Here is a 53,629-nt window from a genome sequence, read left to right as displayed (position 1 = left end):
CGTCGAGGGGATCACCCAACTGGAGCAGATCCGATTCGGCGTTGAGCGTTGCCGTTCGCTGGGCACAGACTTTATGCCGAGCGTGGGTAGATTCATCAAGCTGTGTCAGCCGACTCCGGAAATGCTCGGCATCCCGCCTCACGACAAGGCATTTCGCGAGGCGCTGGAAAATTCACACCCAAGCAGGTTTGGCGATCGCACCTGGTCACATCCGGCCGTTCGCCACGCAGCGCTTCAATGCGAGATACACAACCTGGGCGATCTGATCCCGGAGAAGGCCAGCGAGGTATTCGACCGGGCCTACGAGATCACCATTCGCCGCCTGGTAGCGGGTCTGCCGCTCGAGGACATCGCCATTGGCATCGGCCACGACGGCCAAAAGACCGAGCTGGAACTGGCCGAGGAATTCGCCAATCAGCGCCAGGTTCGGCTGCTGGACGTTCAGGGCATTCCATCGTCGGGCGGCGCCGCGCGTGCGCAGCTGCTGGCAAGACTGAACATCAAGCGCGAGCCGCAGCTCGGCAAGGAGGCTTCCTGATGGTTGCTCAATCCAAAATCACCCTGGCCTGCACCGCGGCCGGTTTCTCCATCGGCGTGTTCTGCGTCCTGTTCACAATGGCGGTGACGTCATGACCGACAAGATCAGCGTCAACAGCCAGGCAAAGCTGTCCGAGGCCATCACCAGCCTGACCGCAATGTACCGCGACAAGAAGTTCGTCGTTGTGTCGCTGCGCCCGGGCAAGGATCGCACCCTGGATCAAAACGCCCTGTGGTTCTCGCTGTACCAGCGTATCACCGCGATGACGCAGATCGGCGACGTTGAGGATGCCCGCCGATACTGCAAGCTGCATTTCGGGGTCCAGATCCTGCTGAACGAGGAAGACGACTTCCGTGCGGCCTGGTACCAGACCATGCGTCACCTGAGCTACGCGCAAAAGCTCGAGATGATGGGAGGGTGCTCGCTGTTCGGCCCGGATGGATTCCCAGTAACCCGGTTGTTCAGTCGCGCCCAGGGCATCGCCTACACGGATCGCATCGTGGCGGACTTCACTGAGCGCGGCGTGGTGTTCACGGATTTGCTGGGCGAGGTGGCTGCATGAGTCTTTCAGCAAAACAGCCTCGACCGAAGAAGTGCAGCGTCACGTCGTGCAGGGCCTCATTCGTCCCCAAGGAAAGCTTTCAGAGTTGGTGCTCTCCGGACTGCGCGGTCGTGATCGCCCGACGTAGGCAGGAGAAGAAACGCAAAGAGCTCGCCGCGATCGGGCGCCGCGAAATCAAGGTTCGCAAGGAGAAGCTCAAAAGCCGGGCGGACCACCTCAAAGACACGCAGATTGCCTTTAACGCCTGGGTGCGCGCCCGTGATGCCGAGTTGCCGTGCATCAGCTGCGGCCGGCACCACCAGGGTAAGTACGACGCAGGCCACTACCGGACAGTCGGGAGCAACCCCGCGTTGCGTTTCGAACCACTCAACTGCCACCGACAGTGCTCGCCGTGCAATACCCGACTCTCCGGGAACATCGTCAATTACCGGATCGAGCTGGTGAAGCGGATCGGCGCCGAATCGATCGAGTGGCTGGAAGGCCCGCATGAGGCCAAGAAATACACCGTCGAAGAGCTGAAGGCGATGACTGCCGAATACCGGGCAAAGACCAGAGAGCTGAAAGGGAGAGCAGCATGAAGATCAATTCTGCACGCCAGGCATGGCATGACTGCACGTACAACCCGGCTCCGGGCCAGACCTCGGACGTCGCCGTTCTGGGCGTTGTGGTCCAAAGCACCGAGCGCGGGCCAACTGCGAATCACGCAGTGCACGGCGCATTGGCTGGCCAGATTCAATCGGCGATCGCGCGGCTTCACCGCCAGCTCCGCGCATTCGGCAATGCCATGTATGCGGCCGAGCCGACTGATGATGACCGGGAAGAGGCGGAAGAGGCGGTGTTCAATCTGGCGTGCGCCCGGGCACCGCGCATGACTGCCGACAAGAGGGAGCGAGCCGAGTACGTGGCCAAGGGGGTGTTCCGTCGGTATCGCTACATGCACCAAGGCGGCCAGTCGGCCAATGATGACCCGCTGATCAAGCCTGAGCTGTTCAGGACTTGGATGAATGGCGAGTACGGGGTCAAGCTTCCATCCGCTGCCTGGGGCCGAGACTGGGAGCCGTTTGTTCAGCTCTGCTTTGACGCCTGCTACGACATCGACGCAAAGGCGCTGAGCCCGATCGGTGGAGTGATTTACAAGATGCGAGAGGCCGCTTGACTTCCCGCACGGCTGAGGGCATTATTTCGCCACTGTTAGAGTTTTGCCTTCGGCAACTTACTCATTGAACAAAAAAACCCGGCCATCGCGCCGGGTTTTTTATTGCGTGTTATTTGCTGCATTCCACGATCTGAAACAGGTTGAACCATTTCAGATGAAGTGGACGCTCGGTAACTGCTTCAGGCGTGCCTTCTAACTCAGCGATGGGGTCTTCCTTCCCCTCAGGCCACGTTGAAAAATCGGCTACGACGATTGCCGATGTGAGTTGAATGTTTTCACTTCCCCCTTGTTTGAAGTAGTCCGGGAAGCCATTGCTCAGCGGGTCAATGCGAACATAAAATTTATTTCGCCAATACGCTTCGTGGCTTATGCACTCTTGAAGAATCAATGGGTCTTGAATTCTGGCTTTCGTGCTTTTGTATTCCTGTATGAGTCGTGCGGACGTGAGCCAGTTGATTCGGCTTTTTGGCGGGATGTTTAAGCTAGCATTGCCTCCATCAAGGGTGCTGTACGATCTCTCCAAAGTAGTTATCGCATGGGCGAGAAGGCGTTCATTTTTTCTCTCATTTTCCGCCGCTGCATTAGCTTTTGTATGATTGGAGTTGTTTTCCTTGATTGCTCTGAAAGCCGCATAGGCTGAGGCTGCGCCAGTGATGGCTGATAATGCCGCAGCTACAGCAGCTACCGTGGTCCAAATCAAATTCCATTCCATAAAATTCTCCAGTCTTGGCAAAGTCCGAGGCTCGTTTGCCAATCATTTTTAGTCAAGTAGATCGAACATCCTTTAAGCCCATTATCGGCTCGCCCGAATAGGGCCTCATTCAGGCCTCTGCTTCCGCAGGGGCTTTTTCGTATCTGGCACCCACGCCATCGTCCTTGCTCCGAGCGGATGAGAGAGGCGGGGAGTGCCGGACCTATTCTCGCTCCCCGCAAGGGAGGACGCTGGATGTCACATATGCCAGAGAAGAACCCAGAAACCTGGCTCATCGTCATGGCCTGGCTCAGCCAGAACTCACCAATGCTCTATGCCGCGGCGCTGTCGTGCTGGATCGCCTTCTTGCGCGTCATCTACGGCGGCGGTGGACGGCGACAGGCCGTGCTTGAGTCCTGCCTGTGTGGTGCGATCACAGCCGGGGCATTCCCGCTGCTCGAATACTTCAATCTCCCATCGAGCCTCGCAGCTGCCGTCGGCGCCTGCATCGGCACCCTCGGCGTGAAGAAGGTTGCCGCCCTGGCTGACCGCTTCACCGACTTCAAATTGCCCAAGCGGCAGGAGTGACCTATGCAACTCATCGACAACTGGAAACAAGCGCTGAGTATGTCCAGCGTTCAGGCCGGCGGTGCCATTGCTGCCCTGGGCATTGCCGAGCAGCTGATGCCACAACTTCAGGCAGTGCTGCCACCGGTGGCCTATGGCGTGTTGGGTCTGCTGGTGATGATCGCTCGCGTGGTCCTTCAGCCGAAGCTGAGCAAGTGAGAAAACTCGCTCGACTTCATCGCGCACCTTCGGAAATTAAGCCCCCTTGCTGTTTTACGGTGCAGTAGCAGGAGGGGTGGTAGCCCCAGAGAGTTTTAGCGGCCGACGAGCAATTTGGTTTCGCAGAAGCTGAAGTCGTACTCAAGCAGTGCGTCGCTCATGTTTCCCCAGTGAGCCTCCAGAAGACGAGCAGCCCGCTCCGAAACTAAGAACGGCACAGTTTTAAATCCCTCCGCGGCCAGTGCCAGCGTGCGGTGCCGGCCTGACATGATGTCAGGCTCAGTCGTGAAGATTAACGAGCAAATTTCAAATGCGGGGGATTCCGCTGAACGAATGAAGTCGATCGCATCCTGAAGTCGCCGGGCGTGATTAATTGCTGGAGCGCTCTTCAAGCCCTGTCGAGCGATGTTTACTGCCGACGCCGAATCAAGGATCACGATTGCTGGAATATCACCAGGGCGGTAGCCAGTTGAGAAAAAATCAGGAAGCGGGAGGTGAGGGCGGTCAGTGCAAGTCAGTTTCAGCATGTCGGTCTCATCATCAATATCGAAGCTTTGCGGTGTGCGTTTTCGATACATGCCCTGCTAATCGGATCACACTGCAGAAATCTTTACTCGAATCCGATTTTTTTTTTGCGCGCCTCAAATCGAGCAGTCGCTTGTGGGTCAACTTCGCGACACAAAACGATCATCGCGAAAACGTGTCGCGGAATAGGACCTAATCATGACCGAGTCAAAACCACGAATTCAGGTGCATTCGGGTGGGGTAGTCACGACTGACAGCCTCTCGAACCTGGTAGCCAATCTCGGGACCGGTCGAGACAAGCGCACGCACAACTCTTTCGGCTTCGAGTTCATCAATCAGTTCGAGCTGGAAGCTGCGTATCAGTCCAACTGGATCGCCCGCCGGATCGTGGACAAGCCGAACGAAGACGCGCTGCGTGAGTGGCGCAAGTTCAGTGGCAAGCAGTCCAAGCAGATCGAATCCGAAGAGCGCCGCCTCGGTGTGCAGCAAGCCTATCTGGATACCTGTTGCTGGGCTGACCTGTACGGTGGCGCAGCGCTGCTGATGGTGACCGGCCAGGACCTGAGCAAGCCGCTCGATCTGGACAAGGTCAAGAAGGGTGGCCTGAAAAATCTGGTCGTCCTCGATCGCTGGGACATTCAGCCGATCAAATTCAACTTGGAAGACCCGCTCAAACCGAACTGGATGCAGCCTGAAAGCTACATGATGGTCAACGGCACCCAGGATATTCACTACAGCCACATCGTCCGCCGCACTGGGGCTCGCCTGCCGCGCCGCATGCGCATGTTCGAACAGGGCTGGGGCGACAGTCGCCTACGCCGCTGTATGTCTGACCTGCGCGACGTGGTGGCCACCAAGGGCGGTATCGCCTCCCTGGTACTGGAAGCCAACGTCGACACTATCAGCGTGAAGGGCCTGCAATCGGCCCTGGCCAGCGCACAGAGCGAACAGATCACCAACCGCTACCGCATGTTCGGCATGCTCAAGTCGATCATTAACTTGGGTCTGCTCGATCAGGACAATGAAACGTACGACCGCAAGAGCATCGCCTTCTCCGGCCTCAGCCAGATCATGGAGCAGTTCATGGTGTGGACGGCAGGCGCCGCTGAAATGCCGGTGACCGAGTTGTGGGGCCAATCAGCAGCAGGCCTCAGCTCAACCGGTGAAGGCGATTTGAAGACGTACCACGGCACGATCAAGGGCAAACAGGACGGCCAGATGCGTCTGGACCTTGAGGCGCTCGACCAGGTGCTGATCCGCTCGGCGCTCGGCTCGTACCCGGAAGGCATCGAGTTCGAGTGGAATCCGCTGTCGCTGCCTTCGGGCAATGAGCAGGCTCAGGAAGACCTTGCCGACGCCCAAGCGGATGCGATGAACATCGAGAGCGGTGTGATTCGCCCAAGCCATGCCATGCGCCGCGCACAGTCGAAAGGCACCTACGCCATCACCGATGAGCAGATCAAGGCTCAAGAGCAGCTGGAGAAGGATCAGGACAATGGCCTTGGCGACGACGGCAAAGACCTCCCCGGTTTCTCCCTTGGCGAAACTGACGGCGACGAACCAGGCGCTGATGGAAAAACGCCGGAAAAAGCCGAAAGCGCCTAAACCGGTGATGCCCAGCAAGGAGGCTGAGCGCTACTACCTCGGCCAGCTGCGTGCATTGGTCAGGGCGATGGCTTCTGAGCTGATCGCCTCGCTTGAGCCGGCATTGAAGCGGCTGAAGCCTGCCTACATCGCAGACAGCCGCGTGACGCTCGATGGCAGCTGGACCGACGAGATCCTAAAGTCGATTCGCAGCGTGTCCCAGCGCTTCACCTCTCCACTGTTTGAGGCGCAGATCCAGCGGGTGGCGGCTACGACCATCAGTCGTGCTGAGGCCGACAACGCCGAAGACTTCCGCGTCTCGATCAACAAGGCCGTGGGCATCGACTTCCAGCTGATCACCAAGCCCAAGGGCATGACGGATTATCTGGAAGCCTCCACTGCCGAGAACGTCAACCTGATCAAGTCCATCCCGGCCGACTACTTCAAAAAGGTTGAGACGATTGTTCTCGGCGGCATGAAGGACGGCCTCGCGCCTACCACCATCGCCAAGCAGATTCAGGAAGAGACGGGTGTCAGTGCGCGCCGGGCAAAGCTAATTGCGCGTGACCAGATGGCGCAACTCAATTCAGACCTGACCCGGCAGCGCCAGACCGCAGCCGGGATCGTGCACTACAAGGTCCAGGATGCTGACGACGTGCGGGTATCCGGCAACCCGTCCGGCAAGTACCCCAGCGCGAAGATCAGCTGCTGGGGGATTGCGCGGCAAGACATCGGCTACGGGCCTGGGGTTTACAAGGTGGCAGAGGGTGCGACCTGGAAGGGTGTCACCAACCTGCACCCGGGCAAGCACCACCCGCTCTGCCGCTGCGTCGGCATTGCCATGATCCCCGGCGTGAATTATTTCCCCGACAAGAACGGGTAACCCATGAAGAAAATGACCATCGACGAGGCCTTCAAGCCATCGTCGCGCACCGTCACGCCTGAAGGCTTCCTCTGCGTGAAGGGGGTGGCGGCCCGTACCGGTGTTTATCAGTACGTCTCCACCGAGCTGGATCTCGACGGGCCAGAGCGCATCGTCAACGTCTACCGGCCGCCGACTCAAGTGTTCGCGCCCGAGTCGATGGCAACCTTCCCTGACAAGGATGTGACCAACGACCACCCGGACGACCTGGTCGACTCGACCACGTTCAAGCAAGTGTCGGTGGGCCACGTCCGCGGCGTTGAACAGGACGGCGACAACCTGGTGGTCGACCTGATCATCAAGGATCAATCAGCCATCGACGACATCCAGTCCGGCAAGGCTGAGCTCTCCCCAGGCTACCTGGCCGAGTACGTCGAAGCCCCGGGCATCGACCCGGCGTCCGGCACCGCCTACGAGTTCGAGCAGCGCGACATCCAGATCAACCACGTCGCCGTTGTAGAAGCAGCGCGAGGCGGCAAGATCGCCCGCATTTTTGACCACAAACCGAAAGGTGTACCAATGGCACAACGGAAAGTCTTTTTAGACTCCAAGAAAAGCCGCTCCATCATCCTTGACGAAGAGGCTGCTTCGGTAGTCGAAGACGCCGTTGCAGCCCTTCAGAAGTTCGCTGATGAAGAGTCAGCTCGCGCAGACAAGGCTGAAGCCACCAAGGACGAAGCGGAAGAGAAGCTGGAAGAGGCCAAGAAGGAAACTTCTGACGCCGCTATCGGTGCTCGCGTGAAATCCACCCTCGACACCATCGCCCTGGCGGCCCGTGTCGTGAAGTCGTTCGACGCGAAGGGCCTGGTGTCCCCGCTCGAAATCAAGCGCGCCGCAATGGCGCAGCTCAAGCCGACCCGCGACTGGGCAACCAAGTCCGAGGCCTACGTGCTGGCCGCCTTCGACGCCGCTGCTGATGAAGCAGAGGAAACCAAGGACGAAGACGAGGACGACGACAAGTCGAAAGTCAACGACAGCCTGAAACGCTTCGCTGACGACGCATCCAAGATCGGCACCAAGGCGACCATGGACGGCACCAGCGCTTACAACGACTTCCTGCGGGGTAAAAAGTAATGGCCACTGCATTCGACACCTTCAACCAATACGCCAGCACGGCATTCGAAGGTCAGATCAATGACTGCTCGATGCACGACCTGACGACTTATGTCGTCGAGTCTGCGGCCGTTCCGTTTGGTCGTGCGCTGATCCAAGGGGCCACCGACAAGGGTGCCAAACTTCCGGCTGCCGCTGCTGCTTTCATCGTTGGCTTGTCCGTGCGCCACGCAATCGGAATTGGCGGCGGCTATCTGACCGGTGACGGCAACGCCAACGGTAACCCTGTCGGATCTCGCGCTGTCGGCCAAGAGTCGACCGCGATGGCTTATGGCCGGGCCTGGGTCAAGACCCTTGCCGGCGCAACGCCTGGCCAGCAGGTCTACGTTGTGCCTAACACCGGTGAGCTCACCAACGCCGCAACCTCGGGCAACCTCCTGTGGCCTGGCGCGACCTTCAAAACTACCGCCTCCGCTAACGGCATGGCACTTATCCAAGTCCGCGGCCAAGCGCTCGCGACTCTGGTCGCTTAAGGAGCAACGAATATGCGTATGACAATGGACGCCCAGGCCCAAGCCGCACTGGGCTTTTACACTGGTCAACTGACGTATATCGAGCAGGAGGTGCTGCGCCAGCCGTACCCCGAGATTCGCTATCCGTCGATCCTGAACGTCGATACATCGGCGCCGGACTGGATCGAAAGCGTTGGTTTCAAAACGCTCGACTTCCGTGGCAAGCCACAGATTCTCGGTGACAAGTCCAAAGATTACCCAATGGCAGAGATGGCTTCTGCGATGGGCGCTGTGGACGTTCACACCTTCTCGCTGGGCTACAGCTATACCCTGGCCGAGCTGGGCAAAGCCATGGAAATGGAGCGCAGCCAAGGCCAAGGCGGAGCAATCAACTTCCTCGCCGAGAAGCCAAATGGCGTACGCCTGCTGACCGAACAATGGCTCGATAGCACTGCGTTCTCAGGCGACCCTTCGGTCCCTTCGCTTGCGACTGGTGGCCTGATCAGCTACCCAGGCGTGCCAGTGGTCGCTACCGGCGCACTGCTCGGCGGTGCAAACCAGACCATTGCGCAGATCATTGCGCAAGGCGACCCGAACAAGGTTTCTCAGGATCTGCTGAACCTGTTCAATAACGGTCGCCTGCAGGTTCAGGTCACGCAGACCAAAAACGTTTTCCGTCCTACCCATGTGCTGCTACCTGCGGTCCAGCACGGCCAGATCGAGAGCTACCGCATCCCGAACACCTCGGATACGTTGCTGAGCTATCTGGAGCGGGTCACCAAACTTACGTTTGAGCCGATCCTTCAACTGGCCGGCGCAGGCGCTGCCGGAGCTGACCGCATGATGTTCTACACCAAGAACGATCAGTACGCGAAGTTCCATATGCCAATGCCGTTCATGTTGAACTCGCCAATCCCTACCGCTGGCGGCCTGCAATTCGAATCGGCTGGCCTGGTGCGAATTGCTGGTACCGAACTGCGTATTCCGAAGTCCCACTTGTACGTCGACGGCATCTAAGGGGGTCATATGGCAACTCTGACCAATACCAGCTCCCACCCGTTGGTACTGGCTGATCTGACGATCCAGCCAGGCGAAGTGATTGAAGACTTCGACGACAAGGCGGCCGAAGACCTCAAAGACAGCCTGTTCGTCGAGGCAGGCTGGCTGGTCATCGAAGTAGCCGAGCCTGTCGAGCCCAAGGCGAAAGCCAAGTAACACCGATAGCCCCGCCCAGTGCGGGGCTGTTGTTTTCTGGAGGTTGCAACCGTGGCTGAACTGACCATCGAAGTGACGCCGGCGATCATTGCTGACTTCCGAGCGTTCTACGAAGAATTTTCCGACAGTGCCGCCTGGTCTGACACAAAGATCACCAAGGCGCTGTATATCGCACGCGGCGAGCTCGATGCCTGCCGCTGGGGCGACTACAAACCCTATTCACTCCTGCAGCGAGGCTGGTTCGCCCTGGCGGCGCATTACCTGACCTGGAACACGGCGACGACCGACGCCACTACGGCAGACGGCAGCGCCTCGACGCCCTACGCGGTGGCCAGCAAGGGCGTGCGCGATGAATCGGTGTCCTACGCTATCCCGGCGGCGAACGCCAGCCTGACGACGTGGGAGGCGGCTCTGGCCCTCACTCCATACGGCGTTGAGTACCTGCACCTGCGGGACAGGGCTGGCATGGGGGCCGTCTGCGTATGATCCGGCCGGACGTGAGCCTGATCGGCAAGCAGCAGGTCGAGCAGGCGATGAAGGACCTGGCCAAGAAGTTGGAAGGTGATGCTCGCGTCCTGGCCGGTGTTCCGAAAGGTGCCGGCACTTACGAAGACGGGCTGACCCTGGCGACTATCGCGGCGGTCAACAACTTCGGCTCTGCTGACGGCAAGATCCCCGCGCGTCCCGTGCTGGGCCCGGGCATCGAGAAAGGCGCTCCGCAATACCTGCGATTGGCCGAGGTGATGATTCCCAAGGTGCTGAGCGGCGAAATGACCATGCGCATTCTGCTCGAGCAGATGGGGCAGCTTGCCGAGGGGCACATCAAGCAGGAAATCACCGACCTGAAGGATCCGCCCAACGCCTCATCGACGATTGCTGCCAAAGGCTCCGACAACCCTCTGATCGATACCGGCGCCTTCCGTCAATCCATTCGTTACGTCATCGCCGAGGCAGGCGACCCAATCGAAGAGGGCTTGTGATGGGTTTGAACATGCGCGGCCACGTCAGCGGCCCCTTCGTGACGCACAAGGGCGTTGTCTTGAACCGCTACACCAGCGAGATCGCCGACTTCGAGCCGGCCCTGACCCTGAGCTACACCGACAGCTTCAACGCCAATGTGCAGCCTGTTAGCGACAAGGAAATCGAATTTCTGCAGATCGGCGCCGAGCGCATCAACGACGTGCGGGTGATTCACCGAAACGACGGTAAGGGCATCGAGGTTTCGACCCCTGGCAAGCTTGCCGACATCCTGGTGTTCGCCGAGACGCCAGACAAGCCGGTCACCTGGTGGAAGTCCATCGCGACCGACTTCAGGCCCTGGCATAACTTCTGCCGCGCTGTGGTGGCCAAGCTGGACCCGGCCGAGGTCGCCAGTCTGGAGGTGCACGCCGATGCTTGACGTAAAAGCGCTATCCAAGGCCGTGTGCCGGATCGTCGTCGCAGCGACTGGCCTGCCAGCTGACAAGGTGATCCTCGCCGACAACAACACTGCGGCCCCCTCTGGCAGCTACTGCGCCGTGCGCCTGCAAAACCCCGAGCAATGGGGTCAGGCGATCAACTCGCAGCGAAACGTGGTCGCCGAGGATGACCCTCAATACAAGGACATCATCGCCAAGGTGGCCACCCAGTTCACCCTGGGCTTCAGCATCAATTTCTACCGCTCTGGCGCGCTGATGTACGCCGGGGCGATCTGCGAGGCGAATAAGCGTGAGCCGATAAAGGCCCTTCTGCGCACCGCCAAGCTCGGCTGGTCCCGCGTATCACCGATCAACAACCTGACCGGGCTCTACCAAGCGGCCATGGAAGAGCGCGCCCAACTCACTCTGTACCTCTACGGCGAATCGATTGCTGAAGATCGCGTGCAGCGCATCTACCGCGTGGGTTTCTCCGCGCAAACCGAACAATCTGGCGCCGTTGCGCAAGGGGAAGTAAATGGCTTATCCGGCTGAAAGCATCATCAACATCAACACGCTGATCAATTCGGCCGGGCTCGGCACTGCCAACTTCGGCGCAGGCATGGTCTTCGCTGACTTCGATTCGTCCAGCGATGTGGCCTTTGTTGAAGGTTCCTATCGCGACTACGGCTCTCCTGCCCAGGTGGCTGCCGACTTCGACATTGCTTCCGACCCGTACGCGGCCGCGCTGGCATGGTTTTCAGCGGTACCGAAGCCCAAGACCTTGCGCATCTACCTGCGTATCGAGGACGACACCCCCGTCGAATCGCTGAACGATGCGATCAACAAAGGCATCTGGTTCTACTGGTTCGAGTTCGAGACCGCCATCCGCGCTGTCGATGCCGATGTGCTGGCTCTGGCTGCTGCCGGCGATGCCGCGGGCAAGTTCTTTGCCTACACCACCAACCAGGCGACGGTGCGCGATCCAGCGGTCACCACTGACATCGTCAGCAAGGCGGTGACTCAGGGCTCGCGCCGTCTGTTTTTGGCTAGTCACGCAACCGAGCTGTATGAAGGCTTCGAGATTGCCGCCGTGTTCAGTCGCGTTAACTTCAACGCCGCGAACTCGACCATCACCGGCGAGTACAAAAAGCTCCCAGGCATCGATGCCGAAAGCCTTACCCCGACCGCATACGGCGCCATGAAGCAGAAAGGTGCCGTGTTCTACACCGTGGTCGAGACCGGCGGCGAGAAGGACAACGGCCGGGTCATCAACTCGAAGACAACGTCGACCTACGGCGAATACATCGACGACGTATTCAACCTGGACGCTTTCACCAACTTCCTGACCATCGCGTTGTACAACGCGATGACCAAGGTTCCGACCAAGCTTCGCCAGACGCCTGCGGGCCAGCAGATCCTGATCGATGCTGCTGCACAGGTCGGTGAAAAGTTCATCGGCAACGGTTATCTGGGTGAGCGCCTGTACACCGACGACGAGACTGGTGAGGAGAGGCTGAGCCGAGGTTACGAAATGCTAACCAAGGCCGAAGACATCCTGCTGATCTCGGACGCTGAGCGTAAATCCCGCGGCGCAGCGCCGATCGTCATGCGCGTATTCCGAGCCGGCGCTATCCACACCGTCGACCTGACGGCCAACGTTGAATAAGGGGCGCTGACCAATGTCACTTTCCGATCTTTCCGTAGAAAACACCATCGTGGTCATCACTGGCGTCGGCGTCATTGATGACTGGGGCCGTACCGACCCACCCTTCACAGTTGAGCCGATCGACGACAAATCGACGCTCAGTCGCGGCCTGGGCGGCAATGCCGTCAAATTCACCCGCAAGAACCCCGGGCTTCGCCTGACTCTGAACCTGATGCCGGGCAGCCCTCAGGCGATCGCCCTGCAGGCGCAGGTTAACTCTGGCTCCGAGGTATCCGGCTCATATGCCTCGATCGCCGGCCTGGAGGGCGCTGTCTTCTCTGAAGGCGTGTTTACCCGCGGCAAAGCGATGGCTCGCGGTGGTCCTGGCATGAACGACGCTACCTTCGTCGCCGAATTCAACGTAGGTGTCACGCAATGAATCAGGCCGAAGCCCATATCCGCTCCATTGAGCATGACGGCGTGACGTATCGCTTCGGCATGCCGAGTGCTGAGAAGCAGCGCGCCGTGTTGTTCCGACTGGGCAAGTACGGGGTGGAACCGATGATTCGCGGCTTAGCCCTGGCTGAGGTTGGTGCCGCATCTTCCTTCATGGTTGCCGGCGGCATCGTTGGCACCATGCTCGCCCGTATGCCTGAGGACGACTTCAACTTCGTTTGCGACTCCATGCTGGGCAAGCTGTTCAAGGAAGGCAGCAGCACACCGCTCGCAATGGAGGACTTCTCCGGTCGACTGAAGACCTACTTCACCCTGGTGGTGATGGCCCTCGGGAATGTCTTTGAGGATTTTTCCGGACTCCTGACCCTCTTCCAGAAATCTACCGATTCAGTCGCGGCGGCGGATTCGAGTCAGGAGAACGCATCAATCCAGCCGTCGACTGGGAACTCTGGAGACCCTGCGTAGGGATTCCGGGCCTGTGCCCGCCGCTGTGCACCTACAGCGACCTTACCGACGGCACCTATTCGCTGGGCTGGGTCAAGCGGGCCAACCTGGTCATGGATGAAATGATCTATGCCCGTCACCTGGCCAAGGCCAATAGCCAAGACTAGCCCTGCACTCGCGGGGTTTTTCGCTTTTCAAGGAGCTTGAATTTGAAAGTGCTCGAAAGCTTCTTGATTGCCCTTGGCATCAAGGTGGATGACAAGTCATTCCAGAAGGCTGACGCCGCGTTCGGCGGCCTGACCAAGTCGGCGCTGCAACTCGGCGCTGTGCTGGCCGGCAAGCTGGCCATCGACAAGGTGGTCGGCGACTTCAAAAACGTCGGTACCGAGCTGAACAATTTCAACAAACTGACCGGGCTGAGTACGCAGAACGTGCAAATGCTCGGTCAGGCAATCAAGGCCCAGGGTGGTAGCGCAGCTGATGCGTTCGCCGACCTGACTAAGCTGCAGGATCTAATGGCATCGCCCATCACCGGCAACACCGGGTGGTTTGGTGACGTAGCCAAGCTAGGGTTGGACCCCGACGCCATCATTGGCGCGCAGGACACCGCCGAGGCACTGACCAACATCGCCAAGCAGTTCGAAACCATGTCGCCGCTTAATCAGCGCCTGGCCGGCAACGCCCTGGGCCTTAGCGAATCGACCGTGCGCCTGCTGATGAAAGGCAGCGAGGAAGCCCAAAAGCAACTCGACGTGCGCGGCAAGCTGGGGATCATGACTCAGCAGCAGATCGACGACTCGGCCCGCCTGACCAAAGCGTCCAGCGAGCTTGACCTGGTCTTCACCGACATAGGCAACACCATTGCCGGTGAGCTGGCCCCGGCCTTTGCCGACATGGCCGAGGACTTCGTTGCCTTCTATCGCGACAACAAGGACCTGGTCGACTCGGGACTGAAGGAATTCTTCGGCGGCCTGGCCGACAACATCGAGCTGGTATCGATCGCTTTGGCGCTGATGGGTGGTGGTGCTGCGCTCAAGGGTTTGGCGGCTTTACGCGCGCTAATAGGCCTGGGCGGTGCCGGTGCCGCCGCCGGTGGGGCAGCGGGGGCTGGTGGCGCGTCTCTACTGGCTGTTACCGGTGGTAGTGCGGCGGCCTTGTTCTATTCCAGCAAGCTAAACGAAGGCGAAGACACCGAACTACTGAACAACCGCCTGAAGAAAGGTGGCGGCGAGGCGGTCGGCGCTGTGGTCGACTTCTTTATGCATAAAGGCTGGACCCGCGAACAGTCGGAAGGCATCGCGGCCAACATCGAGCAGGAAAGCGAGTTCAAGGCAGACGCAGAAGGCGACGGTGGGAACGCCTATGGCCTGGCTCAGTGGCATCCAGACCGACAAAAGGAGTTCGCCAAGCAGTACGGCAAGGACATCCGCAAGGCGACTGGCGCCGAACAGCTGGAGTTCATCAACCACGAACTGACCCGCGGCAATGAACGAGCGGCCGGCGGCAAGTTGCGCACGGCGACCAGCTCCTACGACGCAGCATCGATCGTTTCGAGTGAATACGAACGCCCTGCAGACAAGGAGGGCGAAGCGGTGCGACGCGGCGAGAAGGCGGCGGGCTACAGCCCTCAAGGCGGACAGGGCGGGAATGGCGGTCCTTCCTACACCGACAATCGCCAGTTCCATATCCACGGGGCCGATACCGAGAAGGTCAAGCAGCTCTACACCGAGCAGTTGAGCACCCTCACCGAACAAACGATGCAGGACTTCAGGAGCCCTGAAAAATGAGCCTGATGAGCATCTTTGCAAAGACGCTGCCGAAAATTGGCCCTCTGGAGTTTGACGCCAAGCTTGAAGGCTCGACCGATAAAGCGGTGTATCTCACACAGTTCCCGGTCGAATTCGGCGCCAACGGCAACGACCACGCGATCCTGCTACCAAACCGCTACCTGTTGACCGGGGCCGTGTCCAACACCCCGCTTGGCTTGGACCTGAGCGACATCGGCATGATGGGCGTGGGTGAGGCGGCTACGGCGGTCGGCGGCATTGGCGGGGCGGCGATCAGCGCCGTCTCGGCCTATCTGCTGTCAGGCAGTGACGAGACCCGGGCCTCTACCGCCTGGGCATCGCTGACCGCCATCCTTGAAGCCCGCGCCCGGTTCGATTTGGACACAGGCAAGGAAATCATGCGCGACATGATGCTGGTGCGCCTGACTGAACGCACGCGGCCCGAGAACGAAGACGGCTTGGTGTTCATCGCTGAGCTTCAGCAGGTGCGCATCGTCCGCTCGAAGGTCGGCCAAGGCGTCACCTCAGCGGATCAACTGATGAAAAACGACACCGTGACCACCCAGGGCGCGCCCATGATCAATGCCGGTGACACGTCTGTCGAGGTGATCCAATGAGTCGCTACAAGGTTGCCGTCCAGGCCCTGCCGGCACAGACGTTCAGCGCTCGACTGGGCAAAAACACCCTTACCATTGAGCTGCAATGGATGGCGCGGCTTGAGGTGTTCCGGGTCAACATTCTGACCTCGCTGGGCGTCACCTTGACTGCCGGACGCTTCCTGCTACCGGGTGTCGACCTACTCGCTGGCCTGTACCCGCCACCACAAATTAGCTACGGCTCCCTGACACTAGAGGGGGATCAACCGACCCCGGACAACCTGGGAGTCGCCAACCTTCTGGTCTGGTCCGATGAATGACGAAATCTTTCTGCGCAGCTACCGGCTTAAGCTGGGCCGATCGACCGGCTCGCGGATTTACGAAATGCGGGTCGGTGAGATCGTCCCGGGAGACAATGACGGCCTGCGCATCACCTTCCAGGCTACCCACTTCGCCGGCAACGCCCTCAGTGTGGCCGAAATCACCATCTACAATGTGTCCGCCTATGCCGAGCGCCAAATGCTCGGCGATGGCATCACCAAGAAATACGAGTTCATTTCGCTGGAAGCTGGCTACGACGGTCTGTTTGGCGCGGTGTTCGTGGGTCAAATCGTCAACGTTCAGCGGCACCTAGAGGACGGCGGCGCCACTAAAGGGATCCGTTTTTTCTGCAAATCGTCAGCCAAGGAGCGCGACGAGAACCTGATCAACCTCACCCTGTCACCTGAAACCGATCCGGTGCAGATCATCGAGGCCTGTGCTGAGCCGTTCGGTGCGGAGATCCAGTTCTATGGCGACTTCTCCGAGCTCAAGCGCCGATCGCGCGGCACCGTCCTGCAAGGTAGTCCAACCGCTTGCATGAACGAACTGTCTGAGGCATTCCAGTTCGACTGGATGGTCGAGAACGGCGCAATCAAGATCATCAAGCGTGATTCAGCCCTGTCCAATCAGGTCTACGTCATCAGCGCCGGCACCGGAATGATCGGCTCGCCGGTGGTGACCGACACCGAAGTCGGCATCCGCTACACGCTCAACCCAAAGATCAAGCTGGGCGACACCATCAAGCTGGAGTCGATGGCGCCCCGCTTCGAGTTCTCCGGGGCGTTCTTCTACGACATCCCGCGCACAATTGGCGAGGGCTTCTACAAGATCAACTCTCTGGTGTTCGCTGGGGATTCCCACGGCGACCAGTGGGAAAGCCAGATCAGCTGTCTGCGCCTGAGCGCGGCGGCACAAGCCGGAATTTCGCAAAGGGCCACACGATGACTGATCCGCTCGCCTCCAGAACGCAGGCAGAGTTCTCCAAGATGCTGCGCGAAGTCTTCGGTGAGTACCTGAAGGGCAACATGCGCACCAGCATCCCGGGGCATGTACTGAAGTTCGACCCGGTTACCCAGATGGCGGAAGTGCAGATCGGTCTTATGCTCGAGGATCGCCAGGGCAAACAGGAGGCGCGTCGCCCTATCATCTGTGTACCGGTCCAGTTCTGGGGGGCTGCCGGCGGCACGCTGGAATGTCGGGTCGCCAATGGTACTGAGGGGGTTTTGTTCTTCTCGCAAGAGTGTATCGACTCCTGGGTCGACCAAGGCGGCGTGGCCATCAAGTCCGAGCCGCGGCGTTTCTCGATCAACGATGCCTATTTCGTACCTGGTGTCCGGTCTATCCCCGGTGCGATCAGCAACTTTGCCAATGACGGCATTCGTCTGCGCAGCAATGACGGTACGGCCTACTTCTGGATTCACGACAACAAGACGTTGGAGGTCGACGGTGTGTCGCTCAACGTGAAGTGTCTGGCCAACTTCGAAAAGCCGGTCAACTTCGAGCAGGCCGTCACTACCGAGACCACCATCCACAACCAAGGCGTCAGCATTGGCCTGGAGCATGGACACATCGGTGTTGAGCAAGGTGACGACATTTCAGGAGTGGTCAGCCCATGACAGTACGCAAACTGGACGCGGACGGCGACCTAGCGCTCGGCGCACAGGAATTTCTCAGTGGCTACAGCGCCGAGGAGGTCGCGCAGAACGTCCGAACCCGCCTCAAGTTCTTCCTTGGCGAATGGTTTCTCGACACCACCGATGGCACCGACTGGTTTGGCGGCGTGCTCGGCAAAGGCTCCGTCCTGTCATCGCGCGAGTCAGTGATCCGTCGCCGAATCCTCCTGACGCCGGGCTGCGCCGGTATGACGGCCTTTAGCGTGACGACGGACATTGCTACGAGAGAGCTCACCGTCAGCGCAACCATAGTCAGCCAATCCGGCGATAGCGCCGAAATCCAATACGTTCAGGCGGTTATCTAAATGGCTGAAATCACCGACCAAGGCATCACTGGGCGCTCGCTCAACGAGTATCTGGGCGACATCGAAGAAAGAACACTGGCGATCGATCCTGACTGGAACATCGATCCCGACTCTCCTGATGGCCTGCGCATCGGCATTGAAGCTGAGATGCTGGTCAATCTGGACGAAGCCGTCATCGCTGCCTACCGCAGCAAAGACCCCGACAGTGCTACCGGCGAAGGTTTGCGCAACATCGGCAAAATCTCAGGGATCAGGATCAAACCGGCGACCTATTCCGTCGCTCCTATCACCGTGATCGGGGCCGCAGGAACCGTGATTCCTCAGGGCTCCCAGGTGCGCAGTCGCATCGACAACACTCGATGGCTGACAACTGCACCGATCATTATTAGTGTCAGCCAGTCGGCTACGGGGTTTGCTACCTGCGCCACGCCAGGCAGGGTGCTGGCATCGGCTGGCGAACTGAACATCATCGGCACACCCGTGGCGGGCTGGTCATCGGTCACCAATTCCGAAGCAGCGCCTGGCGATGAAGCTGAATCTGACGAGGTGTTTCGAGCTCGTCGTGATCGGTCGGTTGCGCTGGCTGGGAGCAACATGCTCGACAACATGATTGGCAGCATTGCCAATGTGCCTGGCGTCACCGACGTGGTGGTGCTGGAAAATGACAGCGTATCCCCGGTAGATGCAGACGGTGTGCCGGTCAATTGCTTGGCGGTCATCGTCAACGGCGGTACCGATGCGGACATCGGCCTGGCCATGTACCAAAAGAAAAACCCAGGCTGCGGCATGTTCCCGCGCTACAACCAAAAAACCGACGCCTGGATCGATGCCCCCGGCGCAAACGGCGTCAAGGTTGAGGTCGTGTCGCCGGTGACAGGAAATACTGCCGTCATGACTTTTCAGCGCGCTATCGGCCTGCCGGTGTTCGTGGCTGTCAACGTGAAGAAAAAAGGCGATCTGCCTGGCGACATCGCAGCGGAGATTCAGCAGGCCATTGTCGCTGACTCTACGAAAGGCCTGTTTGCCGGTGAGACAACGACCGGTTTCAATAGGGGCGGTTATGACATCGGCGAGGTGGTACCTGTCGGCCGTCTCTACACGCCGGTCAACAAGGTGCTTGGTAAGTATGGCGACAGCTACATCGTCACTCTGACGATCGGCCTTAGCGCCGGCACACAGGGCTTGACGCCGATTCAGCCGACCATTGCCCAGCTCGCCACCTTTGAGGCCGCCAATATCGCGGTGACGGTGACGCCATGATCATGGATCACGTCGCGCGTGCCGAGTCGCGCATCATTAACGAATACCGCGGCAAGCCGCGGATGGAGAAATGGCTAACGCTGCTTCCAGCGATCGCTGACGAGCATCTCGAAAAGCCTCTTGACCAGGTATACAACAGCTACGACGTAGATACCGTAACCGGCGAGCAGCTCGACGTTATCGGGCGAATTGTCGGCATGCCCAGGCCAATTCTGCGTGGAGCTGCGTACGACGTATTCGGCTACTCGGGCAACGACTCCTACACCAACTACAACGTCGCGCCCTACATCGGCGATGGCGCCATGATGGACGCGCCGCTTAACAACGACCTGTATCGGAAACTGATCAAGGCCAAAATCGCCCGAAACATCAGCGATGGCACTTCCGACAGCATCATCCAGTTGGTGGAAATGATCATCGGTGTCGAGGTGACAGCGCTGATTGATAACGGTGACATGTCCTTCGATATCGGCATTGCTTCCGAGCTAGACAACACGACCGAGTACCTGCTGAACAACTTCGACATCATCCCGCGGCCCCAAGGAGTAAGACTCAGCTCGATATTTGTCCTGCCGGCCAACATCGGAACGATCGAATTCACCTCGTCGCGCATTTATACCTTTGCAAACGTCACCCTCCCTGGAGATTTAGCCTAATGGCACGACAGCCTTTTAATACGCGCTGGGCTCAGGGCGTGGAATCGCAAAACAACCCTAATACCTTTCAAGTGCCACCTGGGCCCCGGCTAAACTCTGGATGGGAGGGCGGACAAGACAAGGACGCGCCACCTGCCGGCCAAGAGAACTGGTGGCACAATCGTGTGGATACAGCCCTTCAGGATCTTGAGCGTCAGGGAGCAATGACCTGGCACACTCAAGCGATCTACGGCCTTGGGGCGCCTTGCTACGCCAGTGATGGCTATTACTACGAATCGCGCGTCGCCGGTAATGCCGGAAACAACCCGCTAATCAGCCCTACGTACTGGCGGCAGATCGGGCAGTCGCTTTACTCGACTCACAGTGTCGGCGAATACAAGGACGTGGCGCACAACGGTACTCCCGATCCGGGTTGGCTGAAGTCGACTGGGGCGGTTCTGCTGCGCGCGGCTTATCCGAAACTGTTTGCCGTCATTGGCACCGCCTATAACACCGGTGGTGAGTTGAGCACGCAATTCCGACTCCCTGACTGGCGTGGCGTCTTCCCGCGCTGCCTGGATGATGGCCGCGGGATAGACCCCGGCAGAACTCTGAGCAATACGCTGCAGGCCAGTCAGAACCTTACACACGCCCACGGGGCATCCGCATCAGCAGCAGGCAGCCACATCCATGGGGCTTGGTCTGACGCTGCCGGCAGTCACATCCACTCAGCCTGGACTGACGAGCAAGGGGCACACGCGCACAGTGTTAAAGAGGGCAGCGTGACGCCCAATGGTTCCGGCGACGAACTGATGGCTTCGGGTGACGATTACACCCGGATCATCGGTTCCTACTCGACCACATCATCTGCCGGATCACACGCGCACAACGTCGGGGTCTCGTATGCCGGTGACCACACGCACGGCGTCGGGATCAGCTACGCCGGCGATCACGAGCACACGATCAGCATTGGCAGCAGCGGTGGTAATGAAGCCCGCTCAGTCAACCTCGCCCAAGTTCGATGGATTCGTTACCTATGACCCAGAAGATCGTTTACCAATACGACGAAAGCGGTTGGTACAAGGGCGAAACTTTGGCCGATGCCGACCCTGTAGTGGTCGGAAATTGGCTGCTGCCGGCGCGAACCACTGAAACCAAACCACCGCTGTTCACTGCCGGAAAAATCCCGAAGTGGGTCGGCTACAAGTGGAAACTCATCAACCCGTAGGTGCAGATATGGAAAGGCCTCGCAAGCGCCGATTCACGGACAAGATGGAGGCGTTTTGCCTTGTCTACATGGAAACGAACAACGCTTCCGAGGCCTACCGCCGCTCCTACAACGTAACCAACATGGCAGAGAAGACAGCCGCTCGAGAGAGCTGGATCGTCCTGCAGAAGCCGCAGGTTCAGGCCCGGATCGCCGAGCTAAGGGAAGCAGTCATGGATAGGCACCAGATCACAGTGGATACGCTGCTGCTGGAACTGGAGGAGGCGCGCAAGGCAGCCCTTGGCGCCGAAACCCCGCAAACATCGGCGGCGGTGTCAGCCACCATGGGCAAGGCTAAGCTTCTGGGCCTGGACAAGAAGATCGTCGAAATCACCGGCAAGAATGGCGGCGCTATCGAAACGAAGTCGCAAGTCAGCGTGGACAAGAAGGCCCTCGAATCGGTCCTTGATCGCCTATGAGTTCCCTTCTCGACTGGGAATCAATGAGTCGGGAAGAGAAAGAAGCGTCCAAACTGATCAGCGAACATTCCCCGCTGTCGTTCATGCGCGTCTTTTTCCAGTTGAACCAAGGCATGAGGATGCTCTGTAACTGGCACCACCGCTACATGGATTACACCGCCCTTAAAGTTCTGTCGGGCGAACTTAAAAACGTGGTTTTCAATATGCCGCCAGGCGGAACGAAAACCGAGTTCTGGTCTATTCACGTGCCTGCCTACGTGATGACCAACTTCGCCCGGACACGCAACCTGAGCGTGTCCTACTCGAAATCGCTGGTCGAAGAGAACTCCAACCGCATCAAGTCGATCATCACCAGCTCCGAGTACCAGGAGCTTTGGCCGTGCGACCTGGGCAAGGCCGACGTGGCGAACTGGATCATCACTGACGAGAACGGGCGCAACAAACACCAGATCTTCAGCCGATCCACCGGTGGCCAGATCACCGGCGTGCGCGGCGGGTATATTTCCGAGGGCTTCACCGGGTTCATCAACCTGGACGACCCGGAAAAGGCCGACAGCGCATTCAGCGCAACCATGCGTGCCAAGGCTCAGCGGATTGTCACCAACACCCTGCGTAGCCGGCGGGCATCGCCTGACACCCCTGTAATTTGTACCCAGCAGCGCCTGCACACGGACGACGTGTCGGGCTTCTTGCTCAAGGGGGGCATGGGCCTGGACTTCAGTCACATCAAAGTCCCGGCCCTGGTCACCCGTGAATATATAGGAGGACTTCCACCGGAGATCCGCGAGCACGCCGAGCGCGATGTCTTCAGCAGTCCCTCAATCGTCCGTGGCGGTGTCGAGTACTGGTCCTACTGGCCAGCCAAGGAAACCGTCGCCGATTTGATGGCGCTTTGGGACCGCGACCCGTACACCATGGTCAGTCAGTACCAGCAGGAGCCGGTGGCCCTGAGCGGCGGCATGATCGATGCCGACTGGTTCAAGACCTATCAGCAATTGCCTTTCCTGGTCTGGCGCGGTGTGTACGTTGACACCGCGCAGAAGACCGACGAGCAGCACGATTATTCGGTTTTCAGTCATTGCGGCCTGGGTGTCGACGGCAACCTGTACATCATCGAGGTGCACCGCGGTAAGTGGGATGCTGGCGATCTTGAGACGGAAGCTCTGCGAGTTTGGCAGAAGTGGAAGGACTGGGATCAGTTCCGCCCGGCCGCCCTGCGCTACATGCGCGTGGAGGATAAGTCGAGCGGCACCGGCCTGATCCAGACGATCAGCAAAAAAGGTTCGATCCCGATCGAACCTCAGCCGCGCGGCCCGGCGGCCAACAAGGTCACCAGGTGCATGGATGCCGTGCCCTGGTTCAAGTCGGGCCGGGTGTTCGTGCCGGCCATCTACGACGATCAGGGCTGCAAGATCGAGCACGTCCGTGACCACCGCGGCGAGGTCGTCGCCCAGACCGACTGGGTGGCTCCCTTTCTCACCGAAGCCTCGGCCTTCACGGCTGATGACACCCACGCGCACGACGACCAGATCGACACCATCTTCGACGCCGTCGCCGACATGTTGATCAGTAACGGCGGCGAATTCTTCTCCAGCAACTGGCTTTAACTCTATCTGCTGACCGCGACTTGGTCGCATTCATTAAACACGCCTCAAGGAAATTCCATGGCAGACCAGACACAACGGCTTGAAATTGCCACTGTGAAGGCGGAAATCGGCAGCGATATCATCTATCGATTTTCCAACGATGCAATTGATGCCGAAGGAATCCCTACCGATTCGGGCGAAATTCAAAACCTCAAACAAGTTGCAGAAGGCATAAAGGTCGACGGCCAGGAGGCTGTGGAAACTGCCGTTGCCGAGGGAGTCATTGATCTGACCGACTCCGTGGAATCGGCAAGCGATTCTGCAAGTCGTGCGGAGCTCGCTGCAAATATCGCCGCAGCCACGGCAAACCAAAAGCTGTCAATCCCAGACGGCTTGGCTGCAACATCTGGCTCTGGCTCGACCAACCGTTTTTTTTCGGTTCCTGGAACCGGCAATACGTTTTCAACCCAATACAGAAATGACGCGGGTGTAGCCGTTGAGATTGGTAGAGTCTCGAGTGCTGAAGCAGTAGAGAGCGTTATAAAGCTGATCAACCCGGTTGACGGCTCAGTGCTCTATTACTTCCTCGATGAGCTTGGGTTTGCATGGGGGAGCGTTGGTTCTACGGGTTTCGACCTGCCGGGGATGGCCGCAAAACAGACAGTGCAAGAAGGAACTTCGATGCTGGATCCCGATGATTTCTTGATTTTTGATGACGGCCCCGACGGATCCACGTATGGCGCCGTAAGCTCTCGCCGCACTCCTGGCGAGGAGATGGTGGTTACTGACGAACTGGGCTTCGTCTGGTCTGACATGAAGAATCCCGCGGGCACCAAGGTAGCCCCGATCCCGTCCACCATACCGCTTATTGCAAGCCCGATCTGCGGCGTTCAAGGGGAAAATACCTCCATCTACGTACGAAACATTTTGGCCAAGCGCTCGGACACCAACCTGGTACGCGGTACGTTTGCCTCTCGTTCAACCCCGGAGATCATCACCAGTACCGATGAGCTTCGCTTCAAGACGGAAGATATTGGCGCCCACGCTTACCTTTATCTACGGTCCGAGCTGACGTCGGCCAGCCGCACTCGACTGACGCTGAACTGTTTGACTGCACCTAATCCAGGCATCGGTTCGGGTGCGATCCTTACGCTGGGAGATTCCATCCAGAACCGTCAGGGTGGCACGCAGCAGAAGCAGTTCCTTGAAGCTTGGGGATATGCACCGACCTTTATCGGCACCATCAAGGGCTCTTCCGCCATTGATGATCCGGACAACGCAACTGGCGAGCTGGGTGAGGCCCGTGAAGGATGGGAGACGGGCGACTTCACCTATTCGGTTACTGATCGGGTGAGCATGGTGGCTCCTGGGGGAGAAGCGGACTATCTCAACTCACCCAAGTTGACCAAGTGGCAGGTCAACCCATTCCTGAGAGCGTCTACCGGGGGGGATGACCCTAGCATTGTGCGAAACGGCAGGGTATTTGATCCGGCCTTCTACCAAGCTCGCTTCGGCCTGGCTACGCCAAAGATCGTCAACATCGCGCTCGGAACGAACAACGTTCGCGACCGAAGCACCGCTGAGATTTACGCCAATGCCTATTCTGACCTACTGCTCATCGTAAGCCAGTGCAAGGCGGCATGGCCATCAGCGAAGATCGTGATGTCGTGCCCGAGCACACCGCGCGACACCGCCCGAGACGTTCTCTGGGAGACGAAGTATGTGCCGCTGCTGCAGGCCATGCTCCAGGTGCGGAACGATGTCGCCAGCACTAACGTCCTGGTCTTTCCAGTCTGGGCGCATGTCACCCAAGAAGCGGGCTACACCATCACCTCACCGGTAACCGACCCTCTCACTGGTGCTGTAACTGGCTCGCTGGGTGATGCCATCCACCCACGCGAATCGACTCGTCAACAGATGCAAAAAGCCTACGCCAAGTTTTTCGCTTGCGCCCTTGCCAACCTGATTTAAGGAAACCCAAATGGGAACTGCACTCATCGCCAAGAACAGCAACGCCGAGAATTCCGGATTGCGAAAATTCGTACCGCCAGTCACGCGAAACCTGGAGGCTTGGCACTTCCTAAATACTGATGTAATGAAAGCCGCACGAAACTACGCTATGGGCGATAAACCTGATGCGCAGGTAATTGGCGCGCCGGCGGAGTTCGGTAGCTACATCCAGTTCAAGGGCCAGGCCAACTATCTGCAGACTCAGGTGGTGGACGCGCCGACCCAGACAGTCTTTAGCGTGATCCGCTCAAAAGACACTCTCGCGGATGTTGCTCACTCCCCAGCGTTTTACGGCACATACTCCACAGCAGCCCCGGGCGCCGCGCTCTACTGGGACTCCACCAACGCAGCTCTGGTCAAGACAGGTGCTCGATATACTGATGCCGGTCAGACGGCTATCGGCTCGACGCCCATCTCCCAGTCATCCGCGTCCAACCAGATAGTCATCGGCGAATGGTCTTTGATCGTCGACGTGACAAAGGCAGACTTCAACCGCAGCATCAACGCGACGAAGAACTCAACCCGCACCAGTGCTGCTGTCACTTATGGCCGCGTCCCGGCGGCGGTACCTTTCCGAATTGGCTCGGCGTATCCCGCGGCAAATAGTTTCGCGGGTACTGCAGATATGGCGCTGTGGGCGCATTATTCTACGGAGCTGACCGACGCCGAAATCGCATTGATAATCGCGCGGATTCGAGCGTACATGTCCCAGCGCCACGGGATCGTTGTCTGAGTCTTTGAGCGCCCGATCACTATGGCTCGCTGCGGGCGGGCCTTTTCTTCGTCAGGAACCTCCAGCGCGAGAATATCCGAAGTAATAATTTGTAACTCAAAGCGCGAGCGATTATAGGTTTCCGCACCGAATTTTCTCGTCTGGCCCGGAGAGGCTCTTCATGCAACAATTGAGCGAAATACCGCAAACCTGAAGAAGGGCGCGACACCGTGGTTAAGCAAGTCATTTCTGTTATGTACAACCTTGTAGAGCAAGGTGGCGGTATTACAAGAGTTTCGTTGGCACGAACCCAGGCCTTAGCCAGAACCGGAGCCTTATCGCGGATCGCGCTGTTTTTGAATGATGACAAGCTTGACAAGACCTACGAGAATCTTGTTGCTCAAGGTCGAATTTCAAGCGAAACCAATATCGTTAACCTTCAAAGGTGGTTTGCTCATAAAGCTGAAATCGCCAGCGGTCAGGCCGAGGATAAAGCGCAGAGCACTCTTGATCATTTGAAGGTGAAGGTAAAGAAGCGGGTTGACTATATCAATAACCTTGGTGTGAAGGTTGTTAGGTATCTGACTGCTACTGATTATGTGTTTCTTGAAGAGTTCTATAGTGGCGATGGCACCGTAGCAATGGTGACTATTCTTTGCCCGGGGAAGCCGGTTCTTAAATTTAACTCGCTCGAATCTTTGCATGCATATTGGTTGAAGCTGCTTTCCGAGGAATGCCTACCATGTTTTCTGATTTCTGACGCTCTCCAGGGCGCAGATACAGTTTGCATGGTTGATTCTGATCGTACTTATAGAATCTTAATGATGCACAGCAATCATTTGTTGCGACCTCACACCGTAGGCTCTGTTGTCGCGCCAAAATACGATGGTGTGATTCGTGGCATACCGCAATGCGACAGCCTAGTTGTTTTGACTCGGGCTCAGCTGAAGGATCTGAACGAGCAATTCCCGTTCGATCGTTATACAGCGATAGGCAATCCCGTTGGGGTCGAGATTCCCGCGGAGGAAGTAGTCCGCGAAGAGAACCTGGCTGTGGTTGTTGCGAGACTTCACACAGTGAAACGGATTAAAAACATAATTCGGGCTTTCGCTAAAGTCGTGGCAAAAAAACCTGACGCACGCCTAGAAATCTGGGGGTCGGGTGAGCAGGAAGAAGAGCTTAGGGACGAGATAAACAGCCTGGGAATGCAGGACTCCATCAAAATGATGGGGTTCGCTACAGACGTTTCGAAAATCTTCCGGCGTGCGAGCGTAAGCTTGGCTATGTCTGTGACAGAGGGGTTTGGGGTTAGCTTCGCAGAGTCACTCGCTTACGGCACACCATTGGTATCCATAAATACCAACTACGGCCCGAGGGAGATCGTAACCAGCGGTGAAGACGGCTTTATTGTGGAGTCGGAAAAGGAGTTCGTTGAAAAGACAATCTTGCTGCTGAGCGATAAAGACTTGGTAGCTTCGATGGGGGAGAAAGGAAAAGTAAATGTCCGGCGTTTCTCCGATGACTCAATAACAAAGCTATGGCTTGATCTCTTCGAAAAGTTAGAGAGCAAGCGGGCTCCGCGACAGAGTTATGCAGTCCCAAGCGGGCCAGTTATTCAAAATACCGTTGCAAGCAAGTTTGGCTGGATCTATCTTCCTGCTACAACTCATCCCGATGTTGTTGGTTTTTACAAGCAGGCAAAGGTCGCAGTGATCACCGATGTTTCTTCTGATAGAAAGTTTTTGGATGAGTCAACCGATCTGATCTCTGATATTTACGAGGTTGATGAAATGGTTTTTGATGGTCCGAAAGAGGTATTCAGGTTTAGGCTTATGAAGAATGGGGATACTTACAAAGGCATAGTTGCTGGCGGGGCTGTAAAGTTTATTCTTGCTTAATATCTAGTGGCATTAGCTAGCTTAAGGGCCCGAATCGGGCCCTTAATAAATTTATCAGACAATCTTTCCCCAGTCTGATTTACGGGACGCTGCAATCTCTTCCCGAATCAGTTGGCGAAGTGCCTCCTGCTGCTCCTTGGTAAACGAACTCAAGTCGACAGGTGGTTTGTTGGTTTGGTTCTGGTTGTTTGTATTTGGCATGACTACGTCCCTAATGTATTGAAGTGAATTGAATCGGTTGAATCCTGAGTTTGCTTCCGTTCTGCCATAACACCGTACCGCTTGGTCGCCCGTAGACGGCACGTTTTTGGAGCGGCGCTTGCAAGCGTCGGGCGACGAGCATGCCATAAAATCAATGATGCGCAAAATCCTGCCCGCCTTGTGCGGGTTTTTTTTCGCCTGGAGAAACCATGGACAGAGTTACCCAGCAGCAACTGCTGCAGATCCTCCCGAACGCCGGCCCAGCTGCCGGCGTTTTTGTGTCCGCGCTAAATGACGCGATGGCGCGATTCAATATTCAACGGCCGTTGCGTGTTGCCGCGTTCCTGGCGCAGGTCGGGCATGAGTCCGGCCAGTTGCGCACCTTGGTCGAAAACCTGAACTACAGCGCTGAGGGTCTGATCCGGACTTGGCCGAAGCGGTTCAACCTGGTGACGGCTACCGCTGTCGCGCGCAAGCCCGAGCAGATCGCGAATATTGTCTACGCCTCCCGCCTGGGCAACGGGCCTGCCGTGACTGGCGACGGGTGGCGGTACCGGGGCAGAGGACTTATCCAGGTCACCGGTTGGGTCAACTATCAGGCATGCGGCTCAGCCCTGAGCCTGGACCTGCTGACAAAGCCGGAACTGCTGGAGCAGCCGGCATATGCTGCTCTCTCTGCCGCCTGGTTCTGGTCGAGCAACGGCCTGAATGAATTGGCGGACGCTGGCCGGTTCGAGGCGATCACTCGACGCATCAGTGGCGGGCTCAATGGGCAGCCAGAGCGATTGAAGTTGTGGGCAAAAGCATCGGCGGTGCTGTCGGCCGGGACGCATGCCGCTATCCTGTAGCCGATCGTTTAAATAAAGGTGTCGGAATGGAAGGCGTAGAGCTGAGCCCAAAAATCGAGCGCGAAGCCGACAAGCTTCTTGCTCAGATCGACCAGGCGGATTCGATGATTGTTGCGGTGAAAGCCGGTGCACGCGCAGAGGGCTTTGTTCTCGGCTTGGAGTCGGCCCGCGCATTGAGCGAGGCATCCATTGATCGGCTCTACGTAATCTTCGATACCGCGACGGAAGAGCGGCTGAGATCGCTGGCCGCAACTTAGAACAGGCCGTCTTCCTCGGCTGGCTTTATCAGGTCGGGACCCTGATTGCGCACGTTGCCAACCGCGCGGTCCACCTTGAACCACTCGAACGCCTCGGTGGGCTCGCCCTGGAGCATTACCATTTGTTCAGCACGCTCCTTTGGCGTGGCCGGGTCAAGCCATTCTCTGGCCAGCTCAGGTGATAACGTCACGGGTCGGCGGTCGTGGATGTCCACCATGCCGCCGGCGCTGTCCGCGGTAATGATGACGAAGCCGTCATGCTCGCTCGGCTCATGTTCGGCGTTCGGGTATTGGCCGATCGCTGCACACAGAATTGGCGCCCGGTCCCGGCGGCGGATCAGATACGGCTGCTTCTTTGGTCCGCCTTCGTCCACCCATTCAAACCAGTTGTTAATGGCGATGATTGCTCGGTGGGGCCAAATGGCCCGAAAAAAAGGACCGTGGGCGACGTTCTCTACCCTGGCATTGATCGGAGCTGCGCGGCCCTTAGCCCAATGCGGGCGCCATCCCCATCGAACCATATCGGCGTGTAGGTATTCACCTTCCTGGTGAAAGATGGCGAGCTGGGTGGTCGGGGCGGCGTTGTATCGCTCGAAAGGCTGGTCACCGGTGCTATTGACCAGAGGGTTGGGCATGCTGAGCGCAGCGACGAAGTCGTGAATTCCATCGTATTGGGAAAGTCTTCCGCACATATTCAGCCTCTCTGATTGCCCGCTTGCAACTCACGGATGATCCGATCCTTTTGATCAAGGACCATGGTCAGGCTTCGGATCTGGCCAAGTTGGTCGGTGGTTTCCGCCTCCAGGTTCGCCATCCATACCCGCTTCTTTTGGAGTTCGGCTGACAGCTGGTCGTTCATTTCGACAAGGGTGGAAATGTTTTCCTTTGCAGCATGCAGCTGACGCTTCAGATCCTTGACGTCTTCCTCGAGCATGCTTGCGTAATGCTTGACGGTTTCCAGCCTGGTCGGACTTCCGAGCCAATCACTGGTGTCTTCGATTTCGTAGGGGTCCACGGTTGCGCCTTACGGATACTGTTTGGATATACAGTAAACGAGGCGCGGCGCGATGGCGAATGCTCGCGACGGAATGCAAAACGGATCACTCCGGCGTCATCAGCACCGCGAGCGTCAGCTTGATAAATTCTTCGTTCTTATCGATGGTGTCCAGGGCTCCACGCACGTTGTCGGCGACGTCGGCCGCTCCCTGCTGCTCTACCCAGTTCGAAAGCTCCAGAATGGCGGCTTCCAGGGCGAGCTGGTTTTCGTTGATCTTGTATAGCAGGGAAGGGAGCAGGTCTGAGTTGGGCATCGCGATTCCTCCGTGGAGATTTCAGCTTAGCATCGGGAAATGTGCATGGAGAGGGTTTGTGTTCGTCGGCAGAACGCCGGGGAGGGAAGTAAAGTCGTGCGTGACTTTTGCGTGACTCTCTCACGCGCTTGTAAACACTTCTGGACATTCGGTTGCAGCGAGCGCCAATGATTACGGCCAAAACAAAGGGTCTTGCATGGGTCCTGCGTGCATGGGGTGCTAGGGGTCGAGTGTTCGAATCACTCCGTCCCGACCATTATTCCTGATTAAAATCAGACACTTAAGCCGATCATCTAGATCGGCTTTTTTGTGCCTGCGCAAAACCCGCGCAAAACTAGCCGGTGATTTCGCTGATATTCAGGTCCCGATTTCCTCGGCCCCCAGATGGCGTCCTCGTGGTCGCGCTGGTAGTTTTTGGTCATGCCCTCGCTCGCATGATCTGCGCGTGGATCGTCGGATTGGTGAGGTATCCAAGCAGTAATTGGCGATGTCTCCATTCAGGCGCCCTAAGTGGGGGGGACCGTTCGTCGGCGCTCGCGCACGATCAACAAATTGCCAAGTCGATGAAGTAGCCCAAAAAAAAGACAGGTTCTTATGCGACCACTAATCCTCGATTTGCCGAATGGGCGTGAGCTCGCAAATGAACTTGATCTTGCAATCGGGCAGATGATGGCCATCCCGGTCGAACTAATCGGTGGCACAGAGTGGCTGGCGGCTTCCACCAGGCAGCAGCAAGCCTTCCAAAAATGGCGAGAGTATCTTCAGCTCATGGCTGATGGGCGAGTAAGTGTCGAGTCGTTAAGGGTCGCCTGATTTATGGCCCGTTGTAGATGGGCGGCGCTGACTGCAAATGAAAAAGCCCGACACTTGGTCGGGCTTCTCAATCACGTAGCCAATTCCCTTTGGCTGACTGCATTGTGCCGGGCAAATATGACGTTGCCGTGACGGGAGTGCGCATATCAGGTGCAGGCCAGATTTTCGACGACGCAAGGTAAACGCAGATTCTCAATGGAGAACTCGGCGACTCTCGCCAATCCTGATCCGGTCAAGCGCCCGGTTCAATGCATCCAAGGCATCAAGAAGGGCTTTCGCCTCAGCTTCCCGGCCATCTCCCCACAGTCTTTCCGCCATCTTGTTCAGGGCCTGGATAGACCTTTCAATGTCTGCAGCGGTTGCTGCGGGTGAGTCTGTCTGCCGATTCTTTGGCATTGTTAAAAGTGCTCAAGTGCTCGAGCGACAATGCCGACGATCCGGCATTGTCGGCGCTCATCTCAGTGGGAAAAATAGTGGAAACAGGATATCAAGCGACGGCCTAGTGCGTCTGAATATTGACTGAGGAGCAGGGCACGCCTATACAGGTGCCCTTTACAGTTTAGCCAACGCAGGAAATGTAAATGAGTGACGAGATCGATATTCCTGAGCCCGAGCACGACCATCTGCTCGATCATGAATTCCACGATGAAGAACCCTGGGTGGAAGAAGACGCCCAAGGCATTCTTGACGATGACGACGAGGAGCAGGATGACCTCGACTATCTTGATTCTATTGATCAAGAGGACCAGGACGACCTCCATCACCCAAAGGCTGATGAAGATCGAGGGCTCTGAGCAAAACCCTCGCTTGAAATCCCTCAACCGCTTAGTTGGCGGTCTTCAGTTGCCCTTGCGCGCTCGATCCGGTGCGCGCAATCACGGTCAGGATCGACAGGGCAGCAATCACCAACCCTGGTGAGGTCGCCAGCAGCACGCCCGTGGTGCCTGCACCGGCTGCGAGGATCTGCCCGGCGGCCAAGGGGCCTGCCACCGAGCCCAGGCGGCCGATGGCCACGGCGGCGCCGACACCGGTGGCGCGCACTGTGGTTGGGTAGGACGGTGGCGCCAGGGCGTAGAGCACCAGTTGCGCAGCCATGACGAACAACCCGGCGGCAAACCCGGCGATCGCCATCGGTACGATACCCACCGCGAGGCCGACCCCAGCCAGCGCCGTCAGCAACCCGGCATAGACGAACAGCACGACCTTGACGCCGTTGCAACGGTCCAGAAGCAGGCCGCCGAGCAGCGAGCCGAGGGCGCCGCCGATGTTGAACAGCATTTGCACCATGCCCGCCTGGGGTTTGCTGAAGCCCTGTTCCAGCAGTAACGAAGGCAGCCAGTTGAGCAGCATGTACATCACGGTCAGGGTGAAGAAATAGCTCAGCCACAAGGCCAGGGTGTTGCGTGTGCGACCTTCGCCGAACAGCGCCTGTGCGCTGGAGGGGCGCAGGTTGCCAGTAGCTGAATGTTGCTGGCGGAAGGCGGTGGATTCGGGCAGCAGCAGGGCCATCAGCGGTACGACCAGCAAGGGTGCCAGGCCGCCGATGATGAAGGTGGTCTGCCAGTGTTCACTGGAAAACATCGCCACCACCGCCGCGAGTGCACCGCCCAGGGGAACTCCGCAATACATGACGCTGATGGCGGTGCCGCGGTTGCGTTCGCTGACGGCTTCGGCGCACAGGGCGATCAGGTTGGGCAGGGCGGCGCCCAGGCCCAGGCCGGTCATGAAGCGCACCAGCAACAGGCTGGAGTAGCTCTCGACGTAGGCTGTGCAAAGGGAAAACACGCCGAACAGCAGCACGGCACTGACGAGGATTTTCTTGCGGCCGATGCGATCGGCGATCCAGCCGCCAAAAAATGCTCCGGGCAGCAGGCCGATGATCCCGGCGCTGAACACCCAACCCATCATCTTCGGGTCCAGGGCAAAACTCTGGCGCAGCCCGGCGGCAGCGGTGCCGGCGGCCTGCAGATCGAAACCCTCGATCAGCGCAACGATAAAGCACAAAGCGATTGTCAGCGTCGAACGACGCGATGGGCTGTCCATGGGTGAAACCTCATTGTTGTTTTTGTTGTGGAGTCGAGCCGTCCCATCGCACAGGGTACGCGGAAGATGACTGCCGATGAATAAGATAACAAAGATAACTAAAAAATGAACCGCCTCATGAAAATCCGAAAAATCAGCCGATAAGGCTTATAAATCAACTACTAAGATCATGATGAAGCGGCTAACTGGAAAATAGATAATAATATTAATGTTCGATTATCGGTCATTCACCGTTGACAGCTGTCATCGGCTGTTTCCATTCTCTGTTCGCGAAGCCGGCTGCAGTGCGCTCCCCCGGCAGCACAAACAACAATAAAAAATGGAAATCGAACATGCCAAATCTCCCCACGCACGACGTTGCGACGGCGTCAGCCACCTGTGTGCCCGGTATCAACCGAGGGTTGGTCCTGGCGCTGCTCGGCTTGAGCGTCCTGCCCACCCAGCTTCGCGCCGCTGGTTTTATCGAAGACAGTCACGGCACCTTGACCCTGCGAAATTACTACCTGGACCGTCAATACAAGGACGATGGCGCCAAGACCGCCGCGCAGGAGTGGGCCCAGGGTTTCATCATGAACATGGAGTCTGGGTTTACCGAAGGGCCGCTGGGTTTTGGCCTGGACGTTCGCGGGCTGCTGGGGGTCAAGCTCGACTCCGCGCCGGATCGCAGCGGCACCGAGTTGTTGCCGGTGTCGGCCAGCGACAATCGTGCGGCGGATGAGTACTCGCGCCTGGCCCCGACCGCCAAGCTGCGTTTTGCCCAGACCACGGTGAAGTCCGGGGACGTGTCGATCTTCCTGCCGTTTGCCTTTGCCAGCCCCTCGCGATTGCTGCCACAGACCTTTCGCGGCACCACCCTCAGTTCCAGGGACTTCGATGGCCTGACGCTGAACACCGGGTACATCGATCGCATCGACAAGCGCAATTCCACCAACTATGAGGCGATGACCATCGCTTCGCCCAACCGGCGCTTCAACGCCACTGCCACGACTTCGCACATGGCCTACCTGGGGGGCGATTATCAGGTCAGCAAGACGCTGAGCCTGCGGGCCTACCACGCGGAAGTGGCCGACTTGTACCAACAGGACACCTTTGCCTTGCTGCATGACCTGCCCCTGGGCGGCGGGACATTGACCAGCGACCTGCGCAGTTTCTTCAGTCGCGAGGATGGCAGCGCCAAGGGCGGTGAAGTGGATAACCGCAACGTCTCGGGGCTGTTCAGCTACCGTTACGGCGGACACAAGTTGGGCATCGGCTATATGCATTCCAGTGGCGACTCGGCGACGCCCTACATCTCCGGGACAGAGTTGATGGGGATGAGTGAGCTGACCATGGCGTCGGACTTTCTCAACGCCAAGGAGCGCACGTGGCAGGCCATCTATGACTACGACTTCGTCGCGTCCGGAGTGCCCGGGCTGAGGGGGCGGTTGCGTTATTTGCGTGGTGACAATATCGAGCTGGCAGCCTTCAACGCCGAGGACCGCAAGGAGCGCGAGTTCCAGATGGAACTGGGTTACGTGGTGCAGAGCGGTCCGCTGAAAAACGTCGCACTGGTGGCGCGCAAGGCGATCTACCGCAACGATTTCCCGAGTGGCGCGGCATTTCGCGATGAAAACCAGACCCGCTTCCTGGTGACCTACACCTTGCCGATCTGGTAACCGCCTGCAAGCTTCTCACCGGCACGCCCCTTGGGGGGCGTGCGTCACTCCTGATAAATCTTCTTCAGCAGCCGCAGCAGCTCTTCGCGTTCCTGGGTGTCCAGCGCCGCGGTGGCGTCCAGGTCGCTTTGCGCGGCGATCTGGTTCAGTTCCTTGAGCAGGGTCTCGCCGGTCTTGCTGAGGAAGATCCCATAAGAGCGCTTGTCCGGCTTGCAGCGCACGCGCACCGCCAGCGCCCGGCTTTCCAGTTTGTTGAGCAGCGGCACCACCTGGGGCGGCTCGATGGTCAGTGCCCGGGCCAGATCGGCCTGCATCAGGCCGGGGTTCTGATTGATGATCGCCAGGGCGGAGAACTGGGCGGGTCGCAGATCGTGCGCCGAGAGGCGGCCAATCAGGTTCTGGAACAGCTTGAGTTGTGCGCGGCGCATGGCGTAGCCGATCAGGTCGTTCAAGGCCGAATCGAGTGGTGCCTGCATCTCGGCGTTGTTCGACGGTGCCTCGATCGACTCGGCGAGGGGGGAGGGCTTGGCCATTGCGGGTGAGTCCTGGGGATTTTGGGTTAACAAGACTATCTATTTTGCCGGCGTTGACCGGTGATTGCTATGGCCAAAATCGCTGGCGTTCGGACAGCAGGGCGCTGCGCAGCGGGAAACTGGTTAATTTTATTAATAGTTAATTGACATAACCAATTCACCGGTTTAATTTCCAGTCATCTTCAAACCAAGAACAAGAGAGCATCGTCATGAGCAATTACGAAGGTCGCTGGACAACGGTCAAAGTGGAAATCGAGGAAGGCATCGCGTGGGTCATCCTCAACCGCCCGGAAAAACGCAACGCCATGAGCCCGACCCTGAATCGCGAGATGATCGATGTCCTGGAAACCCTCGAGCAGGATCCGAACGCCGGTGTCCTGGTGCTGACCGGTGCGGGCGAAGCCTGGACGGCGGGCATGGATCTCAAGGAGTACTTCCGCGAAGTGGACGCCGGCCCGGAGATCCTTCAGGAAAAAATCCGTCGCGAAGCCTCGCAATGGCAGTGGAAACTGTTGCGCATGTACGCCAAGCCGACCATTGCCATGGTCAACGGCTGGTGCTTCGGCGGCGGCTTCAGCCCCCTGGTGGCCTGTGACCTGGCGATCTGCGCCGACGAAGCGACGTTTGGCCTGTCGGAAATCAACTGGGGCATCCCGCCCGGCAACCTGGTCAGCAAGGCCATGGCCGACACCGTGGGCCACCGTCAGTCGCTGTACTACATCATGACCGGCAAGACCTTTGGCGGGCAGAAAGCCGCCGAGATGGGCCTGGTCAATGAAAGCGTCCCGTTGGCGCAACTGCGTGAAACCACCGTTGAGCTGGCGCGTAACCTGCTGGAGAAAAACCCGGTGGTGCTGCGTGCGGCCAAGCATGGTTTCAAACGTTGCCGCGAACTGACGTGGGAGCAGAACGAGGACTACCTGTACGCCAAGCTCGATCAGTCGCGCCTGCTCGACACCGAAGGCGGCCGTGAGCAGGGCATGAAACAATTCCTCGACGACAAGAGCATCAAGCCCGGCCTGCAAGCGTACAAACGCTGAGGTTCTGCGGTAGGTAGCCGGGCGCAGTTGCGTCCCGGTACTGCGGTTACATCGTTCTTAATGTATTCCCGACAAAGACTATAAAGAGGAATCACCATGCTGGACGTGCCCCTGCTGATTGGCGGCCAGTCGTGCCCCGCTCGTGACGGTCGAACCTTCGAACGCCGTAACCCGGTGACTGGCGAGTTGGTGTCGCGGGTTGCCGCCGCCACCCTGGAAGATGCCGACGCCGCGGTGGCCGCTGCGCAGAAGGCGTTTCCCGTCTGGGCTGCCCTGGCCCCCAATGAACGTCGCACCCGTTTGCTCAAGGCAGCCGAACAATTGCAGGCGCGCAGTGCCGAGTTCATCGAGGCGGCTGGGGAGACCGGCGCCATGGCCAACTGGTACGGGTTCAACGTGCGGCTGGCGGCCAACATGCTGCGTGAAGCGGCGTCGATGACCACGCAGATCAATGGCGAAGTCATCCCCTCGGATGTGCCTGGCAGTTTCGCCATGGCCCTGCGCCAACCCTGCGGCGTGGTGTTGGGCATCGCGCCCTGGAACGCCCCGGTGATTCTTGCCACCCGCGCTATCGCCATGCCATTGGCCTGCGGCAACACCGTGGTGCTCAAGGCCTCCGAGCTCAGTCCTGCGGTGCACCGCTTGATCGGTCAGGTGCTGCAGGACGCCGGCCTGGGCGATGGCGTGGTCAATGTCATCAGCAACGCACCTGAGGATGCCCCGGCGATTGTCGAGCGATTGATCGCCAATCCGGCGGTGCGCCGGGTCAATTTCACCGGCTCGACCCATGTCGGACGAATCGTCGGCGAGCTCTCGGCGCGCCACCTCAAGCCGGCGTTGCTGGAATTGGGCGGCAAGGCGCCGCTGCTGGTGCTCGACGATGCCGACCTGGATGCTGCGGTAGAGGCGGCCGCCTTTGGCGCCTATTTCAATCAAGGGCAGATCTGCATGTCCACCGAGCGCCTGATCGTCGATGCCAAGGTGGCCGATGCCTTTGTCGCCAAGTTGGCGGCCAAGGTCGCCACCCTGCGCGCGGGCGACCCCGCAGATGCGCAATCGGTGCTCGGTTCGCTGGTGGACGCCAGCGCCGGCACGCGCATCAAGGGCTTGATCGACGATGCATTGGCCAAGGGCGCGCGCCTGGTGGTCGGCGGGCAACTGGACGGCAGCATCTTGCAGCCGACCCTGCTCGACGGTGTCGACGCGAGCATGCGCCTGTACCGCGAGGAGTCCTTCGGGCCGGTGGCCGTGCTGCTGCGCGGCGAGGGAGATGAAGCGCTGCTGCAGCTGGCCAATGACTCCGAGTTCGGTTTGTCGGCGGCGATTTTCAGTCGCGATACCGGGCGTGCCCTGGCCCTGGCCCAACGGGTCGAGTCGGGCATCTGCCATATCAACGGCCCGACCGTGCACGACGAGGCGCAAATGCCTTTTGGCGGGGTCAAGTCCAGCGGCTACGGCAGTTTTGGTGGCAAGGCGTCCATCGAGCATTTCACTCAGTTGCGTTGGGTCACCTTGCAGAACGGACCGTGGCACTACCCGATCTGAACAGGCGGGCAAGGCCGAAATAACAATAACAAGGCTGCAGCCAACGGCTGCCACGCTATCGCTGAGTCACCTGTGGGTGACTTGGTTTAGCGTGCCTCGACGGAGTACATGCACTTGAGTTCCGAATTCAGTTTACAAGCCCAAGCCCAGGCCAGCGCACCGCGCTATCGCCCCGTGTCCATCGGTTGCGCGGCGGTCGAGGTGACCGAGCAGCAGGGCGAACTGCACATGCGCTCCCTGGAACCCTTGGCCGAGATGCCCAGGCGCTTGCTCGACCGTCTGGTACATTGGGCCCGGGCGCGTCCCGAGCAGACCTTTATCGCCGCCCGCCAGGACGACGGTGAATGGCGTCGGGTGAGTTACGCGCAAATGCTCGACAGCGTCCGGGCGATCGCCCAAAGCCTGCTGGGCTATGGACTGTCGGCCGACAGGCCCCTGGTGTTGCTCTCGGGCAATGACATCGAGCATTTACAAGTCGCCTTCGGCGCCCTGTATGCGGGCATTCCCTACTGCCCGGTGTCGCCGGCCTATTCGCTGCTGTCCCAGGATTTCTCCAAGCTGCGCCACGTGTGCGACCTGCTGCAACCTGGCCTGGTGTTCGTCAGTGACGCCCCGGCGTACCAGCGCGCCATCGACGCAGTTTTGCCGGCCGAAACGCCACTGATTATCGTCCGTGGCCAGGTCGCGGGGCGCCGCCAGGTGAGCTTTGCCAGCCTGCTCGAACAATCGGGCGGCGCCGAGGCCGAAGCCGCTTTCGCCGCCACCGGCCCGGACAGCATCGCCAAGTTTCTGTTCACCTCCGGCTCGACCCGGCTGCCCAAGGCCGTGATCACCACCCAACGCATGCTCTGCGCCAATCAGCAGATGTTGTTGCAGACCTTTCCGGTGTTCGGTGAAGAACCTCCGGTGCTGGTGGACTGGCTGCCGTGGAACCACACGTTCGGCGGCAGCCACAACCTCGGCATCGTGCTCTACAACGGCGGCAGTTTTTACCTGGACGACGGCAAGCCGACCGCCCAGGGATTTGCCCAGACCCTGCGCAACCTCAAGGAAGTGTCGCCCACCGCCTACCTGACCGTGCCCAAGGGCTGGGAAGAACTGGTCTCGGCCCTGGAACAGGACGCGCAATTACGGGAGTGTTTTTTCAAGCGCGTCAGCCTGTTCTTCTTCGCCGCTGCCGGGCTGTCGCAAAGTGTCTGGGATCGGCTTGACCGGGTCGCCGAACAGCACTGTGGCGAACGTATCCGGATGATGGCGGGGCTGGGCATGACCGAGGCCGCGCCATCCTGCACCTTTACCACCGGGCCCTTGTCCATGGCCGGTTACATCGGCCTGCCGGCACCGGGTTGCGAGGTCCGCTTGGTGCCCAGGGAGGGCAAGCTGGAAGGGCGCTTCCGTGGGCCGCACATCATGCCCGGTTACTGGCGCTCACCAAAGCAGACCGCCGAGGTGTTCGACGAACAAGGCTATTACTGTTCCGGTGACGCGCTCAAGCTGGCCGACCCGGATGACGCGCAACTGGGGCTGATGTTCGATGGGCGCATTGCCGAAGACTTCAAGCTGTCTTCCGGGGTCTTCGTCAGTGTCGGGCCGCTGCGTAATCGTGCGGTACTGGAGGGCTCGCCCTATGTTCAGGACCTGGTGGTGACCGCGCCGGATCGTGAATGCCTGGGCGCGCTGGTGTTCCCGCGAATGTACGAATGCCGCCGCCTGGCGGGGCTCGGTGCCAGTGCCAACGATGCCCAGGTGCTGGCCAGCGCGCCGGTGCGGCAGTGGTTCGCCGACTGGTTGCAGCGGCTCAATCGTGACGCCAGCGGCAACGCCAGTCGCCTGGAATGGATCGCGTTGCTCGACGAGGCCCCGTCCATCGATCGCGGTGAAATTACCGACAAAGGCTCGATCAACCAGCGTGCGGTGTTGCAATGGCGTGCGGCCCAGGTCGAGGCGTTGTATCGCGGTGAAGACCCGTCGATCCTGCGTGCAGGGCCACGGTCATGAGTGGCCCGGGGCAATACTCGTCCTTCAGCGATGTGGCGATTCTTGAAGCCGTGCGAACACCTTGGATTGATGTCGGCGGCGCGTTGGCCCAGGTATCGCCCATTGATCTGGGCATCAAGGTCGGTCGCGAAGCGTTGGCCCGTGCCGGGCTCGATCCGCAGGCAGTTGACACGGTGCTGGCCGGCTCCATGGCCCAGGCCAGCTTCGACGCCTACATGCTGCCACGCCATATCGGTCTGTACAGCGGTGTGCCGCAACAGGTGCCGGCATTGGCGGTACAGCGCATTTGCGCGACCGGCTTTGAGCTGTTGCGCCAGGCCGGCGAGCAGCTTCAAGGGGGCGCACAACTGGCACTGTGCGTGGGTGCCGAATCCATGTCGCGCAACCCGATTGCCGCCTACACCCATCGGGGCGGGTTTCGCCTCGGAGCGCCGGTGGAGTTCAAGGATTTTCTTTGGGAAGCGCTGTACGACCCGGCGCCGGGCCTGGACATGATTGCCACGGCGGAAAATCTCGCCAGGCGTCACGGTCTGAGCCGCGAGGCGGTGGATGCCTATGCCTTCGACAGTCACCAAAGGGCGCTGCACGCGCAGACCAGCGGCTGGTTCAGCGATGAAATCGTCCCGGTGGATAATGAGGTGTTTGAACTGGAGGGCTATCAGCCACGGGGGATTACCCTGCCGCGTCGATGTGAAGCGGTGACCCAGGACAGCCATCCCCGGCCCACCGATTTATCCGCGCTGGCCAGGCTGCAGGCGATTCATGCTGATGGCGTGCAAACCGCCGGCAACAGCTGTGCGGTGGTGGACGGCGCAGCGGCCGCACTGGTCGGCCGAGCCTCGATGAGTACGCGTCCGGTACTGGCGCACCTGTTGGCGACTGCGGTGGTCGGTGTGGCGCCGGAGTTCATGGGGATCGGCCCGGTGCCGGCGATCCAGTTGTTGCTGCAACGCAGCGGCCTGGCCCAGGACGATATCGCCCTGTTCGAAATCAACGAGGCGCAAGGTGCGCAGGTGCTGGCGGTGGCTCAGGCGCTGGAGCTGGATAGCCAGCGGCTTAACCGCCGTGGTGGTTCGATCGCGCTGGGGCATCCATTGGCCGCCACGGGCCTGCGTTTGGTGATGACCCTGGCGCGGCAATTGCGCGAACAACATCTGCGCTACGGAATCGCCGCTGCCTGTGTCGGCGGCGGGCAGGGCATGGCCGTGCTGATCGAGAACCCGGATTTTCGTGGCTGAACCCTGGCGGTATTTTTTCCTTTAATCGACACGAGGTTTGCCATGTGGCACTACCAGGCACCGTTGCGCGACATGCATTTCATCCTTGAACACTGGCTGCAGGCGCCCCAGGCCTGGAGCCAGATGCCCGCATTCGAGGCCCTTGACTTGCCGTTGGCACTCCAGGTGCTGGGCGAGGCCGGGCGTTTCAGCGCGGATGTACTGGCGCCGCTCAATGGCAGTGGCGATCGCCAGGGTTGCCGCTTCGACAATGGCCGGGTCAGCACGCCGGACGGTTTTGTCCAGGCTTACCGGGCATTCGCCGAAGGTGGCTGGCCGGCATTGGCCTGTGATGAAGCCTTCGGTGGCCAGGGACTGCCGCAACTGCTCGATGCCGCCTTGCAGGAAATGCTCTACGCCAGCAACCACGCCTGGGCCATGTACACGGGAATCGCCCATGGCGCCTACCTGTGCCTCAAGACCCATGCGCCGCAGTGGATCAAGGAGCGTTATCTGCCGCAGATCGTCAGTGGCGAGGCGCTGCCCACCATGTGCCTGACCGAACCCCAGGCCGGCAGCGACGTCGGCCTGCTGCGCTGCCGTGCCGAACCCCAGGGCGACGGCAGTTATCGGTTGAGCGGCAGCAAGCTGTTCATTTCCGGAGGCGAACATGACCTGAGCGAAAATATCCTGCACCTGGTGCTGGCGCGCTTGCCCGGGGCGCCCAATGGTAGTCGTGGTATTTCGCTGTTTTTGGTGCCCAGGCGACTGGATGACGGCCAAACCAATGCGCTGCACTGCGACGGTATCGAACACAAGATGGGCATCAAGGGCAGTGCCACGTGCTCGCTGGTCTTCGACGGCGCCCAGGGTTGGCTGATCGGCGAGGCGAATCGTGGTTTGGCCGCGATGTTCGTGATGATGAACTCGGCGCGACTGCATGTCGGTCTCCAGGGGTTGGGGCATGCCGAGGCTGCATGGCAGAACGCCTATACGTACGCGCTGGAGCGCAGACAAATGCGTGCGCCCAAGCGTCCTGTCGGCGTTGCCGCCGAAGCGGTCGACCCGATTCATTATCATCCGGCCATGCGCCGGGTTTTGCTGGAATTACAGGCCTGCGCCGAGGGCATGCGCGCCGTTGGTTACTGGGCTGCGCATTTGCTCGATCAGGCCGAGCATGCCCCGGACCTGGCCACTCGGCAGAGTGCCTTGCAACTGGCGGAGCTTTTGACGCCGGTGATCAAGGCTTTTTTCACTGAGCAGGGTTTTCGCCTGGCCAGCAATGCCTTGCAAGTCTTCGGTGGCTACGGCTACGTCGCCGAGTTCGCCATTGAACAGACCCTGCGCGACAGCCGAATCGCGATGATTTACGAGGGCAGTAACGAAATCCAGGCCAATGACCTGCTGCTGCGCAAAGTGCTGGGCGATGAAGGCCGGGCCCTCGCTCAATTGTTGGCGGTGATGCGCGAAGAAGCCGGGCAGGCCGGCGAAACAGCAGGCCGCGTCAGCTTTGGCGCGCAGCTGGCGTTACTGTGCAATAAACTCGAGGGTGTGCACCTGGAGATACGTGATCAGGCCGTCGAGGACGGCGAATATCCCTATCGGGCAGCGGGCGATTTTCTACGACTGTGTGGCGTGGCCCTCCTGGCGTTTGCCTGGACTCGGGCGGCGCGTGTCGGTCGGTTGCTACCGGACAGCGATCCTCTGCGCGCCAGTAAACTGCAAACCGCGAGCTTTTTCTTTGCCTACCTGCTGCCGGAAGCGGATCAGCGGATCGCCGCCATTCGTGCGGCAAAGGCACCGTTGCCGTTTCTGAGTGAGTTCCTGTAAGCGCCACTGTCGACTCTGGCGAAAAACGAGCCGCACCGGATTCAACATGGTGTGTTGGTAGGCGGTGGGTTAGGATTGCCGCGTTTTTTTCAAGGATGAAGCCATTGAAATATCTCAAGGCCCTGAACGCAGCCTCAGAGCGTTATCTAAGCAGGTTTACTCGCAAGCAGTTTTTCTTTGCTGCCATCGCAGTCACCGCGGTCAACTATTCGCTGGCTTATACAATCCCCGGATACAAATCCATTTACCTGGCCATGATCGGTGGCTGGCTGTTTGGGATGATTTTCGCGAGCTTCCATTCTGCCAAGTGAGCCGTGATCGAGTCGCTACCCAGGGTGGCAATTGGCTTGGGATGCTCCATGCCAGGCATCTTGGCAGGTAAATTCGAGGCGAAAAAAGCCCGCCTTGAGCGTAATGCTGTTCACTTAAGCATGGTGTTGTTAAGAACTGGATTGGGGGGATATCCATTGCTGCGGTAACGGCCACTAATGGTTTCGCTCTTACAGCGAGTCACTTTTGGAAGAGCCCAAAAGTAACCAAAAGGCTCTTGCCCCACCACTCGGTGCCTCGCTGTGGCTCGGCATGCCCTCTCTCCGGCATTGCTCCGTGGGTCGCCGCGATGGGCCGTCCCTGGCCCAGCGCGGCTAAACCGGCGTCCTGCCGGTTTACCCACTACGCAATGCCTGCGTTCGGCCATCGTGGTTTAACGGGGCGCCACGATCAAAAGCAAAGCGAGGCGGCCTGACAGCCGACCTGGTTTCAAGTGAGCACGTTCCCCTGTAGGAGCAATCGAGCGTCGACCGGCTGCTCCTACAGGCTTTTCCAAGTGACTCGCCGTAAGGGCGAAACCATAGGTGGCCGTTACCGCAGGAATGGATATGCACCTAATCCAAACATGCACCTGGAGCCCTCCAACCTAAAGTGAACAGCATTACGCCTTGAGCGGGCATCTGGAATGAGCCGAACGCATTCAGGCACCTGATTCCGGGTCGCTCGCAGGCAAGCCGCGAGCCTCCTTGTCGTTTTCGTCCTGATCGTTCATGTGCGGGGCGGCGTCGGAATCTTCGAGGCGAGCACCTTTTCCATGGTCCGGATGCTCACTCGAGACCGGGTTATTTGCCTCCACGCCTCTCATATCTTCATCGACAGGCGCTTCATCGTTCGGCGGCAATGGAACCTCAGGCGCATCCTTCATGGGGTCATGGCCGGTTTCGTTGTCCGTGGTTCGCGTCACGTCCTGCTGCGACCTGTTACCCACTGCATTCTCGTCAATGTCCATGCTGGTTCTCCGTTTTGATGCGCGCAATGTCCGCGCTTATACGTGAGAGATAGTGGCGCATTGCGAGTGCCCAGCTTTGGACGAGCGGTCAGGCTGAACATCATTAGGCCACCATAGTATGGTGTCTCAATGCCACTACTCAGATACAATCCGTCTCGGTTGGATAAACAGCCAGGTCAATGACGGCCAAATTTTATGGAAGCGTGCAATGAAGTCTCGGATGGTCGTAGGGAGTTTTGCAGTAGCAGCGGTGTTGGGCCTACAGGGTTGCGCGAGTATTCTCGGCGATTCGCAGTATCCGGTAGCCGTATCCAGCGCGCCTACAGGCGCATCTTTTGAAATCACAAACAAGAATGGTCAGGTCGTCCATTCCGGAAACACACCCAGCACGGTGACTCTAAAGTCTGGAAACGGCTATTTTTCCGGGCAAACCTATCAGCTTAAATTCAAGAAAGATGGATACCCAGACAAAGTTGTCGAGCTGGATTCCAGCCTCAGCGGCTGGTACTGGGGAAATATCCTCATCGGCGGCGTTATCGGCCTGCTGATCGTCGATCCGCTGACTGGCGCAATGTACAAGTTACCCGAAACAGCGTCCGCCGACTTGGGTAAACCCGTTGCGCAAACAGGGCCAACCGGCATGAGTATCGCGTTGATAGACAGCCTGACTAATGCTCAACGCCAAGTATTGATCCCTATCAACTAAGGCGCGTTAGTGAACTGTCCTAATGATTTCAAACATCTCAATCGGGGCGCATTGACGGCGCCCACTTGTTGTCGCGCTGGGGCGGGAAGAAGCTTGCGGCAATTCTGCAGATATGGATGTTCCATCCCGCGCATGGCGGCAGAAGATGGTTAATTCCAATCTAAACCGAGCTCAGGATCAATCGGCGTGATGCATTGCAGAGTAGCCAGATCCAGCAGGGTGAAATAACCGTCCAGCCAGCCCGCTGTGTCGATGTGGTACACGTTGCCGAGAACCGCGGGCTGCCTGAGCGGTGTATGCCCGACCACCAGGGCGCGCAGTCCCTCAATGCAGTCGGTATCGCCGTCCTGAATCCGGGTTCGTGACCACAGGCAACTGTGCTGCACAAGTTCCAGCCGCTTGGTGCTTTCAGGTGATTGCAGTTCGGTGCGCAGTTGATCCCACGATGGCACCGGGCAATCGGCGTGAACGATCCCGACCAATCCGCCAGGCGTTTCGACCTCAATGGCGATCGGCAGCTCGGCGAACTGCAGCGCGAACGCTATCTGCTCCACCAGCGACAGCCCGGCGAACCATTCCCCGCCGTTGCAGATCCAGCTGTCGACGTCGCAGGTGTCGAAGTGCGCCACGTAGTCGTCATGGTTGCCGCGCACCGGGTGAAACCATGGTTTGGCAAGCCAGTCGAGTGCGTCGCGGCTCTCGGGTCCACGATCAACCAGGTCACCGACACTGAACAGGCGGTCGACGACAGGATCGAAATCGACCGCCTCCAGCGCAGGCTGCAATCGGCTGAAGTGACCGTGAATGTCACCCACCGCAAAGTCCCGGCCGGCGGTGTTTGCGGCGAAGCGCTTGATGCGTGACGACTCGATGGTTTCGATCATGGCGCACTCCGGTACGACAGAAGGCGATCCTTTGAATATTGGCATAGCTTGGCCTTGCCCGTCCTTCACCGTCGGAACCAAAACAGTCCAGAGTGTCTACATTACAGGGAGTCTTCCCTTTCTGAGAGAACGGATATGATCAGACATCGCTCGTTGATTGCAGCTATCACATGTGTCGCATTGGTCTGCGGCCCGGCCACGGCATGGGCCGATCCAGGTAATGGCAAGGGGCAAGGAAACGCCAAGGGCAATTCGCAACACAGCCAGGAGCATGGCAACCAGGGCAATAAGGGGAATAAGTCCGGGGGCGATGATTGGGACCATGGTCCAAGCATCAATCGAGGAAGCATTATTGGCATTGTCGATGGGTATCGGGACTACTGGAGCCCCGGACCTGCCTTGCCACCCGGCATTCAAAAGAACCTCGCCCGGGGTAAACCGCTGCCACCCGGGATTGCGAAAAAGCTCGATGGCCGACTGATCGGCCATTTGCCTCGTTATGAAGGTTACGAATGGCAGCAGGCGGGCACCGACCTGATACTGGTTGCGCTTGCTACCGGCCTTATCTATGAGGTCCTCAATGGCGCTTTCGATTGACGATAGACTGATGTATCCGTCCGTCGCGGAACTTGAACTGTCGGGGATTTAACGCGTCTTAAACAACGCGCAATCAACCCTCACGGAAGCAATCATGCTTTTAAAAAACAAGAGTTTCGTTGCTGTAATGTCATTCGCCATGATGCTTGCAGCCGCTCCGTTACTGCCTGCTGACCTGTCCATCATGAACTCCGCCTATGCCAAAGAAGGTGGTGGTGGTGGTGGTGGTGGTGGTGGTGGTGGTGGTGGCGGCGGTGGCGGCGGCGGCGGTGGTGGTGGCGGTGGCCACGGCGGTGGAAATGGCGGCGGTAATGGTGGTGGCCATGGCGGCGGTAACGCTGGCGGTCACAGCGGTTCGGGTCACTCCGGCAGTAACGGCCGCGGTGAGGGATTGAGCAGTGATCATGCGGGCAAATCGGTTCGCGACCATGGCATCAGCGGCAACCGTTACGGCAGTGATCGCAACGGTGACAAGGGTCACGGCACCACCACTTCGGGCATCGCACAATCCAAAGATACCCGCGGCCTGACTAAAGCCTCTGCAATCTCGGCCACGACGCCGGGAGATCACAACGCCAAGGGATTGAGTAATGCCGGTTCGTCAACTTCGAAAAAGTCCGATTGAGCAGAATCGGGATGAGTTGACCGCTACAGGGTGAGCTCATCGTTATTGCGATGTGGTTCTGTGAGCAAAAAATCCCGGAGACCTTCTGTCTCCGGGATTTTTCGTTGTAAGGCCGGGGGAAATCCTGCCGTACGTCGTGATCCACCAGCTGGTTCCCTGGCTCGACTACGGTTGGATGTAAGACTGCTTTCCAACCCAGGAGCGTTAGGCATGCGCAGAATCCTCTTCCTGATGTTCGCCGCCCTGGTCATGTGCGCCAGCCAGGTCATGGCGGACACCCTCAAGATCAGCGTCATCGGCGCTGGCAACGTCGGCGGTACGCTGGGTACGCTTTGGACAAAGGCCGGGCACTCGGTGATGTTTTCGTCACGCCATCCCGAGGAGTTGGCGGACCTGGTCAAGCGCGCCGGCGCCAACGCCCGGGCGGGCTCGGTGACCGATGCCGCGGCCTGGGGCGATGTGATCGTGTTGAGCGTTCCCTACGGCGCGATGCCGGTGCTGTCCGAACAGCTCAAGGGCAAGCTCGGTGGCAAGGTGGTGTTCAGCACCAGCAACCCGTTCAGCGGCCGTGATGGAGATGTCGGGAGCAAGGCGCTGGAGATGGGAGCAGCCCTGGCGGACCAGCAATACCTGCCCGGCATACACTTGGTGCGGGCATTCAACGCCGTAGGCTACGCTTCCATGAAGGACGAGTCTGGCAAGGGCAAGGCGATTCCCGTTTTCGCCGACGACGCCCAGGCCAAGGATGTGGGGGCGCGGCTGGTGCGCGACGCCGGATTCCTGCCCGTCATTTTCCCGCTGGCGCGAGCCAATGAAGGTTTACCCCGCGGTCCGCTCAGCGGCCTGTGGAACGAAGCCGAACTCAAGGGCAGGCTGGCTCCCTAGGAGAAAAACAGCATGGCTCCCGCAAACCTGTTGGTCCTGGCCTGGGGTGTGTTCTTCTGCACGGCAGCGTTTGGTCAAGGCGCGCCAGACACTGATCACCCACCGGCGATACTTCCACTGGAATCCGAGACGACGCCAAGCCTCATTGCCTGGCCGCCGCTCGCCGAACCGCTCGCCCGTGGGGTCGTCATCATCCAGTATCGAACAGAGCACGCCAGGATCATGCCGATCTTTGGCAAAGCGGCCGCTGATGTTTCACCACGCCTTGGTCACCTTCACGTGACCGTCGACGACTGGAAAGGTACATGGGCGCACACCAGTGAAGACCCGATCATCCTGGTCGGGCTGACCCCCGGCACGCACAAGGTTCTGCTGGAAGTGGCCGACCCGACGCACAAGATCCTCACCCGTACGACAGTGAGTTTTGTCGTTCCGCAGAAGAACCCCACGGACGCGCCGCCCGTTGACGAGGGTCACGCCGCAAAACCCTGACGATGAGCATCAGACAAAGCCGTTACTTGCGCACGTTCTGGTACAGCATCAACCGTGAGGTTTCATGCATGGCGCGGGTCAATTGTGACAGGCGTTTGAACTCCTCGGGATTTTGCTCGGCGACGTTGTCCAGCGGCGTCGGCGAGGCCAGGTCATGCAGGCTTGGCGAGCTGCCGTCGTGCTCCATCTGCACCATGTAGTGTTGCGTCACGCCGGCAATCAGCGGGAAGGTGCCTTCACGCAATACCAGTGGCACCACGCGTTCGCCTTCGGGGGCGGGCTGCTGGATATCACGGCCCATGCCGCCGTTGCGAAACTCAAGCCCGGCCATACCCGCCACGGTGGGCAGCAGGTCCACCAGGCCGACCGCTTCCTCGACTTTGCGGGTACCGATCATGCCGGGTGCGTGGATGATCATCGGCACCGCGTTACTTTCCAGGCCCAGTTGCTCGTAGGCCGGCGCCAGGAACGGGATCTGCGCGATACGGGTGTTGTGGTCGCCAAACATCACGAAAATGGTGTTGTCGTACCAACCGCCGGCCTTGGCGATTTCCATCAGGCGTCCGAGGTTGAAGTCCAGCAGGCGCACGGCGTTGTATTGCTCGACACTGCGCGAGCCGGCGGCCTGGACTTGCTCCAGGGTAGGGTGCTTGATCTCGAAGCCGTCATTGTCCTTTGGAATCGTGAAGGGCCGATGGTTGCCGGCCGTTTGCACATAGGCGAAGAACGGTTTGTCCTTGGGCAGCGCTTGCAGGATCTGGTCGGTTTCCTTGAACAGGTCCAGGTCCGAGATGCCCCAGACATCCACCACCGGGGATTTCCAGTCGCGCTCGTCGAACAGGCGCACGCCGTCGATACTTTGCCTGATCAAGGCATTCATGTTGGCCCAGCCGGAGTTGCCACCGATGGTGTAGATCTTCTCGTAGCCGGTGAAGGCATTGACGAGCGTGTTCTGCCGGGTGATCAGGGGATTGCGCGTCGCGGTTTCGTGGCGGGTGACGTCAGGCACTCCGGTGATGCTGGCCCAGACGGTTTTCGCGGTGCCCGTGACCGGCACGTAGAAGTGTTTGAAGAACCAGCTCTGGGTGGCCAGGCGATCGATATTGGGCGTCGGATCGATCGGGTTGCCATAGGCTCCGACGGCACTGGTGCCCAGCGACTCAAGCATGATGAACATCACGTTCGGTGGCCGCGAGCCTGGAATCTTGTAGGGCTGTGGCGCCTGGTGGCGGACAAAGTTGAGGGTCTGCGGGTCGGGTTGGTCGACACTCAGGTAGTGGGCCATGACCGCGTAGTGTTCGCGCACCTGGGCTTCGTCATAACGTGACTGGCCGACCTTGACCGTGTCGTAGAGGAAAATCACCGGGTTCAGGCCCAAGGCGGCGACCTGGTTGTTGCCCGAAAAGAACGCATCGCTCCAGCGCAGCGGCACGGGGTTTTCAAGGTTCAGGTTTTCGACACGACCCAAAATACCCAGCAGCACCAGTACCACCATCACCGCACCGCCCCATGTCGCGGAAAGTGGGTGAATGGTTGTGCGCGGGCGGTCCAGCGTGACCCGTTCCAGACGCACCAGGGCCAGTGTCACGAAGGCGACTGTCGCCAGCCAGCCCAGGGTAATCCAGATGACCGGGTAGGTTTGCCAGACCATGTCACGGGATATCTGCGCATCCTCGATGAAGCGCAAGACCGTGGCGTTGATCCTCACGCCAAGGTAGGCGTAATGGCCAAAATCGATGATGTAGATCAGCAGCACAGCGCTGAGGATGGCGACCAGGTACAGACGGTTGATGATGCGCAGGAGGCGGCTGCCGACAAGGTTCCAGCGCGGGATCCAGGCCAGCAACGCCACCGGCAGCATGACCAGGATGGCCAGGCGCAAGTCGAAGCGAAAGCCGATGCCCAGGGTTGTCAGAACGTCCTCGTTGCCCAGGGCTTTGGCGTCAAAACCGGAATAGCCGAAAAAGAACAGCACCCGCAGCAGTGCAAACAGCACGAACAGGATTGCTGTTGCGCCCAGCCAGTAATGCAGTCGTCTCGATTTCAGCCAGCCCATGCGTCTTTCCTTATTGAGAATTTCGTTGAATTTCAAACGCCGCGCAGCGTCATGAGCCGGCGATACGTCCAGCGCGCCGCCAGCACCAGCAGTGCCAGGCAGCAATACAGGCCCAGCAGCGGATCGACCAGGTAATCCCAATAGTTGTGGGAAGGTTTGCTCCCGGCGATGAAGGCCAGGGTCGCACAGGTCAACATCACCACGGCCAGGTAATGGCGCAGGTAAAACAGGCTGAACGTCACCAGCGCGACGAACAACAACAGGGCGCGCGGGCTGTAACCACGCCGGTACGGGTCCAGGTCACTCAAGCCCAGGGTGGCCGGGTACAGCACCAGGGCCAACGCGGCGAAGAGGATCAATACGCTCGTGTGCCCCTGCTGCGCAGGCGGCAACACATCCAGCCGACGCAAACACCCCCAGGCCATGAACACCAATGAGGTGATCGCAAGGTCGTCGATATGGCTGCGCAAGTAAGCGGCCAGCGACAACCCGCCCAGGGGTATGAAGCTGGCGGCCAGCAGTGCGAGCAGCAGCGCGATGCGCCAGACCCTGCCCAGGCCAAAAGACGGCAGTAACAGGAAGATGATCATCGCGAAGCTGACATGGGCTTGCCACAGGTTAATCATTTCAGGCGCTCGGACAGCCAGGCATCGTTGAAGGAGACGTGTTTGATGAAGGTGTTGTTCCAGGAGTAAACCAGGTGATACATCCCGTCGGGACTGCGGATGAAGTAGGGGTATTCATATTCGAATTCACAGCCCTGGCTTTTACACACACGTTTATCGAGGTTGGCGAGGAATGCCGCCTCCAGCGCCTGGCGCAGCTTGCCACTGGAACCGCGGAACTCTTTGCCGATGATTTCCTTGTAAACCAGGGGTGAATACGGATCGCCCTCGGGATCCGGTGATTTGTCCAGGTCGTGCAACAGGCGCCAATCGTCCATTTTTGCATCGGTGATATACAGGCTCAGCTTGAAGCGCCCCTCTTGCAGGTCGTTGAGCGCTACCAGCAACCGGTGTTCGGGCGTCGCCACGGCCGCCAGCGAGGAATTGGGGTTCGAAGGCACCAGCGGAAAAGGTTCGCTCCAGCTTTGCCCGGCATCTTCCGTGCGGCTCGCCAGGACTCGGTGGTAGGTGCTGCCGGCATAACGCAACAGGGCAATGCCGCGTTGGCCATCCAGCGGAACGATCGCCGGTTGCAATGAATTGCTGCCATGGCTGATGCGGAATTTATCGATCACCTCACCGTCCGCGCTCAAGTACAGGTACTCGGCAAATTTGCCGAGGAATTCGTGATAGACCGGCAAGCCGATGGAGCCGTCGACATGAAACACCGGTGCCGAGCGGACCAGGGTGCTGATGTTCAGGAAAGGTGAAGTGATCAATTGCCGCGGCGCCGACCAATGCCCGCCAAAGTCGTCTGAAACCATCACGTTGACCGCGCTACCGGCCCAGCCGCCCATGGAGACGGAAACGTAGAACAGCCACAGGCGATTGTCCGGCGCGAGGGCGATGACCGGATTGCCCAGTTTGCGGATGTATTTGCGCGTGCTCTGCTGGGTCGAATCCCGGGTCGCCATGACCTGCTCCTCCCCCCACTCGCCGGTGCTCAGATTGAAACGGGCGGAGCGCACCTGCACATCGGCGGCGCCTTCGCGGGTGCCGGCGAACCAGACTGCCATCAGGCTACCGTCAGGCAAGGCTGTGACCGACGCGGAATGCACGAAGTCCACCAGCCCGGAGGAGGCGAAACGGCTGGTATAGATGGGTTTGGCCTCTTTATCAGCCACCGACATGAGCGGACTGATTTGGGCAAAGGACGAATGCCTGGGAGCGGGGTGGGTGATCCATGCGACTGCAAAGAGGCAGGCCAAGGCAAGGTAAATACAGAGTGCAGGAATGCCGGGGAGTTTGCTGCGCATGATTGGACCTATGGCATTTTGTGGGCCATTAGAACACTCAAGTGAAGACTTCAGTACAGGATCGCATCCCGCGAGTTTCAATTCTGCGAGCTGTTGTTTGTTCCTGGCAGTACGGATACCGCGATCATCACGCCCCGCTGGAAATCCAACGGAATCATTGAGTTACTTAATGGTCATAACCAGGGTTCAACGCCGTGCGGCTTATCCGCCGGGCAAAACCCTCACAGCCCCCGACCTTCAGGATGTTCAAATGAATCGCGCAGTAATGATGACCCTGGCCATTTCCAGTTTGCTCCTGCTGGGCGGCTGCGGACCTCACTGGGAAGACGGAGAAAGGTACGGCCGCTATCACGATCATGATCATCGCCGTGGCTATGACCAGCGCGATGACGACGACCGAGGGTATGACCATCGATATGATCGTCGTGACGATGATCGCGACAACCGTCGTTATCGCGATCGTGATGACCGCGACGACTGATAATGAAAAAGAGGGGTAGTGAGTGATCAGCTTCCCGACTCACTACCTTTCTGATTGTCCCCGTCGTCTTCCGACGCCGCGTCTTTTTTCAACGAATGGGCATCGGCGCCGGAGTTCGAGCCTGACGCTTCCTCGCCCTTTTTATCAGCCTTTTCCTCGTTGGATTCAGCGCCCTGGTTGAGCGCGGGAGCGGAGGGTGGAATGGTTGCATCCTCGGTGGTTTTTTCGGTGGCCAGCACGCAAAGCGGAGAGGCCGACAGCAAGCCCGTGAACATGAGCGCGGCAAGGGTGGTGTTCATCTTTGAGTCTTCCGTGCGAGGGGTGTGTACTGCATTGGAAGAGCGGCGCACAGGAAGGTGCGCAGTGGCGGACGAATGGCTGTACCCGATCTACTGTGGGAGCTGGCCTGCCGGCGATGGCGGCTTGCTGGCGATGCAATGGTGAAGCTGATGCCGCCA

At 59.1% G+C, this 53,629-nt stretch carries 64 protein-coding genes (1 of these 64 cut by a window edge); 50 read left to right on the top strand and 14 right to left on the bottom strand.

The genetic code is table 11. The annotated features are described in order from the left end of the window. From ACM6I6_RS27900 to ACM6I6_RS27885, 4 genes are all read left to right on the top strand, one after another. On the top strand, positions 1-538 hold the 3' portion of the coding sequence (locus ACM6I6_RS27900) for a replication protein P (RefSeq protein ID WP_414921034.1). Its footprint begins 218 nt before the window's first position; only the last 538 of its 756 coding nucleotides appear in the window; its start codon lies beyond the left edge, outside the window; the stop codon is at positions 536-538. 91 nt (positions 539-629) lie between these two features. Beyond that, entirely contained in the window at positions 630-1,100 is a 471-nt protein-coding gene (locus ACM6I6_RS27895; protein ID WP_414921033.1) for a hypothetical protein, read from the top strand. Next, on the top strand, positions 1,097-1,678 hold the full coding sequence (locus ACM6I6_RS27890) for a recombination protein NinG (protein ID WP_414921032.1): 582 nt from the start codon (positions 1,097-1,099) through the stop codon (positions 1,676-1,678). Before ACM6I6_RS27895 ends, ACM6I6_RS27890 begins: the two co-directional genes overlap by 4 nt. Next, on the top strand, positions 1,675-2,256 hold the full coding sequence (locus ACM6I6_RS27885; RefSeq protein WP_414921031.1) for a hypothetical protein: 582 nt from the start codon (positions 1,675-1,677) through the stop codon (positions 2,254-2,256). The genes ACM6I6_RS27890 and ACM6I6_RS27885 overlap by 4 nt, the downstream gene beginning before the upstream one ends. A gap of 109 nt (positions 2,257-2,365) precedes the next feature. Here ACM6I6_RS27885 and ACM6I6_RS27880 read toward each other — a convergent pair whose 3' ends face one another. Then, on the bottom strand, positions 2,366-2,968 hold the full coding sequence (locus ACM6I6_RS27880; RefSeq protein WP_414921030.1) for a hypothetical protein: 603 nt from the start codon (positions 2,966-2,968) through the stop codon (positions 2,366-2,368). A 234-nt stretch (positions 2,969-3,202) separates the two neighbouring features. Between ACM6I6_RS27880 and ACM6I6_RS27875 the strand changes: the two genes are divergently transcribed. Continuing rightward, positions 3,203-3,535 carry a phage holin, lambda family gene (locus tag ACM6I6_RS27875; RefSeq protein ID WP_414921029.1) on the top strand — a complete coding sequence of 111 codons (333 nt, stop codon included), beginning with the start codon at positions 3,203-3,205 and terminating at the stop codon, positions 3,533-3,535. A 3-nt stretch (positions 3,536-3,538) separates the two neighbouring features. After that, entirely contained in the window at positions 3,539-3,733 is a 195-nt protein-coding gene (locus tag ACM6I6_RS27870; protein ID WP_414921028.1) for a hypothetical protein, read from the top strand. Between the two features lie 95 nt (positions 3,734-3,828). On the opposite strand, the gene ACM6I6_RS27865 is transcribed toward ACM6I6_RS27870, so the two are convergent. Continuing rightward, a complete protein-coding gene (locus ACM6I6_RS27865) occupies positions 3,829-4,260 on the bottom strand; it encodes a hypothetical protein (RefSeq protein ID WP_414921027.1) in 432 nt (143 codons plus the stop codon). A gap of 196 nt (positions 4,261-4,456) precedes the next feature. Between ACM6I6_RS27865 and ACM6I6_RS27860 the strand changes: the two genes are divergently transcribed. The 30 genes from ACM6I6_RS27860 to ACM6I6_RS27715 all read left to right on the top strand — a co-directional run bounded on the left by ACM6I6_RS27860 (position 4,457) and on the right by ACM6I6_RS27715 (position 29,261). Continuing rightward, positions 4,457-5,863 carry a DUF1073 domain-containing protein gene (locus ACM6I6_RS27860; protein ID WP_414921026.1) on the top strand — a complete coding sequence of 469 codons (1,407 nt, stop codon included), beginning with the start codon at positions 4,457-4,459 and terminating at the stop codon, positions 5,861-5,863. Then, positions 5,796-6,725 (top strand): phage head morphogenesis protein, encoded by a 930-nt coding sequence (locus tag ACM6I6_RS27855; protein WP_414921025.1) that lies wholly within the window; start codon positions 5,796-5,798, stop codon positions 6,723-6,725. Before ACM6I6_RS27860 ends, ACM6I6_RS27855 begins: the two co-directional genes overlap by 68 nt. Positions 6,726-6,728: 3 nt before the next feature. Beyond that, the gene (locus ACM6I6_RS27850) at positions 6,729-7,838 is read left to right on the top strand and encodes a DUF2213 domain-containing protein (RefSeq protein WP_414921024.1); all 1,110 of its coding nucleotides are present in this window, start codon (positions 6,729-6,731) and stop codon (positions 7,836-7,838) included. Beyond that, positions 7,838-8,350, top strand: coding sequence for a hypothetical protein (locus tag ACM6I6_RS27845; protein ID WP_414921023.1), 513 nt, complete (start codon positions 7,838-7,840; stop codon positions 8,348-8,350). Before ACM6I6_RS27850 ends, ACM6I6_RS27845 begins: the two co-directional genes overlap by 1 nt. Before the next feature lie 12 nt (positions 8,351-8,362). After that, positions 8,363-9,346, top strand: a complete 984-nt coding sequence (locus ACM6I6_RS27840; protein WP_414921022.1) for a major capsid family protein — start codon at positions 8,363-8,365, stop codon at positions 9,344-9,346. Between the two features lie 9 nt (positions 9,347-9,355). Beyond that, entirely contained in the window at positions 9,356-9,544 is a 189-nt protein-coding gene (locus ACM6I6_RS27835; protein WP_414921021.1) for a hypothetical protein, read from the top strand. 51 nt (positions 9,545-9,595) lie between these two features. After that, positions 9,596-10,030, top strand: coding sequence for a DUF4054 domain-containing protein (locus ACM6I6_RS27830; protein ID WP_414921020.1), 435 nt, complete (start codon positions 9,596-9,598; stop codon positions 10,028-10,030). Then, positions 10,027-10,524, top strand: coding sequence for a hypothetical protein (locus ACM6I6_RS27825; RefSeq protein ID WP_414921019.1), 498 nt, complete (start codon positions 10,027-10,029; stop codon positions 10,522-10,524). Before ACM6I6_RS27830 ends, ACM6I6_RS27825 begins: the two co-directional genes overlap by 4 nt. Next, positions 10,524-10,943, top strand: a complete 420-nt coding sequence (locus ACM6I6_RS27820) for a hypothetical protein (RefSeq protein ID WP_414921018.1) — start codon at positions 10,524-10,526, stop codon at positions 10,941-10,943. The genes ACM6I6_RS27825 and ACM6I6_RS27820 overlap by 1 nt, the downstream gene beginning before the upstream one ends. After that, on the top strand, positions 10,936-11,493 hold the full coding sequence (locus tag ACM6I6_RS27815; protein WP_414921017.1) for an LIC_12616 family protein: 558 nt from the start codon (positions 10,936-10,938) through the stop codon (positions 11,491-11,493). Before ACM6I6_RS27820 ends, ACM6I6_RS27815 begins: the two co-directional genes overlap by 8 nt. Then, positions 11,477-12,607, top strand: coding sequence for a DUF3383 family protein (locus tag ACM6I6_RS27810; protein ID WP_414921016.1), 1,131 nt, complete (start codon positions 11,477-11,479; stop codon positions 12,605-12,607). The genes ACM6I6_RS27815 and ACM6I6_RS27810 overlap by 17 nt, the downstream gene beginning before the upstream one ends. A 13-nt stretch (positions 12,608-12,620) precedes the next feature. Then, the gene (locus tag ACM6I6_RS27805) at positions 12,621-13,025 is read left to right on the top strand and encodes a hypothetical protein (protein ID WP_414921015.1); all 405 of its coding nucleotides are present in this window, start codon (positions 12,621-12,623) and stop codon (positions 13,023-13,025) included. After that, positions 13,022-13,507 carry a phage tail assembly chaperone gene (locus ACM6I6_RS27800; RefSeq protein ID WP_414921014.1) on the top strand — a complete coding sequence of 162 codons (486 nt, stop codon included), beginning with the start codon at positions 13,022-13,024 and terminating at the stop codon, positions 13,505-13,507. Before ACM6I6_RS27805 ends, ACM6I6_RS27800 begins: the two co-directional genes overlap by 4 nt. 194 nt (positions 13,508-13,701) lie before the next feature. Then, positions 13,702-15,273 (top strand): phage tail tip lysozyme, encoded by a 1,572-nt coding sequence (locus tag ACM6I6_RS27795; protein WP_414921142.1) that lies wholly within the window; start codon positions 13,702-13,704, stop codon positions 15,271-15,273. After that, a complete protein-coding gene (locus tag ACM6I6_RS27790) occupies positions 15,270-15,890 on the top strand; it encodes a phage baseplate protein (RefSeq protein WP_414921013.1) in 621 nt (206 codons plus the stop codon). Before ACM6I6_RS27795 ends, ACM6I6_RS27790 begins: the two co-directional genes overlap by 4 nt. Continuing rightward, positions 15,887-16,189 carry a phage baseplate plug protein gene (locus ACM6I6_RS27785; RefSeq protein WP_414921012.1) on the top strand — a complete coding sequence of 101 codons (303 nt, stop codon included), beginning with the start codon at positions 15,887-15,889 and terminating at the stop codon, positions 16,187-16,189. The genes ACM6I6_RS27790 and ACM6I6_RS27785 overlap by 4 nt, the downstream gene beginning before the upstream one ends. Continuing rightward, positions 16,182-17,135 (top strand): baseplate hub protein, encoded by a 954-nt coding sequence (locus ACM6I6_RS27780; protein WP_414921011.1) that lies wholly within the window; start codon positions 16,182-16,184, stop codon positions 17,133-17,135. The genes ACM6I6_RS27785 and ACM6I6_RS27780 overlap by 8 nt, the downstream gene beginning before the upstream one ends. Further along, a complete protein-coding gene (locus ACM6I6_RS27775; RefSeq protein ID WP_414921010.1) occupies positions 17,132-17,806 on the top strand; it encodes a Gp138 family membrane-puncturing spike protein in 675 nt (224 codons plus the stop codon). Before ACM6I6_RS27780 ends, ACM6I6_RS27775 begins: the two co-directional genes overlap by 4 nt. Then, the gene (locus ACM6I6_RS27770; RefSeq protein ID WP_414921009.1) at positions 17,803-18,168 is read left to right on the top strand and encodes a hypothetical protein; all 366 of its coding nucleotides are present in this window, start codon (positions 17,803-17,805) and stop codon (positions 18,166-18,168) included. The genes ACM6I6_RS27775 and ACM6I6_RS27770 overlap by 4 nt, the downstream gene beginning before the upstream one ends. Continuing rightward, positions 18,169-19,428 carry a baseplate J/gp47 family protein gene (locus ACM6I6_RS27765; RefSeq protein ID WP_414921008.1) on the top strand — a complete coding sequence of 420 codons (1,260 nt, stop codon included), beginning with the start codon at positions 18,169-18,171 and terminating at the stop codon, positions 19,426-19,428. Further along, positions 19,425-20,084 carry a DUF2612 domain-containing protein gene (locus ACM6I6_RS27760; protein ID WP_414921007.1) on the top strand — a complete coding sequence of 220 codons (660 nt, stop codon included), beginning with the start codon at positions 19,425-19,427 and terminating at the stop codon, positions 20,082-20,084. Before ACM6I6_RS27765 ends, ACM6I6_RS27760 begins: the two co-directional genes overlap by 4 nt. 164 nt (positions 20,085-20,248) lie before the next feature. After that, positions 20,249-21,103, top strand: coding sequence for a phage tail protein (locus ACM6I6_RS27755; protein WP_414921006.1), 855 nt, complete (start codon positions 20,249-20,251; stop codon positions 21,101-21,103). Beyond that, positions 21,100-21,291 (top strand): hypothetical protein, encoded by a 192-nt coding sequence (locus tag ACM6I6_RS27750; protein ID WP_414921005.1) that lies wholly within the window; start codon positions 21,100-21,102, stop codon positions 21,289-21,291. The genes ACM6I6_RS27755 and ACM6I6_RS27750 overlap by 4 nt, the downstream gene beginning before the upstream one ends. Before the next feature lie 8 nt (positions 21,292-21,299). Continuing rightward, positions 21,300-21,749: a terminase small subunit gene (locus tag ACM6I6_RS27745; protein WP_414921004.1), complete on the top strand. Its 450-nt coding sequence runs from the start codon at positions 21,300-21,302 to the stop codon at positions 21,747-21,749. Further along, the gene (gene terL, locus ACM6I6_RS27740; protein WP_414921003.1) at positions 21,746-23,356 is read left to right on the top strand and encodes a phage terminase large subunit; all 1,611 of its coding nucleotides are present in this window, start codon (positions 21,746-21,748) and stop codon (positions 23,354-23,356) included. Before ACM6I6_RS27745 ends, terL begins: the two co-directional genes overlap by 4 nt. Before the next feature lie 57 nt (positions 23,357-23,413). Then, positions 23,414-25,306 (top strand): SGNH/GDSL hydrolase family protein, encoded by a 1,893-nt coding sequence (locus tag ACM6I6_RS27735; RefSeq protein ID WP_414921002.1) that lies wholly within the window; start codon positions 23,414-23,416, stop codon positions 25,304-25,306. A 10-nt stretch (positions 25,307-25,316) separates the two neighbouring features. Further along, positions 25,317-26,078, top strand: coding sequence for a hypothetical protein (locus ACM6I6_RS27730; RefSeq protein WP_414921001.1), 762 nt, complete (start codon positions 25,317-25,319; stop codon positions 26,076-26,078). A gap of 209 nt (positions 26,079-26,287) precedes the next feature. Then, on the top strand, positions 26,288-27,955 hold the full coding sequence (locus ACM6I6_RS27725; RefSeq protein WP_414921000.1) for a glycosyltransferase: 1,668 nt from the start codon (positions 26,288-26,290) through the stop codon (positions 27,953-27,955). Positions 27,956-28,365: 410 nt separating this feature from the next. Further along, entirely contained in the window at positions 28,366-29,004 is a 639-nt protein-coding gene (locus tag ACM6I6_RS27720) for a glycoside hydrolase family 19 protein (RefSeq protein WP_414920999.1), read from the top strand. 26 nt (positions 29,005-29,030) lie between these two features. After that, entirely contained in the window at positions 29,031-29,261 is a 231-nt protein-coding gene (locus tag ACM6I6_RS27715) for a hypothetical protein (RefSeq protein ID WP_414920998.1), read from the top strand. On the opposite strand, the gene ACM6I6_RS27710 is transcribed toward ACM6I6_RS27715, so the two are convergent. From ACM6I6_RS27710 to ACM6I6_RS27695, 4 genes are all read right to left on the bottom strand, one after another. Continuing rightward, positions 29,258-29,953, bottom strand: coding sequence for an SOS response-associated peptidase family protein (locus tag ACM6I6_RS27710; RefSeq protein WP_414920997.1), 696 nt, complete (start codon positions 29,951-29,953; stop codon positions 29,258-29,260). The two genes, ACM6I6_RS27715 and ACM6I6_RS27710, sit on opposite strands and share 4 nt — an antisense overlap. 2 nt (positions 29,954-29,955) lie before the next feature. After that, on the bottom strand, positions 29,956-30,276 hold the full coding sequence (locus ACM6I6_RS27705) for a hypothetical protein (protein ID WP_414920996.1): 321 nt from the start codon (positions 30,274-30,276) through the stop codon (positions 29,956-29,958). Positions 30,277-30,361: 85 nt separating this feature from the next. Then, complete coding sequence (locus ACM6I6_RS27700) at positions 30,362-30,571, bottom strand: hypothetical protein (protein WP_414920995.1); 210 nt, start codon at positions 30,569-30,571, stop codon at positions 30,362-30,364. A gap of 1,005 nt (positions 30,572-31,576) precedes the next feature. Beyond that, positions 31,577-31,780, bottom strand: a complete 204-nt coding sequence (locus ACM6I6_RS27695; RefSeq protein WP_323607503.1) for a hypothetical protein — start codon at positions 31,778-31,780, stop codon at positions 31,577-31,579. Between the two features lie 185 nt (positions 31,781-31,965). Between ACM6I6_RS27695 and ACM6I6_RS27690 the strand changes: the two genes are divergently transcribed. Then, positions 31,966-32,178 carry a hypothetical protein gene (locus tag ACM6I6_RS27690; protein ID WP_323607502.1) on the top strand — a complete coding sequence of 71 codons (213 nt, stop codon included), beginning with the start codon at positions 31,966-31,968 and terminating at the stop codon, positions 32,176-32,178. 31 nt (positions 32,179-32,209) lie between these two features. On the opposite strand, the gene mhpT is transcribed toward ACM6I6_RS27690, so the two are convergent. Continuing rightward, positions 32,210-33,427: a 3-(3-hydroxy-phenyl)propionate transporter MhpT gene (mhpT, locus tag ACM6I6_RS27685; protein ID WP_414920994.1), complete on the bottom strand. Its 1,218-nt coding sequence runs from the start codon at positions 33,425-33,427 to the stop codon at positions 32,210-32,212. Between the two features lie 332 nt (positions 33,428-33,759). On the opposite strand from mhpT, the gene ACM6I6_RS27680 reads away from it, so the two are divergent. Continuing rightward, positions 33,760-35,082 carry an OprD family porin gene (locus ACM6I6_RS27680; protein ID WP_274077378.1) on the top strand — a complete coding sequence of 441 codons (1,323 nt, stop codon included), beginning with the start codon at positions 33,760-33,762 and terminating at the stop codon, positions 35,080-35,082. A gap of 44 nt (positions 35,083-35,126) precedes the next feature. Here the strand turns inward: ACM6I6_RS27680 and ACM6I6_RS27675 are convergent, their stop codons facing one another. Beyond that, complete coding sequence (locus tag ACM6I6_RS27675; protein ID WP_274077379.1) at positions 35,127-35,615, bottom strand: MarR family winged helix-turn-helix transcriptional regulator; 489 nt, start codon at positions 35,613-35,615, stop codon at positions 35,127-35,129. A gap of 209 nt (positions 35,616-35,824) precedes the next feature. Here ACM6I6_RS27675 and ACM6I6_RS27670 point away from each other — a divergent pair, with 209 nt between their 5' ends. From ACM6I6_RS27670 to ACM6I6_RS27645, 6 genes are all read left to right on the top strand, one after another. Then, positions 35,825-36,655, top strand: a complete 831-nt coding sequence (locus tag ACM6I6_RS27670; protein ID WP_414920993.1) for a p-hydroxycinnamoyl CoA hydratase/lyase — start codon at positions 35,825-35,827, stop codon at positions 36,653-36,655. Positions 36,656-36,751: 96 nt separating this feature from the next. Next, the gene (locus tag ACM6I6_RS27665) at positions 36,752-38,200 is read left to right on the top strand and encodes an aldehyde dehydrogenase (protein WP_414920992.1); all 1,449 of its coding nucleotides are present in this window, start codon (positions 36,752-36,754) and stop codon (positions 38,198-38,200) included. A gap of 114 nt (positions 38,201-38,314) precedes the next feature. Further along, positions 38,315-40,198 carry a feruloyl-CoA synthase gene (locus ACM6I6_RS27660; protein ID WP_414920991.1) on the top strand — a complete coding sequence of 628 codons (1,884 nt, stop codon included), beginning with the start codon at positions 38,315-38,317 and terminating at the stop codon, positions 40,196-40,198. Then, positions 40,195-41,436 carry a thiolase family protein gene (locus tag ACM6I6_RS27655; protein WP_414920990.1) on the top strand — a complete coding sequence of 414 codons (1,242 nt, stop codon included), beginning with the start codon at positions 40,195-40,197 and terminating at the stop codon, positions 41,434-41,436. Before ACM6I6_RS27660 ends, ACM6I6_RS27655 begins: the two co-directional genes overlap by 4 nt. A 42-nt stretch (positions 41,437-41,478) precedes the next feature. After that, the gene (locus ACM6I6_RS27650) at positions 41,479-43,245 is read left to right on the top strand and encodes an acyl-CoA dehydrogenase (protein WP_414920989.1); all 1,767 of its coding nucleotides are present in this window, start codon (positions 41,479-41,481) and stop codon (positions 43,243-43,245) included. 104 nt (positions 43,246-43,349) lie between these two features. Next, the gene (locus ACM6I6_RS27645) at positions 43,350-43,556 is read left to right on the top strand and encodes a hypothetical protein (protein WP_414920988.1); all 207 of its coding nucleotides are present in this window, start codon (positions 43,350-43,352) and stop codon (positions 43,554-43,556) included. A 659-nt stretch (positions 43,557-44,215) separates the two neighbouring features. Here the strand turns inward: ACM6I6_RS27645 and ACM6I6_RS27640 are convergent. Next, positions 44,216-44,524, bottom strand: coding sequence for a hypothetical protein (locus tag ACM6I6_RS27640; RefSeq protein WP_323607496.1), 309 nt, complete (start codon positions 44,522-44,524; stop codon positions 44,216-44,218). Positions 44,525-44,732: 208 nt separating this feature from the next. Here ACM6I6_RS27640 and ACM6I6_RS27635 point away from each other — a divergent pair, with 208 nt between their 5' ends. Further along, entirely contained in the window at positions 44,733-45,230 is a 498-nt protein-coding gene (locus ACM6I6_RS27635; protein WP_406592983.1) for a hypothetical protein, read from the top strand. A gap of 149 nt (positions 45,231-45,379) precedes the next feature. On the opposite strand, the gene ACM6I6_RS27630 is transcribed toward ACM6I6_RS27635, so the two are convergent. After that, entirely contained in the window at positions 45,380-46,114 is a 735-nt protein-coding gene (locus tag ACM6I6_RS27630) for a metallophosphoesterase (RefSeq protein ID WP_414920987.1), read from the bottom strand. Positions 46,115-46,249: 135 nt separating this feature from the next. Here ACM6I6_RS27630 and ACM6I6_RS27625 point away from each other — a divergent pair, with 135 nt between their 5' ends. The 4 genes from ACM6I6_RS27625 to ACM6I6_RS27610 all read left to right on the top strand — a co-directional run bounded on the left by ACM6I6_RS27625 (position 46,250) and on the right by ACM6I6_RS27610 (position 48,713). Continuing rightward, a complete protein-coding gene (locus ACM6I6_RS27625) occupies positions 46,250-46,711 on the top strand; it encodes an anti-virulence regulator CigR family protein (protein ID WP_274077387.1) in 462 nt (153 codons plus the stop codon). A 94-nt stretch (positions 46,712-46,805) separates the two neighbouring features. Then, positions 46,806-47,336, top strand: a complete 531-nt coding sequence (locus tag ACM6I6_RS27620) for a hypothetical protein (RefSeq protein WP_414920986.1) — start codon at positions 46,806-46,808, stop codon at positions 47,334-47,336. A gap of 210 nt (positions 47,337-47,546) precedes the next feature. Continuing rightward, positions 47,547-48,221, top strand: a complete 675-nt coding sequence (locus ACM6I6_RS27615; RefSeq protein ID WP_414920985.1) for an NADPH-dependent F420 reductase — start codon at positions 47,547-47,549, stop codon at positions 48,219-48,221. Between the two features lie 12 nt (positions 48,222-48,233). Then, the gene (locus ACM6I6_RS27610; RefSeq protein WP_414920984.1) at positions 48,234-48,713 is read left to right on the top strand and encodes a DUF6130 family protein; all 480 of its coding nucleotides are present in this window, start codon (positions 48,234-48,236) and stop codon (positions 48,711-48,713) included. A 22-nt stretch (positions 48,714-48,735) separates the two neighbouring features. On the opposite strand, the gene ACM6I6_RS27605 is transcribed toward ACM6I6_RS27610, so the two are convergent. Genes ACM6I6_RS27605 through ACM6I6_RS27595 form a run of 3 tightly spaced genes read right to left on the bottom strand, consistent with a single transcriptional unit; the run spans position 48,736 to position 52,690 of the window. Beyond that, a complete protein-coding gene (locus tag ACM6I6_RS27605) occupies positions 48,736-50,769 on the bottom strand; it encodes an LTA synthase family protein (protein ID WP_323607491.1) in 2,034 nt (677 codons plus the stop codon). A gap of 32 nt (positions 50,770-50,801) precedes the next feature. Then, positions 50,802-51,395 (bottom strand): hypothetical protein, encoded by a 594-nt coding sequence (locus ACM6I6_RS27600; protein WP_406592977.1) that lies wholly within the window; start codon positions 51,393-51,395, stop codon positions 50,802-50,804. Then, positions 51,392-52,690: a sialidase family protein gene (locus ACM6I6_RS27595; RefSeq protein ID WP_274077393.1), complete on the bottom strand. Its 1,299-nt coding sequence runs from the start codon at positions 52,688-52,690 to the stop codon at positions 51,392-51,394. Before ACM6I6_RS27595 ends, ACM6I6_RS27600 begins: the two co-directional genes overlap by 4 nt. A 250-nt stretch (positions 52,691-52,940) precedes the next feature. On the opposite strand from ACM6I6_RS27595, the gene ACM6I6_RS27590 reads away from it, so the two are divergent. Continuing rightward, a complete protein-coding gene (locus ACM6I6_RS27590) occupies positions 52,941-53,171 on the top strand; it encodes a hypothetical protein (RefSeq protein ID WP_274077394.1) in 231 nt (76 codons plus the stop codon). 26 nt (positions 53,172-53,197) lie between these two features. Here the strand turns inward: ACM6I6_RS27590 and ACM6I6_RS27585 are convergent, their stop codons facing one another. Further along, positions 53,198-53,470: a hypothetical protein gene (locus tag ACM6I6_RS27585; RefSeq protein WP_323626347.1), complete on the bottom strand. Its 273-nt coding sequence runs from the start codon at positions 53,468-53,470 to the stop codon at positions 53,198-53,200. Positions 53,471-53,629: the final 159 nt, after the last annotated feature.

The organism is Pseudomonas sp. IT-P218 (genome assembly GCF_949767605.1).
Taxonomy (GTDB): Bacteria; Pseudomonadota; Gammaproteobacteria; order Pseudomonadales; family Pseudomonadaceae; genus Aquipseudomonas; species Aquipseudomonas putida_AE.
Note: the sequence above shows the minus strand (reverse complement) of the source record. Positions and strands in the feature narration are given on the sequence as shown.

What these genes read in the sequence shown, in the direction of transcription:
- ACM6I6_RS27895 (WP_414921033.1), top strand. Translation starts at nt 630, where the DNA reads ATGACCGACAAGATCAGCGTCAACAGCCAGGCAAAGCTGTCCGAGGCC.
- ACM6I6_RS27890 (WP_414921032.1), top strand. Translation starts at nt 1,097, where the DNA reads ATGAGTCTTTCAGCAAAACAGCCTCGACCGAAGAAGTGCAGCGTCACG.
- ACM6I6_RS27885 (WP_414921031.1), top strand. Translation starts at nt 1,675, where the DNA reads ATGAAGATCAATTCTGCACGCCAGGCATGGCATGACTGCACGTACAAC.
- ACM6I6_RS27880 (WP_414921030.1), bottom strand. Translation starts at nt 2,968, where the DNA reads ATGGAATGGAATTTGATTTGGACCACGGTAGCTGCTGTAGCTGCGGCA.
- ACM6I6_RS27875 (WP_414921029.1), top strand. Translation starts at nt 3,203, where the DNA reads ATGTCACATATGCCAGAGAAGAACCCAGAAACCTGGCTCATCGTCATG.
- ACM6I6_RS27870 (WP_414921028.1), top strand. Translation starts at nt 3,539, where the DNA reads ATGCAACTCATCGACAACTGGAAACAAGCGCTGAGTATGTCCAGCGTT.
- ACM6I6_RS27865 (WP_414921027.1), bottom strand. Translation starts at nt 4,260, where the DNA reads ATGCTGAAACTGACTTGCACTGACCGCCCTCACCTCCCGCTTCCTGAT.
- ACM6I6_RS27860 (WP_414921026.1), top strand. Translation starts at nt 4,457, where the DNA reads ATGACCGAGTCAAAACCACGAATTCAGGTGCATTCGGGTGGGGTAGTC.
- ACM6I6_RS27850 (WP_414921024.1), top strand. Translation starts at nt 6,729, where the DNA reads ATGAAGAAAATGACCATCGACGAGGCCTTCAAGCCATCGTCGCGCACC.
- ACM6I6_RS27845 (WP_414921023.1), top strand. Translation starts at nt 7,838, where the DNA reads ATGGCCACTGCATTCGACACCTTCAACCAATACGCCAGCACGGCATTC.
- ACM6I6_RS27840 (WP_414921022.1), top strand. Translation starts at nt 8,363, where the DNA reads ATGCGTATGACAATGGACGCCCAGGCCCAAGCCGCACTGGGCTTTTAC.
- ACM6I6_RS27835 (WP_414921021.1), top strand. Translation starts at nt 9,356, where the DNA reads ATGGCAACTCTGACCAATACCAGCTCCCACCCGTTGGTACTGGCTGAT.
- ACM6I6_RS27825 (WP_414921019.1), top strand. Translation starts at nt 10,027, where the DNA reads ATGATCCGGCCGGACGTGAGCCTGATCGGCAAGCAGCAGGTCGAGCAG.
- ACM6I6_RS27820 (WP_414921018.1), top strand. Translation starts at nt 10,524, where the DNA reads ATGGGTTTGAACATGCGCGGCCACGTCAGCGGCCCCTTCGTGACGCAC.
- ACM6I6_RS27815 (WP_414921017.1), top strand. Translation starts at nt 10,936, where the DNA reads ATGCTTGACGTAAAAGCGCTATCCAAGGCCGTGTGCCGGATCGTCGTC.
- ACM6I6_RS27810 (WP_414921016.1), top strand. Translation starts at nt 11,477, where the DNA reads ATGGCTTATCCGGCTGAAAGCATCATCAACATCAACACGCTGATCAAT.
- ACM6I6_RS27805 (WP_414921015.1), top strand. Translation starts at nt 12,621, where the DNA reads ATGTCACTTTCCGATCTTTCCGTAGAAAACACCATCGTGGTCATCACT.
- ACM6I6_RS27800 (WP_414921014.1), top strand. Translation starts at nt 13,022, where the DNA reads ATGAATCAGGCCGAAGCCCATATCCGCTCCATTGAGCATGACGGCGTG.
- ACM6I6_RS27790 (WP_414921013.1), top strand. Translation starts at nt 15,270, where the DNA reads ATGAGCCTGATGAGCATCTTTGCAAAGACGCTGCCGAAAATTGGCCCT.
- ACM6I6_RS27785 (WP_414921012.1), top strand. Translation starts at nt 15,887, where the DNA reads ATGAGTCGCTACAAGGTTGCCGTCCAGGCCCTGCCGGCACAGACGTTC.
- ACM6I6_RS27780 (WP_414921011.1), top strand. Translation starts at nt 16,182, where the DNA reads ATGAATGACGAAATCTTTCTGCGCAGCTACCGGCTTAAGCTGGGCCGA.
- ACM6I6_RS27775 (WP_414921010.1), top strand. Translation starts at nt 17,132, where the DNA reads ATGACTGATCCGCTCGCCTCCAGAACGCAGGCAGAGTTCTCCAAGATG.
- ACM6I6_RS27770 (WP_414921009.1), top strand. Translation starts at nt 17,803, where the DNA reads ATGACAGTACGCAAACTGGACGCGGACGGCGACCTAGCGCTCGGCGCA.
- ACM6I6_RS27765 (WP_414921008.1), top strand. Translation starts at nt 18,169, where the DNA reads ATGGCTGAAATCACCGACCAAGGCATCACTGGGCGCTCGCTCAACGAG.
- ACM6I6_RS27760 (WP_414921007.1), top strand. Translation starts at nt 19,425, where the DNA reads ATGATCATGGATCACGTCGCGCGTGCCGAGTCGCGCATCATTAACGAA.
- ACM6I6_RS27750 (WP_414921005.1), top strand. Translation starts at nt 21,100, where the DNA reads ATGACCCAGAAGATCGTTTACCAATACGACGAAAGCGGTTGGTACAAG.
- ACM6I6_RS27745 (WP_414921004.1), top strand. Translation starts at nt 21,300, where the DNA reads ATGGAAAGGCCTCGCAAGCGCCGATTCACGGACAAGATGGAGGCGTTT.
- terL (WP_414921003.1), top strand. Translation starts at nt 21,746, where the DNA reads ATGAGTTCCCTTCTCGACTGGGAATCAATGAGTCGGGAAGAGAAAGAA.
- ACM6I6_RS27735 (WP_414921002.1), top strand. Translation starts at nt 23,414, where the DNA reads ATGGCAGACCAGACACAACGGCTTGAAATTGCCACTGTGAAGGCGGAA.
- ACM6I6_RS27730 (WP_414921001.1), top strand. Translation starts at nt 25,317, where the DNA reads ATGGGAACTGCACTCATCGCCAAGAACAGCAACGCCGAGAATTCCGGA.
- ACM6I6_RS27720 (WP_414920999.1), top strand. Translation starts at nt 28,366, where the DNA reads ATGGACAGAGTTACCCAGCAGCAACTGCTGCAGATCCTCCCGAACGCC.
- ACM6I6_RS27715 (WP_414920998.1), top strand. Translation starts at nt 29,031, where the DNA reads ATGGAAGGCGTAGAGCTGAGCCCAAAAATCGAGCGCGAAGCCGACAAG.
- ACM6I6_RS27710 (WP_414920997.1), bottom strand. Translation starts at nt 29,953, where the DNA reads ATGTGCGGAAGACTTTCCCAATACGATGGAATTCACGACTTCGTCGCT.
- ACM6I6_RS27700 (WP_414920995.1), bottom strand. Translation starts at nt 30,571, where the DNA reads ATGCCCAACTCAGACCTGCTCCCTTCCCTGCTATACAAGATCAACGAA.
- ACM6I6_RS27695 (WP_323607503.1), bottom strand. Translation starts at nt 31,780, where the DNA reads ATGCCAAAGAATCGGCAGACAGACTCACCCGCAGCAACCGCTGCAGAC.
- ACM6I6_RS27690 (WP_323607502.1), top strand. Translation starts at nt 31,966, where the DNA reads ATGAGTGACGAGATCGATATTCCTGAGCCCGAGCACGACCATCTGCTC.
- mhpT (WP_414920994.1), bottom strand. Translation starts at nt 33,427, where the DNA reads ATGGACAGCCCATCGCGTCGTTCGACGCTGACAATCGCTTTGTGCTTT.
- ACM6I6_RS27680 (WP_274077378.1), top strand. Translation starts at nt 33,760, where the DNA reads ATGCCAAATCTCCCCACGCACGACGTTGCGACGGCGTCAGCCACCTGT.
- ACM6I6_RS27675 (WP_274077379.1), bottom strand. Translation starts at nt 35,615, where the DNA reads ATGGCCAAGCCCTCCCCCCTCGCCGAGTCGATCGAGGCACCGTCGAAC.
- ACM6I6_RS27670 (WP_414920993.1), top strand. Translation starts at nt 35,825, where the DNA reads ATGAGCAATTACGAAGGTCGCTGGACAACGGTCAAAGTGGAAATCGAG.
- ACM6I6_RS27665 (WP_414920992.1), top strand. Translation starts at nt 36,752, where the DNA reads ATGCTGGACGTGCCCCTGCTGATTGGCGGCCAGTCGTGCCCCGCTCGT.
- ACM6I6_RS27655 (WP_414920990.1), top strand. Translation starts at nt 40,195, where the DNA reads ATGAGTGGCCCGGGGCAATACTCGTCCTTCAGCGATGTGGCGATTCTT.
- ACM6I6_RS27650 (WP_414920989.1), top strand. Translation starts at nt 41,479, where the DNA reads ATGTGGCACTACCAGGCACCGTTGCGCGACATGCATTTCATCCTTGAA.
- ACM6I6_RS27640 (WP_323607496.1), bottom strand. Translation starts at nt 44,524, where the DNA reads ATGGACATTGACGAGAATGCAGTGGGTAACAGGTCGCAGCAGGACGTG.
- ACM6I6_RS27635 (WP_406592983.1), top strand. Translation starts at nt 44,733, where the DNA reads ATGAAGTCTCGGATGGTCGTAGGGAGTTTTGCAGTAGCAGCGGTGTTG.
- ACM6I6_RS27630 (WP_414920987.1), bottom strand. Translation starts at nt 46,114, where the DNA reads ATGATCGAAACCATCGAGTCGTCACGCATCAAGCGCTTCGCCGCAAAC.
- ACM6I6_RS27625 (WP_274077387.1), top strand. Translation starts at nt 46,250, where the DNA reads ATGATCAGACATCGCTCGTTGATTGCAGCTATCACATGTGTCGCATTG.
- ACM6I6_RS27620 (WP_414920986.1), top strand. Translation starts at nt 46,806, where the DNA reads ATGCTTTTAAAAAACAAGAGTTTCGTTGCTGTAATGTCATTCGCCATG.
- ACM6I6_RS27615 (WP_414920985.1), top strand. Translation starts at nt 47,547, where the DNA reads ATGCGCAGAATCCTCTTCCTGATGTTCGCCGCCCTGGTCATGTGCGCC.
- ACM6I6_RS27610 (WP_414920984.1), top strand. Translation starts at nt 48,234, where the DNA reads ATGGCTCCCGCAAACCTGTTGGTCCTGGCCTGGGGTGTGTTCTTCTGC.
- ACM6I6_RS27605 (WP_323607491.1), bottom strand. Translation starts at nt 50,769, where the DNA reads ATGGGCTGGCTGAAATCGAGACGACTGCATTACTGGCTGGGCGCAACA.
- ACM6I6_RS27600 (WP_406592977.1), bottom strand. Translation starts at nt 51,395, where the DNA reads ATGATTAACCTGTGGCAAGCCCATGTCAGCTTCGCGATGATCATCTTC.
- ACM6I6_RS27595 (WP_274077393.1), bottom strand. Translation starts at nt 52,690, where the DNA reads ATGCGCAGCAAACTCCCCGGCATTCCTGCACTCTGTATTTACCTTGCC.
- ACM6I6_RS27590 (WP_274077394.1), top strand. Translation starts at nt 52,941, where the DNA reads ATGAATCGCGCAGTAATGATGACCCTGGCCATTTCCAGTTTGCTCCTG.
- ACM6I6_RS27585 (WP_323626347.1), bottom strand. Translation starts at nt 53,470, where the DNA reads ATGAACACCACCCTTGCCGCGCTCATGTTCACGGGCTTGCTGTCGGCC.